The sequence below is a fragment of the Frigoribacterium sp. CFBP 8754 genome (assembly GCF_014841815.1).
Classification (GTDB): Bacteria; Actinomycetota; Actinomycetes; order Actinomycetales; family Microbacteriaceae; genus Frigoribacterium; species Frigoribacterium endophyticum.
The window spans coordinates 55,906-111,302 of the sequence record NZ_JACYUO010000003.1 but is presented as its reverse complement, the minus strand read 5'-3'; the positions used below and the strand labels follow the sequence as shown (position 1 = coordinate 111,302).

At 74.8% G+C, this 55,397-nt stretch carries 56 protein-coding genes and 1 tRNA gene (2 of these 57 only partly in view); 29 read left to right on the top strand and 28 right to left on the bottom strand.

The window, feature by feature from the left end; translation table 11 throughout:
- The 7 genes from pknB to IFT72_RS10920 form a co-directional block, all read right to left on the bottom strand.
- Window positions 1-559 carry the beginning of a Stk1 family PASTA domain-containing Ser/Thr kinase gene (gene pknB / locus IFT72_RS10950; protein WP_219731535.1) on the bottom strand. 1,142 nt of this gene lie to the left of the window's left edge, so 559 of the gene's 1,701 nt are visible here — the first part of the coding sequence; it begins with the start codon at window positions 557-559; the stop codon falls past the left edge of the window.
- A gap of 203 nt (window positions 560-762) precedes the next feature.
- Window positions 763-2,535, bottom strand: a complete 1,773-nt coding sequence (locus tag IFT72_RS10945; protein ID WP_192046447.1) for a protein kinase — start codon at window positions 2,533-2,535, stop codon at window positions 763-765.
- Window positions 2,532-4,007 (bottom strand): penicillin-binding protein 2, encoded by a 1,476-nt coding sequence (locus tag IFT72_RS10940; RefSeq protein ID WP_056058092.1) that lies wholly within the window; start codon window positions 4,005-4,007, stop codon window positions 2,532-2,534. Before IFT72_RS10940 ends, IFT72_RS10945 begins: the two co-directional genes overlap by 4 nt.
- A complete protein-coding gene (locus tag IFT72_RS10935; RefSeq protein ID WP_192046446.1) occupies window positions 4,007-5,473 on the bottom strand; it encodes an FtsW/RodA/SpoVE family cell cycle protein in 1,467 nt (488 codons plus the stop codon). Before IFT72_RS10935 ends, IFT72_RS10940 begins: the two co-directional genes overlap by 1 nt.
- On the bottom strand, window positions 5,460-6,701 hold the full coding sequence (locus tag IFT72_RS10930) for a protein phosphatase 2C domain-containing protein (RefSeq protein WP_192046445.1): 1,242 nt from the start codon (window positions 6,699-6,701) through the stop codon (window positions 5,460-5,462). Before IFT72_RS10930 ends, IFT72_RS10935 begins: the two co-directional genes overlap by 14 nt.
- A gap of 5 nt (window positions 6,702-6,706) precedes the next feature.
- Entirely contained in the window at window positions 6,707-7,249 is a 543-nt protein-coding gene (locus tag IFT72_RS10925; RefSeq protein ID WP_056058086.1) for an FHA domain-containing protein, read from the bottom strand.
- Window positions 7,246-7,959: a DUF3662 and FHA domain-containing protein gene (locus IFT72_RS10920; RefSeq protein WP_056058083.1), complete on the bottom strand. Its 714-nt coding sequence runs from the start codon at window positions 7,957-7,959 to the stop codon at window positions 7,246-7,248. Before IFT72_RS10920 ends, IFT72_RS10925 begins: the two co-directional genes overlap by 4 nt.
- Before the next feature lie 120 nt (window positions 7,960-8,079).
- On the opposite strand from IFT72_RS10920, the gene IFT72_RS10915 reads away from it, so the two are divergent.
- Window positions 8,080-8,163: transfer RNA gene (locus IFT72_RS10915), tRNA-Leu, on the top strand.
- A 195-nt stretch (window positions 8,164-8,358) separates the two neighbouring features.
- On the opposite strand, the gene IFT72_RS15700 is transcribed toward IFT72_RS10915, so the two are convergent.
- On the bottom strand, window positions 8,359-8,562 hold the full coding sequence (locus IFT72_RS15700) for a hypothetical protein (protein WP_197981446.1): 204 nt from the start codon (window positions 8,560-8,562) through the stop codon (window positions 8,359-8,361).
- A gap of 54 nt (window positions 8,563-8,616) precedes the next feature.
- Between IFT72_RS15700 and IFT72_RS15695 the strand changes: the two genes are divergently transcribed.
- Complete coding sequence (locus tag IFT72_RS15695; RefSeq protein WP_197981445.1) at window positions 8,617-8,760, top strand: hypothetical protein; 144 nt, start codon at window positions 8,617-8,619, stop codon at window positions 8,758-8,760.
- A 137-nt stretch (window positions 8,761-8,897) separates the two neighbouring features.
- Here IFT72_RS15695 and IFT72_RS10905 read toward each other — a convergent pair whose 3' ends face one another.
- Complete coding sequence (locus tag IFT72_RS10905; protein WP_056058077.1) at window positions 8,898-9,587, bottom strand: SOS response-associated peptidase; 690 nt, start codon at window positions 9,585-9,587, stop codon at window positions 8,898-8,900.
- 97 nt (window positions 9,588-9,684) lie between these two features.
- Here IFT72_RS10905 and IFT72_RS10900 point away from each other — a divergent pair, with 97 nt between their 5' ends.
- Genes IFT72_RS10900 through IFT72_RS10890 form a run of 3 tightly spaced genes read left to right on the top strand, consistent with a single transcriptional unit; the run spans window position 9,685 to window position 11,116 of the window.
- Window positions 9,685-10,203 carry a universal stress protein gene (locus tag IFT72_RS10900; protein ID WP_056058075.1) on the top strand — a complete coding sequence of 173 codons (519 nt, stop codon included), beginning with the start codon at window positions 9,685-9,687 and terminating at the stop codon, window positions 10,201-10,203.
- Window positions 10,185-10,685 (top strand): CrcB family protein, encoded by a 501-nt coding sequence (locus IFT72_RS10895; RefSeq protein ID WP_371741262.1) that lies wholly within the window; start codon window positions 10,185-10,187, stop codon window positions 10,683-10,685. Before IFT72_RS10900 ends, IFT72_RS10895 begins: the two co-directional genes overlap by 19 nt.
- Window positions 10,682-11,116 (top strand): CrcB family protein, encoded by a 435-nt coding sequence (locus IFT72_RS10890; RefSeq protein ID WP_192046444.1) that lies wholly within the window; start codon window positions 10,682-10,684, stop codon window positions 11,114-11,116. The genes IFT72_RS10895 and IFT72_RS10890 overlap by 4 nt, the downstream gene beginning before the upstream one ends.
- A gap of 60 nt (window positions 11,117-11,176) precedes the next feature.
- On the opposite strand, the gene IFT72_RS10885 is transcribed toward IFT72_RS10890, so the two are convergent.
- Window positions 11,177-12,091, bottom strand: coding sequence for a cation diffusion facilitator family transporter (locus IFT72_RS10885; protein WP_192046443.1), 915 nt, complete (start codon window positions 12,089-12,091; stop codon window positions 11,177-11,179).
- Between the two features lie 182 nt (window positions 12,092-12,273).
- On the opposite strand from IFT72_RS10885, the gene IFT72_RS10880 reads away from it, so the two are divergent.
- The gene (locus IFT72_RS10880; protein ID WP_192046442.1) at window positions 12,274-13,167 is read left to right on the top strand and encodes an SDR family oxidoreductase; all 894 of its coding nucleotides are present in this window, start codon (window positions 12,274-12,276) and stop codon (window positions 13,165-13,167) included.
- 432 nt (window positions 13,168-13,599) lie between these two features.
- Here IFT72_RS10880 and IFT72_RS10875 read toward each other — a convergent pair whose 3' ends face one another.
- From IFT72_RS10875 to nucS, 4 genes are all read right to left on the bottom strand, one after another.
- Entirely contained in the window at window positions 13,600-14,943 is a 1,344-nt protein-coding gene (locus IFT72_RS10875) for a CynX/NimT family MFS transporter (protein ID WP_371741260.1), read from the bottom strand.
- Window positions 14,940-15,614, bottom strand: coding sequence for an HAD hydrolase-like protein (locus tag IFT72_RS10870; protein WP_192046441.1), 675 nt, complete (start codon window positions 15,612-15,614; stop codon window positions 14,940-14,942). The genes IFT72_RS10875 and IFT72_RS10870 overlap by 4 nt, the downstream gene beginning before the upstream one ends.
- 37 nt (window positions 15,615-15,651) lie before the next feature.
- On the bottom strand, window positions 15,652-15,861 hold the full coding sequence (locus tag IFT72_RS10865) for a hypothetical protein (protein WP_056058061.1): 210 nt from the start codon (window positions 15,859-15,861) through the stop codon (window positions 15,652-15,654).
- A gap of 105 nt (window positions 15,862-15,966) precedes the next feature.
- Entirely contained in the window at window positions 15,967-16,662 is a 696-nt protein-coding gene (gene nucS / locus IFT72_RS10860) for an endonuclease NucS (RefSeq protein WP_056058058.1), read from the bottom strand.
- 140 nt (window positions 16,663-16,802) lie between these two features.
- Here nucS and IFT72_RS10855 point away from each other — a divergent pair, with 140 nt between their 5' ends.
- Entirely contained in the window at window positions 16,803-17,522 is a 720-nt protein-coding gene (locus IFT72_RS10855) for a hypothetical protein (RefSeq protein ID WP_192046440.1), read from the top strand.
- A gap of 123 nt (window positions 17,523-17,645) precedes the next feature.
- On the opposite strand, the gene IFT72_RS10850 is transcribed toward IFT72_RS10855, so the two are convergent.
- The gene (locus IFT72_RS10850; RefSeq protein ID WP_192046439.1) at window positions 17,646-18,890 is read right to left on the bottom strand and encodes an MFS transporter; all 1,245 of its coding nucleotides are present in this window, start codon (window positions 18,888-18,890) and stop codon (window positions 17,646-17,648) included.
- Between the two features lie 224 nt (window positions 18,891-19,114).
- On the opposite strand from IFT72_RS10850, the gene IFT72_RS10845 reads away from it, so the two are divergent.
- The 3 genes from IFT72_RS10845 to IFT72_RS10835 all read left to right on the top strand — a co-directional run bounded on the left by IFT72_RS10845 (window position 19,115) and on the right by IFT72_RS10835 (window position 22,275).
- Window positions 19,115-20,173, top strand: a complete 1,059-nt coding sequence (locus IFT72_RS10845; protein ID WP_192046438.1) for a dipeptidase — start codon at window positions 19,115-19,117, stop codon at window positions 20,171-20,173.
- A 138-nt stretch (window positions 20,174-20,311) separates the two neighbouring features.
- Entirely contained in the window at window positions 20,312-21,379 is a 1,068-nt protein-coding gene (locus tag IFT72_RS10840) for a LacI family DNA-binding transcriptional regulator (protein WP_192046437.1), read from the top strand.
- Between the two features lie 278 nt (window positions 21,380-21,657).
- Entirely contained in the window at window positions 21,658-22,275 is a 618-nt protein-coding gene (locus IFT72_RS10835; protein WP_192046436.1) for a hypothetical protein, read from the top strand.
- Window positions 22,276-22,584: 309 nt separating this feature from the next.
- On the opposite strand, the gene IFT72_RS10830 is transcribed toward IFT72_RS10835, so the two are convergent.
- On the bottom strand, window positions 22,585-23,910 hold the full coding sequence (locus IFT72_RS10830) for an MATE family efflux transporter (RefSeq protein ID WP_371741259.1): 1,326 nt from the start codon (window positions 23,908-23,910) through the stop codon (window positions 22,585-22,587).
- Window positions 23,911-23,912: 2 nt separating this feature from the next.
- Window positions 23,913-25,178, bottom strand: coding sequence for a uracil-xanthine permease family protein (locus IFT72_RS10825; protein ID WP_056058038.1), 1,266 nt, complete (start codon window positions 25,176-25,178; stop codon window positions 23,913-23,915).
- A 136-nt stretch (window positions 25,179-25,314) separates the two neighbouring features.
- Between IFT72_RS10825 and IFT72_RS10820 the strand changes: the two genes are divergently transcribed.
- Entirely contained in the window at window positions 25,315-27,279 is a 1,965-nt protein-coding gene (locus tag IFT72_RS10820) for a M13 family metallopeptidase (RefSeq protein ID WP_192046435.1), read from the top strand.
- A gap of 10 nt (window positions 27,280-27,289) precedes the next feature.
- Complete coding sequence (locus IFT72_RS10815) at window positions 27,290-28,213, top strand: serine hydrolase (protein WP_192046434.1); 924 nt, start codon at window positions 27,290-27,292, stop codon at window positions 28,211-28,213.
- A 31-nt stretch (window positions 28,214-28,244) separates the two neighbouring features.
- Here IFT72_RS10815 and IFT72_RS10810 read toward each other — a convergent pair whose 3' ends face one another.
- Together IFT72_RS10810 and IFT72_RS10805 are read right to left on the bottom strand one after the other, a co-directional pair.
- A complete protein-coding gene (locus IFT72_RS10810) occupies window positions 28,245-28,652 on the bottom strand; it encodes an NUDIX domain-containing protein (RefSeq protein ID WP_056059226.1) in 408 nt (135 codons plus the stop codon).
- A 92-nt stretch (window positions 28,653-28,744) separates the two neighbouring features.
- Window positions 28,745-30,028, bottom strand: a complete 1,284-nt coding sequence (locus tag IFT72_RS10805) for a glutamyl-tRNA reductase (protein ID WP_192046433.1) — start codon at window positions 30,026-30,028, stop codon at window positions 28,745-28,747.
- A gap of 120 nt (window positions 30,029-30,148) precedes the next feature.
- Between IFT72_RS10805 and IFT72_RS10800 the strand changes: the two genes are divergently transcribed.
- From IFT72_RS10800 to hemL, 12 genes are all read left to right on the top strand, one after another.
- Window positions 30,149-31,162, top strand: coding sequence for an NADP-dependent oxidoreductase (locus IFT72_RS10800; protein ID WP_192046432.1), 1,014 nt, complete (start codon window positions 30,149-30,151; stop codon window positions 31,160-31,162).
- Window positions 31,163-31,325: 163 nt separating this feature from the next.
- The gene (hemE, locus tag IFT72_RS10795) at window positions 31,326-32,390 is read left to right on the top strand and encodes a uroporphyrinogen decarboxylase (RefSeq protein WP_192046431.1); all 1,065 of its coding nucleotides are present in this window, start codon (window positions 31,326-31,328) and stop codon (window positions 32,388-32,390) included.
- A gap of 14 nt (window positions 32,391-32,404) precedes the next feature.
- Window positions 32,405-33,790: an NAD(P)/FAD-dependent oxidoreductase gene (locus IFT72_RS10790; RefSeq protein WP_371741258.1), complete on the top strand. Its 1,386-nt coding sequence runs from the start codon at window positions 32,405-32,407 to the stop codon at window positions 33,788-33,790.
- 158 nt (window positions 33,791-33,948) lie between these two features.
- Window positions 33,949-34,200 (top strand): hypothetical protein, encoded by a 252-nt coding sequence (locus IFT72_RS10785; RefSeq protein WP_056058020.1) that lies wholly within the window; start codon window positions 33,949-33,951, stop codon window positions 34,198-34,200.
- A complete protein-coding gene (locus IFT72_RS10780) occupies window positions 34,197-34,652 on the top strand; it encodes a phage holin family protein (RefSeq protein WP_255465117.1) in 456 nt (151 codons plus the stop codon). Before IFT72_RS10785 ends, IFT72_RS10780 begins: the two co-directional genes overlap by 4 nt.
- A 119-nt stretch (window positions 34,653-34,771) precedes the next feature.
- The gene (locus IFT72_RS10775; protein ID WP_056058017.1) at window positions 34,772-35,035 is read left to right on the top strand and encodes a DUF3618 domain-containing protein; all 264 of its coding nucleotides are present in this window, start codon (window positions 34,772-34,774) and stop codon (window positions 35,033-35,035) included.
- A gap of 133 nt (window positions 35,036-35,168) precedes the next feature.
- Window positions 35,169-35,975 carry a hydrogen peroxide-dependent heme synthase gene (gene hemQ / locus IFT72_RS10770; protein ID WP_370543586.1) on the top strand — a complete coding sequence of 269 codons (807 nt, stop codon included), beginning with the start codon at window positions 35,169-35,171 and terminating at the stop codon, window positions 35,973-35,975.
- A complete protein-coding gene (locus IFT72_RS10765) occupies window positions 35,972-37,195 on the top strand; it encodes a ferrochelatase (protein WP_255465115.1) in 1,224 nt (407 codons plus the stop codon). The genes hemQ and IFT72_RS10765 overlap by 4 nt, the downstream gene beginning before the upstream one ends.
- Window positions 37,196-37,199: 4 nt before the next feature.
- Window positions 37,200-38,183 (top strand): hydroxymethylbilane synthase, encoded by a 984-nt coding sequence (gene hemC / locus IFT72_RS10760; protein ID WP_185230664.1) that lies wholly within the window; start codon window positions 37,200-37,202, stop codon window positions 38,181-38,183.
- Complete coding sequence (locus tag IFT72_RS10755; protein ID WP_192046430.1) at window positions 38,180-38,983, top strand: uroporphyrinogen-III synthase; 804 nt, start codon at window positions 38,180-38,182, stop codon at window positions 38,981-38,983. Before hemC ends, IFT72_RS10755 begins: the two co-directional genes overlap by 4 nt.
- A 101-nt stretch (window positions 38,984-39,084) precedes the next feature.
- Window positions 39,085-40,074 (top strand): porphobilinogen synthase, encoded by a 990-nt coding sequence (gene hemB / locus IFT72_RS10750; RefSeq protein ID WP_192046429.1) that lies wholly within the window; start codon window positions 39,085-39,087, stop codon window positions 40,072-40,074.
- On the top strand, window positions 40,074-41,411 hold the full coding sequence (gene hemL / locus IFT72_RS10745; protein WP_056058004.1) for a glutamate-1-semialdehyde 2,1-aminomutase: 1,338 nt from the start codon (window positions 40,074-40,076) through the stop codon (window positions 41,409-41,411). Before hemB ends, hemL begins: the two co-directional genes overlap by 1 nt.
- 100 nt (window positions 41,412-41,511) lie before the next feature.
- Here the strand turns inward: hemL and IFT72_RS10740 are convergent, their stop codons facing one another.
- From IFT72_RS10740 to IFT72_RS10720, 5 genes are all read right to left on the bottom strand, one after another.
- Window positions 41,512-42,354 carry an ATP-binding cassette domain-containing protein gene (locus IFT72_RS10740; protein WP_192046428.1) on the bottom strand — a complete coding sequence of 281 codons (843 nt, stop codon included), beginning with the start codon at window positions 42,352-42,354 and terminating at the stop codon, window positions 41,512-41,514.
- A complete protein-coding gene (locus IFT72_RS16065) occupies window positions 42,351-43,043 on the bottom strand; it encodes a GntR family transcriptional regulator (protein ID WP_056057997.1) in 693 nt (230 codons plus the stop codon). The genes IFT72_RS10740 and IFT72_RS16065 overlap by 4 nt, the downstream gene beginning before the upstream one ends.
- Window positions 43,044-43,152: 109 nt before the next feature.
- Window positions 43,153-43,842: a GntR family transcriptional regulator gene (locus IFT72_RS10730; protein ID WP_056057993.1), complete on the bottom strand. Its 690-nt coding sequence runs from the start codon at window positions 43,840-43,842 to the stop codon at window positions 43,153-43,155.
- 192 nt (window positions 43,843-44,034) lie between these two features.
- The gene (locus IFT72_RS10725; RefSeq protein WP_192046427.1) at window positions 44,035-45,006 is read right to left on the bottom strand and encodes an MDR family oxidoreductase; all 972 of its coding nucleotides are present in this window, start codon (window positions 45,004-45,006) and stop codon (window positions 44,035-44,037) included.
- 73 nt (window positions 45,007-45,079) lie between these two features.
- Window positions 45,080-46,105: a 6-phosphofructokinase gene (locus tag IFT72_RS10720; RefSeq protein WP_056057987.1), complete on the bottom strand. Its 1,026-nt coding sequence runs from the start codon at window positions 46,103-46,105 to the stop codon at window positions 45,080-45,082.
- 128 nt (window positions 46,106-46,233) lie between these two features.
- On the opposite strand from IFT72_RS10720, the gene IFT72_RS10715 reads away from it, so the two are divergent.
- Window positions 46,234-46,929 carry a hypothetical protein gene (locus IFT72_RS10715; RefSeq protein ID WP_192046426.1) on the top strand — a complete coding sequence of 232 codons (696 nt, stop codon included), beginning with the start codon at window positions 46,234-46,236 and terminating at the stop codon, window positions 46,927-46,929.
- Window positions 46,930-46,962: 33 nt separating this feature from the next.
- Here the strand turns inward: IFT72_RS10715 and IFT72_RS10710 are convergent, their stop codons facing one another.
- The gene (locus tag IFT72_RS10710; protein WP_056057979.1) at window positions 46,963-47,448 is read right to left on the bottom strand and encodes a pyridoxamine 5'-phosphate oxidase family protein; all 486 of its coding nucleotides are present in this window, start codon (window positions 47,446-47,448) and stop codon (window positions 46,963-46,965) included.
- Between the two features lie 159 nt (window positions 47,449-47,607).
- Here IFT72_RS10710 and IFT72_RS10705 point away from each other — a divergent pair, with 159 nt between their 5' ends.
- Window positions 47,608-48,279, top strand: coding sequence for a GntR family transcriptional regulator (locus tag IFT72_RS10705; RefSeq protein ID WP_185230653.1), 672 nt, complete (start codon window positions 47,608-47,610; stop codon window positions 48,277-48,279).
- A gap of 23 nt (window positions 48,280-48,302) precedes the next feature.
- Here IFT72_RS10705 and IFT72_RS10700 read toward each other — a convergent pair whose 3' ends face one another.
- Window positions 48,303-49,013 (bottom strand): GntR family transcriptional regulator, encoded by a 711-nt coding sequence (locus IFT72_RS10700; RefSeq protein ID WP_185230651.1) that lies wholly within the window; start codon window positions 49,011-49,013, stop codon window positions 48,303-48,305.
- A gap of 72 nt (window positions 49,014-49,085) precedes the next feature.
- On the opposite strand from IFT72_RS10700, the gene IFT72_RS10695 reads away from it, so the two are divergent.
- A complete protein-coding gene (locus IFT72_RS10695; protein ID WP_192046425.1) occupies window positions 49,086-50,054 on the top strand; it encodes a DNA-3-methyladenine glycosylase in 969 nt (322 codons plus the stop codon).
- Between the two features lie 69 nt (window positions 50,055-50,123).
- On the opposite strand, the gene IFT72_RS10690 is transcribed toward IFT72_RS10695, so the two are convergent.
- Window positions 50,124-50,621: a MarR family winged helix-turn-helix transcriptional regulator gene (locus tag IFT72_RS10690; protein ID WP_185230649.1), complete on the bottom strand. Its 498-nt coding sequence runs from the start codon at window positions 50,619-50,621 to the stop codon at window positions 50,124-50,126.
- Between the two features lie 59 nt (window positions 50,622-50,680).
- Between IFT72_RS10690 and IFT72_RS10685 the strand changes: the two genes are divergently transcribed.
- Window positions 50,681-54,241: a proline dehydrogenase family protein gene (locus tag IFT72_RS10685; protein WP_192046424.1), complete on the top strand. Its 3,561-nt coding sequence runs from the start codon at window positions 50,681-50,683 to the stop codon at window positions 54,239-54,241.
- Window positions 54,242-54,315: 74 nt separating this feature from the next.
- Here IFT72_RS10685 and IFT72_RS10680 read toward each other — a convergent pair whose 3' ends face one another.
- Entirely contained in the window at window positions 54,316-54,753 is a 438-nt protein-coding gene (locus tag IFT72_RS10680) for an Lrp/AsnC family transcriptional regulator (protein WP_056057962.1), read from the bottom strand.
- A gap of 104 nt (window positions 54,754-54,857) precedes the next feature.
- On the opposite strand from IFT72_RS10680, the gene ddaH reads away from it, so the two are divergent.
- Window positions 54,858-55,397 carry the 5' portion of a dimethylargininase gene (gene ddaH, locus IFT72_RS10675; protein WP_056057959.1) on the top strand. 339 nt of this gene lie beyond the right edge of the window, so 540 of the gene's 879 nt are visible here — the first part of the coding sequence; its start codon is at window positions 54,858-54,860; its stop codon lies beyond the right edge, outside the window.

The following is a 55,397-nucleotide window of genomic DNA, read 5'->3' as shown; positions in this document are numbered from 1 at the left end:
ACTGGGCGGTGCCGAGGATCGCCGTCGTCTGTGCGACGGTCGCGGCGGAGTCGGAGATGGCCCGGGCGATGCCGAAGTCCATCACCTTCACCTGGCCCGCGTGGGTGACCATGACGTTGCCGGGCTTGATGTCGCGGTGCACGATGCCGGCGCGGTGCGAGTACTCGAGGGCGGTGAGCACGCCCTCCGTGAGGCGGGCCGCCTCGGCGGGCTCGAGCGGGCCCTCGGCGACGATGTCCTTGAGCAGGCGGCCCTCGACGTACTCCATGATGATGAAGGGCACCTGCACCTCCTGCCCGCGCGCGTCGCGGGCGGACTCCTCGCCGGCGTCGAAGACGCGGACGATGGTGGGGTGGGCCATGCGGGCGGCCGCCTGGGCCTCCTGGCGGAAGCGGGTGCGGAAGGCCGGGTCGAGCGCCAGCGACGGCTTCATCAGCTTGATCGCGACCTTGCGCCCCAGCCGGGCGTCGGTGCCGACGTGGACGTCGGCCATCCCGCCCCGACCGATGAGATCGCCGATCTGATACCGGTTGGCGAGGAGGTGGATTCCCTCTCTCACGCCTTCAACCACGCCCTGCACTCCCGTCGCGACCGCAGGTCGGATCAGCGGTCCTCGCAAGTGTACTTGCCGCCCCGCCCCCCATCCGGGTCGCTCGGTACGCCGGGAGGATGATTGTCAGGGCTTCGTGATGCTCCCGTGACGTGACGACGGCCGCGGCCCCGTGGGGGTCGCGGCCGTCGTGGCGGAGCGGGTGGTCGAGCTCAGCCCTCCGTGCCCGGAGGCGTGCTCGGGCTGGGCGTCTGGACCGGAGCCGCGGCCACCTGGACGGTGACGCCGGCCGAGGGCGGGCTCTGCAGCTCGCCGCAGTTCGCGACGTACGAGACGGTCATGTTGCCGGCGGTGGTCGACTTCACCTGCACCTGTGTCACGTTGGTGCCGAGAGCGCCGCTGGTCGCGCCCGCGGAGTCCGTGCCGCCTCCCGTGATGTTGTACGAGTACCCGGTCAGCGAGTACCCCGACGGGCAGTTCTGGTAGGCCTGCCACGAGACGGTCGACGTCGTCTGCCCGTCCGCCGTGATCGTGGTGGGCGTCGCCGTCGGTGCCGTCGGCTGCGTCGGGGTCGGCGCGGCGCGGTAGATCGACAGCGTGATCGTCGAGCCGATGGTGACGTTGCCCGTCGGGTTCAGGCTCGCGACCGTCCCGACCGCTGCGGCGTCAGGGGCCGGCGTCGAGCTGTCCTGCGAGAGCACGACGAGGTCCAGGTCCTCGAGCTGGGCCCGGGCGTCGTCCTCGGCCAGGCCGACGAAGTCGCTCGAGTCGACCTGGACGGTGGTGGGCGTCGCGCTCGGCGTGGGGGTCGGGGTCGTCGGCTCGGGGGTCGGCGTCGACGAGGTGACGCTCGGCGTCGGCGCGGGCTCCGGGTCGTCGCCGTTGAGGGCGAAGGCCGCGAGGGCGATCACGCCGGCGAGCACGAGCACGCCGAGGACGATGAGCGGCCAGAACCAGGGGCTGCGCTTCTTCTTCTCGTCGTCGTCGAGCTCGTCGCCGCGGAGCGCGTCGGGGTCGGCCGAGCCGGGCACGTACGCCCCGGTCGCGGCGGCGCCGGCGGGCGCGAAGGCGCGCGTGCTGTCGTCCTGAGCGGAGAAGAGCTGGGTGGCGGCCTCGGCGCCGGCGGCGACGCCGATGGCCGGGACGGCGACCGTGGCTGCCGCGACGTCGCCGCGGCGGAGCGCGCGAGCGGCCTGCGCGAGGGCCGACGCGGACGCGGGGCGGTCGGCCGGCTTCTTGGCGATGCAGGAGAGCACCAGGCGACGGACGGGCTCCGGGACGGAGGCCGGGAGGTCCGGCGGCTGCTCGTTGATCTGCGCCATGGCGATGGCGACCTGCGATTCGCCCGTGAAGGGGCGACGGCCGGCGAGGGCCTCGTAGGCGACGATGCCGAGCGAGTAGATGTCGGTGCTCGGCGACGCGGGGTGGCCGCTGGCCTGCTCGGGCGACAGGTACTGGACGGTGCCCATCACCTGGCCGGTGGCCGTCAACGGCACCTGGTCGGCGATGCGGGCGATGCCGAAGTCGGTGATCTTGACGCGCCCGTCGGGCGTGACGAGCAGGTTGCCCGGCTTGATGTCGCGGTGCACGAGGCCGGCCGCGTGGGCGGCCTGGAGGGCCGAGGCGGTCTGCGCGACGATGTCGAGCACCTTGTCGGTGGGGAGCACGCGGTCGCGCTCGAGCACCGTCGACATGGCCTCGCCGGGCACGAGCTCCATCACGAGGTAGGCGCTGCCCTCCTCCTCGCCGTAGTCGAAGACGTTCGCGATGCCCTCGTGGTTGACGAGGGCCGCGTGCCGCGCCTCGGCCCGGAAGCGCTCGAGGAACCCGGGGTCGCCCAGGTACTCGTCCTTCAGGATCTTGATCGCGACCGTGCGGCCGATGACGAGGTCGGTGGCTTCCCAGACCTCGCCCATGCCGCCGATGGCGACGCGGGTCGACAACTGGTATCGCCCACCGAAGGTGATTCCGCCGGAAGGTCTCATCTGTTCAGCACCGCCTCTAGTACTTTCTTCGCGATTGGTGACGCGACACTGTTGCCGAAGGCCGACTGGCCCTGTCCTCCGCCGTTCTCGACGACGACGGCCACCGCGACCTGGGGGTCGACCGCGGGGGCGAAGCCGGTGAACCAGAGCGTGTAGGGGTCGCCCGGGCCGTTCTCCGCCGTGCCGGTCTTGCCGGCCACGTCGACGCCACTGATTCTCGCATTGCTGGCGGCGCCGTCGGCGACGTCCTGCACCATCATGTCGGTCATCGTGGACGCGGTGTCGGCGCTGATCGGCTTGCCGTACTCGGTCGGCGAGAAGTCGCGCACCGGGCTCAGGTCGGGGTTCAGGACGCTCTCGACGAGGGTGGGGTCCATCTGCGTGCCCCCGTTGGCGATCGCCGCCGAGACCATGGCCATCTGGAGCGGCGTGACGCGGTCCGAGCCCTGACCGAACGACTGGAGCATGAGCGAGGCGTCGCTGATGGGGTCGCCGTCCTCGTCGGTGATCGGGAACTGGCTCGGGGTCACGGCCTGCGGGATCGCGATCGAGTCGTCGCCGAAGCCGAACGCCTCCGCCTGCTCCTGCAGGGCGTCGGCGCCGAGCTGCTGGCCGAGCTGCGCCATCGGGATGTTGCACGAGAGGCGCAGGGCCGTCGCCAGCGTCGCGGTCTCGCCGCCGCCGCAGCTGCCGCCCTCGGCGTTGTTGATGTTCGTCGAGGTGCCGGGCAGGGTCAGCGTGGCCGGGTTGGGGAACTCGCTGTCGGGCGTGTAGTCGCCGCTCTCCAGCGCCGCCGCGGTCGTGACCAGCTTGAAGGTCGACCCGGGGGCGTAGAGGTCGCCCTGGATGGCCCGGTTCTGCAGCGGGTCGCCCGGGTCGGCCACGAGCTGGTCGTAGGAGGCCTTGACGGCGTCGCGGTCGTGGCTCGCGAGGAGGTTCGGGTCGTAGCTCTCCTTCGACACCATCGCGAGGATCGCGCCGGTCGAGGGGTCGACGGCGACGACCGCGCCCGAGTTGTCGCCCAGCGCGTCGTACGCGGCCTGCTGCACGGCCGGGTCGATCGTGAGGTTGACCGTGGCGCCCTCAGGGTCCTGCCCGGTGAGCACGGAGTTGACCTGGTCGAAGAACTGGGCGTTCGCGTTGCCGGTGAGGTAGTCGTTCATGGAGTCCTCGATGCCCCGCGACCCCTGGCCCAGCGTGTAGTAGCCGGTGACGGGGGCGTACAGCTCGGCCGACGGGTAGGTGCGCTGGAACTCGTACACGTCGTCGACGGGCACGGACTGCGCGACCGGCTGGCCGTCCACGAGGATCGGCCCGCGCTGCGCCGAGTAGCTCGCGAGCAGCGTGCGGTAGTTGCGGCTGTCCGCCCGCAGCGAGTCGGCCTGGAAGGCCGTGATGTACGTGCTCGAGACGAGCAGTGCGACGAACATCGCCAGCACGACGAAGCTCACGCGTCTCAGTTCCTTGTTCATCAGCCGACCACCAGCCTCGGTTGGGAGCGCACCGAATCGGACAGGCGCAGCAGCAGGGCCACGATGATCCAGTTCGCCACGAGCGACGACCCGCCCGCCGCGAGGAAGGGCGCGGTGAGGCCGGTCAGGGGGATGACGCGGGTGACGCCGCCGAGGACGACGAAGACCTGCAGGGCGATGACGAACGAGACGCCGACGCCGAGCATGCGGCCGAAGTCGTCCTGGCCGACGAAGCCGATGCGGAAGCCCCGCGACACCAGCAGCATGTAGAGCGCGAGGATCGCGAAGATGCCGGCGAGCCCGAGCTCCTCGCCGAGGGCCGCGAAGATGTAGTCGCTCTCGGCCAGCGGGGTCGTCTGCGGGCGGCCCTGGCCGAGGCCGGTGCCGAGCAGGCCGCCGTTCGCGAAGCCGAACAGGCCGGTCACCAGCTGGAACGACCCGCCGTCGGCGTTGTACTCGACCGGGTCGAACGGGTTGAGCCAGGCGGCGAAGCGCCCCTGCACGTAGCCGAGGAAGGTGCTGGCGACGAGGGCCCCGCCGAGGAAGAGCGTGAGGCCGAGCACGATCCAGCTGGCGCGCCCCGTGCCGATGTAGATCATCACGAGGAACAGGCCGAAGTAGAGCAGCGAGGTGCCGAGGTCGCGCTGGAAGATCAGCACGCCCATTGCCACGAGCCAGACGATGAGGATCGGGCCGAGGTCGCGGGCACGGGGGAACCGCATGCCGAGGATCTTCGGGCCCATCAACGAGAGGTTGTCGCGCGCGGTCACGAGGTAGCCGGCGAAGAAGACGGCGAGCGTGATCTTCGCGATCTCGCCGGGCTGGAACGAGAAGGGCCCGAGGTCGATCCAGACGCGGGCGTTGAGGCCCTCACGGCCGATGCCCGGCACCAGCGGCAGCAGCAGCAGCACGATCGAGACGAACATCGCGATGTAGCGGTACCGCGACAGCACGCGGTAGTTGCGGATGACGAGCAGCGCCACCAGGGCGATCGCCATCGCCATGGCCGTCCAGGCGATCTGCTTGATGCCGAGGGCGTCCCACCCGGCGACGCCGCGGGCCAGGTCGAGGCGGTAGATCTCGGCGATGCCGATGCCGTTGAGCGTGAGCGCGATCGGCATGATGAACGGGTCGGCCTCGCGGGCGACGACGCGCAGCACGAGATGGAAGACCAGGGCCAGGCCGAGGATGCTCGAGCCCGACACGAGGACGCTCGGGTCGATCGCCCCCGTGGCCCCCAGCTGGACCAGCACGATCGCGCCGGCACAGATGCCCGCCGCGGCCACGAGCATCAGCAGCTCGAGGTTGCGGAGCCGGGCCGGCTGACGCAGGCGGATGGTGATGGCCTGCGTGAAGTTCTCCGGGGGAGCGGAGGCGGCGGACGAGGTGACGGGCCCGCGGGAGCCTCCCGCGCCTCCTCGGGACTGGCCGATCAGCTCGGTCGACGCGTCGTCACTCGGCGGCATCGGTCAGCCTCTCGACGATGGCGCGCGCGTCGCTGAGCGAGTCGGCGTTGATCGTGTCGCGCACGGTCAGCTGCGTGTAGTTGGGCAGGTCGTCGACCTGCACGGGGGTCTCTTCGTAGACCTCGCTGAGGCTGATCGGGCCGAGGGTCTGCTGAACGCCCTTGTAGATGACGACGCTGCCCTCGCGCTCGCCCACGTAGTAGTGGTCCTGGGTCCACTGGTAGGCCAGCACGAGGCCGGCGGCCAGCGCCCCGACCGCGACGACGAGGGCGACCAGCCAGGTGACGCGACGACGGCGGCGACGACGGCGGTCCTCGGCGATGAGCTCGGCGAGGTACTCGTCGCTCTCGGGCTCGAAGTGGCTGTCCTCCGGCGTGGTCGCGACCTTGAGCGGGTGAAGCAGGATGCTGGGCAGGCGCAGCGACTTGCGCCCGGCCTCGCCCTCGAAGGTGAGGGGCTCGGAGGCCGAGCCGACCGTGACGGCGGGCTCGACCGACGAGTCGCCCGACTCGTCGACGTCGACGACGACGACCGTGACGTTGTCGGGCGCGCCGTGGTCGAGCGTCTCCTTCACCAGGCGACGGCAGGTCTGCTCGGGGTCGAGGCCGGCCGCGAGGGCCTTCTTGATGCGGTCCTCCGCCAGGTAGCTGCTGAGGCCGTCGGAGCAGATCAGCCAGCGGTCGCCCGGCAGCGTGCCGAGGGTCGCGGTGTCGATCTCGGGCGCCGCGTCGACGTCGCCGAGCACGCGCATCAGGACGCTCCTGCGGGGGTGGACCGCCGCCTCCTCGGCCGTGATCCGGCCGCTGTCGACGAGGCGCTGCACGAACGTGTGATCGGCGGTGATCTGGCTGAGCTCGCCCTCGCGCCACAGGTAGATGCGCGAGTCGCCGATGTGCGCGACGGTCATGCTGTCGCCGACGCGCAGCAGCGCGCTGACGGTCGTGCCCATGCCGGTGAGCTCCTGGTGCTCGAAGACCGTCTCGGCGAGCAGCTGGTTCGCGGCGATCAGCGACGACTGCAGCGCGAACTCGGCGTCGCCGGGCGAGGTGTACTGCTTGTCGGTCTCGCGGATGCGGCGGATCGCGATCGCCGAGGCGACGTCGCCCCCCGCGTGCCCGCCCATGCCGTCGGCGACGACGAACAACTGTGTGCCGGCGTAGCCGCTGTCCTGGTTGTTGGACCGGATCTTGCCCACGTGGGACAGAGCGGCGCTCTTGGGGTGCGTCACGGGCGCTACCGTCGCAGCTCGAAGCTCGTCTGCCCGATCGTCACGGTGGCGCCGACCGGCACCGGTGTGGGAACGGTCACTCGCTCGCCCGCGAGGAAGGTGCCGTTCGTGCTGTCGAGGTCCTGCACGACCCAGCGGCCGTTCCAGAGCATCAGACGGGCGTGGTGCGTGGAGGTGTAGTCGTCGCGGATCACGAGGTTGCTCTCCTGCGAGCGACCGATCGTGAGCGGGCCGTCGCCGAGCGGCATCTCGAGGCCGGCCTTGGCGCCCTTCGTGATCACCAGGCGGGACGCGGGGCCGTCACCGGCGGGGGCGGGCCGACCCGCGCCTCCTGCAGGGGCCGGCGTCACCGGTGCTCGCGGAGCCGCGGGTGCCGGAGGCGCGGTGGCGGTCGACTGCGCCTGCCCCGACCCGCCGTCGGTGGGCAGCTTGCGCGCCCGCTGGCCGAAGAGGTCGGAGCGGAGCGCGAACACGATGGCGAAGACGAAGAGCCACAGCACGGCCAGGAAGCCGAACCGGAGGGCGAGGAGGGTGAGCTCGCTGGTCATCGACGGGCCTCCCGGGAGTCGGGCCCGGCGAAGGGGTCGGGCGTCGAGGACAGGGGGAGCACGCGGAACACGATACGCGTACGACCGATCTCGATCGTGGAGTCGGGCAGCAGGGGCGACTTCTTGAGCGGTGCACCGTTGAGCTTCGAGCCGTTCGTCGACCCCAGGTCGCGGACCTGCGCGTGCTGGCCGTCCCACAGGACCTCGACGTGCTGACGGCTCGTGCCGGTGTCGCTCACCGTGATGTCGGCGTCGCTGCCCCGGCCGATGACGGTGCGCTGGCCGACCAGCGGGTGGCGCACCCCGTCGATCTCGACGAACGGACGCCACTTGACCTCGCCGCGGACGGTGCCCGACTCGATCGACATGATGCCGACGCTGAGCGAGTCGTCCTCCTGCAGCCGCACGCTGAGCGGGCCGGCGAAGGCGTAGCCCTGAGCGGTCGCGTGGCGCTGGGTCAGCTGCGTGAGCTCGTCGATCAGGGTCGGGCCGATGGCCGACATCTTCGCGTGGTCGGTCGCCGACAGCCGGACGACGAGGTCGTTGGGCACCAGGATCCGGTCGCGGGAGACGACGGCGGCCTTCGTGTCGAGCTCACGACGCAGGGCGTTCGTGATCTCCAGCGGCTGGACGCCCGAACGGAACGTCTTGGCGAAGGCACCGTTGACGGCGCGCTCCAGCCCACGTTCGAAGTTGTCGAGCAGTCCCATGCGTCTCCAGGTCGGGGGTCACTGGTCGCCCGATCTTAGCCGGGTCGCGTGCGAGGTCGGTGTCGGCCAGCCTGGGGACGCTCATCCGGGCCCCTCCAGCGTGCTAGAGTTGCTGAGTTCGCGCGAGTGGCGGAATTGGCAGACGCGCTGGCTTCAGGTGCCAGTGCTCGAAAGGGCGTGGGGGTTCAAGTCCCCCCTCGCGCACGAACGAGAAAGACCCTCCTCTGGAGGGTCTTTTTCTCGTTCTCAGTGCTTGTCGGCTGCGCCGCCGCCCCTGCGGCGCAGGGGCAGAATGGCTCACCCTCTGGGTGAGCCGTTCTGCGGTGACGCGGGCGGGCGGGTTCGACGGGGTCGGGCGTCCGTGACGGCCCGGACGCGTCGAACTCGCCCGTTGTGGGGCTAGATGCCGTCGACCGCGGCCTTGGCGCGCTGCATCGCGGTCTGGGCGGACTCGTCGTTCGACTGCAGGGAGGTGCGCAGCGTGTTGATGATGGTGCGCACCTCGGTGGCGACGCGGTTCCAGCGTTGCTCCTTGCCCGCGTACTCCTCGCTGGAGCCGTCGGCCTGGTAGTCCGCCATGGCGGTCTTCACGTCGGCGAGCACCGCACGGCCCGCGCCGAGGAGTCGCTGCAGAACGAGTTCGGCCGTCGGTCGCTCGTGGTCATCCCGCGCGACCCGGCGCTCGCCGCGGGCGGCCGTGTACCGCTGAACCGCGTGACGGGCGAGTCGCGGCACGCCCAGGACACGCTGGCGTCGTACCTCCGCGAGCGTCTGACGAGCCACGGGGGAGGCGCGGGCTGAGCGGCCGGGACCGCCGGCCCCGGGCGCGGCGCGCCCCCGGAGGCACGCTCCAGATCCGCTGATCCACTCCGGAGTGGATCAGCGGTGCGGGCGGGTCCTTCCTCCCGCCTGCCGTTGTCCGGCCCTCGCTCCGCTCCTCAGCCCAGGGTGACCGGTTCGATCAGCTGCGGGCCGGTGTTGCGCACCGAGTTGGCGTCGCGGCTGACCGGGTGGTGGGTCAGGTCGTGGGCGAGCTCGTGCGAGTCGCGGTCGAGCAGCTCGAGCAGCTCGGCCGTGCCGAGGTGGTCGCCGAGCCAGTCGTCGTACGAGTCGGGCGCGAGGCAGGCCGGCATGCGGTCGTGCACCTCGCCGGGCGCCACGTGCGCGTCGCGCGTGATGATCGACATCGACAGCACCCACTTGTCGGGGTCGTCGTCGGCTTTCGAGGGGTCGGGCCAGGCGCTCATCACCCCCGCCATCGCGAGGGCCGCCTCCGGCTGGTGGACGAAGTGCGGCTGCTTGCCCGTCTCCGTCACGACCCACTCGTAGTAGCCCAGCGCCGGCACGATGCAGCGCGCCTGCGCGAACGGCCGCCGGAACATGCCGTTCGTCGCGACCGTCTCGATCCGCGCGTTGATCGGCTGCGGCCTCTTCTTGAGGTCGGGGTACCACGACGGCGTCAGGCCCCACCGCGCCCGGGGCAGCTCGCGCTCCCCGTGCCGCTGCCGCACCACCGGCACCGCGGTCGTCGGCGCGACGTTGAAGTCGTCGGGCAGGTCGGGCAGCCCGGCCAGCAGGTCGGGCAACAGCTCGGAGGTCGCCCGGGAGACGACGTAGCGACCGCACATCGCCCCAGTCTCCGCCTCCGTGCCCCACCGCGCCAGGGGTCGGCCCGACCCGGGCCCGGTGCTCGCGCCCGGACCCCCGCGGTGGAACACTGGCGGCATGGAGAGCACCGAGCGCAGCATCCGCGGCTACGTCGTCGTCGGGGTCGTGCCGTCGACCGCCGAACGGGTCGTCGCGACCGCCGTCGACCTCGCGGCGCGGTTCGGCACCGGCCTCGCCTGCGTCAGCGTCGAGCCCGACCGGATGGCGTTCGCCGAGGGCATCGACGGCACCGTCCTCTCCTACCCGCTCGACCCCCAGAGCTGGGCCGCCGAGCTCGAGTTCGACCCGGCGCTGGAGGCGCGGCTGCGGCCGATCGCGGAGGCCCGCGGAGTCGACCTGGTCGCCACCTGCCTCACCGGCGAGCCGGCCCACGTGCTCGGCGCGCTCGCCGACCGCGTCGACGCCCCGCTCGTGGTCGTCGGCAGCCGCGAGGCGGGGCTCCGCGGCAGCGTCCGCGAGTTCTTCGCCGGGTCGGTCGCGCTCCACCTCAGCCACCGCCAGCACCGGCCCGTCGTGGTCGTCCCGCTCGCCCCGGTCGCGCGCTCCGAGGCGCTGCCGTGGGACGACGACCTGTGACGCCGCCGACCCCGCCCGTCAGCCCGTCGACCCCGCCGCGCGACCCGTCGGCCCCGCAGCTCAGCCCGTCGACCCCGCTCCGTCGGCGCCTCCCGCTCGTGCTGCTCGTCGTCGCGGGCGGGGCCGTGGGCACGGCGCTGCGGGTCCTCGTGACGCTGGCCGTGCCTCCCACGGGCTCGTTCGACACCGCGATCTTCGCGATCAACGTCGTCGGGGCGTTCGTGCTCGGCCTGCTGCTGGAGCGCCTGCTCCGCGGCGGGCCCGACGAGGGGCGTCGTCGCGTGCTGCGCCTCGGCCTCGGCACCGGCGTGCTCGGCGGCTTCACGACCTACAGCTCGCTCGCGACCGAGACGGCGACCCTCGGCGCCGCGGGCGACGTGCTGACGGCGTCCGTCTACGGGCTGGCGTCGGTGCTGCTCGGGGTGCTCGCGGCGGCCGCGGGGATCGCCGTCGGGGCCCGGTGGGCCCGGGGCTCCCGGTGACGCCGCTGCTGGTCGCCGCGACGGCCCTCGCCGGCGGGGTCGGGGCGGGCGCGCGCTTCTGGGTCGACGGGGCGGTGGGCGATGCGCTCGCGGCTCGTCGCTCACGCCGCGCGGTCGGCGGTGCGGACGCCGCCGCCCTCGCGCCCTACCCGTGGGGCACGGCCGTGATCAACGTCAGCGGGTCGCTGCTGCTCGGGCTGCTCACGGCGCTCGCGCTCGGAGCCGTCGTCTCGCCGACCTGGCGGGCGGTGCTCGGCACCGGGCTGCTGGGCGGCTACACGACCTTCAGCACGGCGAGCGTCGACACCGTCCGCCTTCTCGCTGCGGGGAGGCGCGGTGCCGGTGCCGCCTCCGCCCTCGGCCTCCTGGTCGCCGGCGTGGCGGCCGCGGGGCTCGGGCTCTGGCTCGGGTCGCTGCTCGCCCCAGCCTGACGGGCGGACGGCGCGGGCGCTGGCGGCGGGCGTCGCCGCCGACTCGCCGCGCAGCCCGGCTCAGACGTGCGTGGAGCGCTCGTGCTCGGCGTGGTCGGCCGGCTCGAGCTGGAAGGTCGCGTGCTCGACCTCGAAGTGGGCGGTGAGGCAGCGGTCGAGCGCGTCGAGCGTCTCGTCGACCTTCATGTCGCAGAACACGTCGCGCTCGACGACCACGTGCGCCGAGAAGACCGTCGCCCCGCTCGTGATCTGCCACGCGTGCACGTCGTGGGCCGAGACGACCCCGGGCGTGCCCGCGATGTGGCTCCGCACGTCGTCGAGGTCGATGTCGCCCGGCGCCGAGCCGAAGAGCACCCGCACGGCCTCGCGCAGCAGCGCCCAGGCGCGCGGCACGATCATCGCCGTGATCACGAGCGAGCCGATCGAGTCGGCCTGGGCGAAGCCGGTCGTCAGCACGACGACCGAGGCGACGACGACCGCGACCGAGCCCAGCAGGTCGCCGAGCACCTCGAGGTAGGCGCCGCGCATGTTGATCGAGTGGCTCGCCCCGCCGCGGAGCACCAGCAACGCCACGACGTTGGTCGCCCCGCCGACCACGCCGACGACGAGCATCGGCACGCCGAGCACCTCGTGCGTGGCGGGGTCGAGCAGCCGACCGACCGCCGAGACGGCGACGGAGCCGGCGACCGCGAGCAGCAGCAGGCCGTTCACGAGGGCGGCGAAGACCTCGACCCGCCGGTAGCCGTAGGTCTGGCGCCCGCTCGCCGGGCGGGCGGCGACCACCGTGGCGACGAGCGCGACGACGAGGCCGATCAGGTCGGAGGCCATGTGCCCGCTGTCGGCGAGCAGGGCGAGCGAGCCGGAGAGCACGGCGCCGACCGCCTGGGCGACGAGGCCGAGGGCGACGACGGCGATCGCGAGGCGCAGGCGTCGGCCGTCGGCGGCCATGTGCCCGTGCGTGTGGTCGTGCGCCATCTCGTGCTCTCTCGTGGGGCCCGAGCCGCCGGCCCGGGCGGGGTCGTCAGCGGTCGCCGCGGACGAACCTACCCGCGCGCACCGCGCAGCACCATGCCCGCGGCCCAGTCGATGACGATTCTCGGTGTCAGGAACTGCGGGAGGCGCCACCACCGCACCCGACGGAGGGCCAGGCTGGGCGCATGACCGACACCACCGCCTCCTCGTCCTCTCCGTCCGCCGAGCCCGCGCTGCGCCGCCGCGTGGCCGTCACGGGCGCGACCGGCGCCGTCGGCGGGCGCGTCGCGCGCACGCTCGCGGCGGCTGGCGTGCCGCTGCGGCTGGTCGTGCGCGACGCCTCGCGCGCTCCCGACCTCGGCGCGGCCGACGTCGAGGTCGCCGTCGCCACGTACGGCGACCACGAGGCGTCGGTGGCGGCCCTGCGCGGGGCCGACGTGCTGTTCATGGTCTCGGCGGCGGAGGCGGTCGACCGTCTCGCCCAGCACCGGGGCTTCGTCGACGCCGCGGTCGAGGCCGGCGTGCGCCACGTGGTCTACACGTCGTTCCAGGGCGCGGGGCCCGACGCGGTCTTCACGCTCGCCCGCGACCACGCCGCGACCGAGGAGCACCTGGCGGCGTCCGGGCTCGCGACGACGGTGCTGCGCGACAGCTTCTACCTCGACGTGCTGCCCGAGTTCGCCGACGAGGCGGGGGTGCTGCGCGGACCGGCCGGCGAGGGGCGCGTCGCGGCCGTGGCGCGGGCCGACGTCGCCGACGCGGCCGCCGCGGTGCTGCAGGCCCCGGAGGCGCACGCCGGGCGGGTCTACGAGCTGACGGGCCCCGAGGCGCTCACCCTCTCGGAGGTCGTGGCCCGGCTCAGCGCCGTGCTCGGCCGGCCGTTCACGTACCACCCCGAGACGGTCGAGGAGGCCTACGAGTCGCGGCAGCGCTGGCAGCCGGAGCCGTGGCAGGCCGACGCGTGGGTGAGCACGTACACGTCGATCGCCTCGGGGGAGGTGTCGCGCGTGACGGACGATGTCCGGACGCTCACGGGGCACGCGCCGCTGTCGATCGAGGGGCTGTTCGGGGGGCGCTGAGTCGTCGGGGCGGGGCGGGGCGGGTCGGGTGCCGGTGCCGGTGCCGGTGCCGGTGCGGTGCGGGTGCCGATGCTGGTGCTGGTGCGGGTGCGGGTGCCGCTGCCGGTGCGGTGAGGGCGCGGCGGCACCGGGCGGAGCGGCTCGTCCCGGAGATGCCCGCCGAGAAGGCTGATCCACTCCGGAGTGGAGGAGCGGGAAGGTGCTCCACTCCGGAGTGGAGGAGCGTGCGGGTCCTCCACTCTGGAGTGGAGGACCGGGACGGGGTGCGTCGTCCTGACACGGGCCGTTCCACTCCGGAGTGGAACGGCCTTCCCGGCGGACACTTCCTGGCGGGCACTTCCCGCCAGGGGCCGAGCCAGGACAGGGCCTGGGGACCCATGGGCCCGGGCGCCCGGGGCCCCGGGGCCCCGGGCCGTCGGACCCGACCGGGGCTCAGCGCACGCGACGCGACGACAGCACCCCGCTGACGCCGAGCACCACCGTCGACAGGAACACCCCGACCATCGGCAGCTGCCACCCGCCCGACACGTCGTGCAGCGCCCCGATCGCGAGCGGCCCGAGCGACGCGATCGCGTACCCGCCGCCCTGCACCAGGGCCGAGAGCCGTCGGGCGTCGTCGTCGGTCGAGGCCATCCGCACGATCACGATGAACACGATGGTGATCCCGCCGCCCTGGGCGGCGCCGCCGAAGAGCGACCAGACGAACCACATCTCCGGGGCGAAGAGCAGGCCGAGCGGCATCGCCGTCCAGCAGACCGCGATGATCGCGATGACGACCGCCGGGCGCACCCGCAGCGCGAGCAACGGCACCCCGAGCGCCCCCACGACCGCCAGGATCTGGAAGATCGACGAGCTGGCCCCCGCCGCCTCCCGCGTCAGCCCGACCTCGTCGCGCAGCAGCGTCGGCATCCAGGCCGTCAGCCCGTAGTACGCGAACGCCTGCCCCGAGAAGGCCAGCATCAGGCCCCACGTCGTCGCCCGGCGCAGCAGGGGGCGCCGGCGCTCGGCCGCGTCGCGCGCCGCCGACGCCTCGTCGACGACCGAGATCCCGCCGGTGAGCACGTCCGACGCCGACGTCGAGCCCGCACCCGGCGCGGAGGCGCGGGTCGCGTCGTCGGGGCCGGCCGCCCCGGGTGCCCCGCCGGCCTCGCCGACCCCGCCCGCGACTCCTGCCGGTCGACCGCGGCCGAAGGCGACCCGCGGCCCGACCGCGATCGACCAGACGACCGCCGCCAGCACGGCGAGCACGCCCCACGTGATGAGCGCGAGCGGCCAGCCCACGCCCGCCGCGATCGGCGCCGTCGCCAGCGACGTGATCATCGACCCGACGTTGAGCGCCGACGTGTAGATGCCCGTGACGAAGCCCACGCGCTCGGGGCTGAAGTCGCGGCGGATGATCACCGGCAGCACCACGTTGCCCACCGTGATGGCGACGCCGATCACGATCGTGCCGACGTACAGCCACGACGACGTGCCGAGGGCGCGCAGCACCGTGCCGACGAGCACGCCGGCGAGGCCGATCGACACCGCGCGCTCCGGGCCGAGCTTCACGATCAGGCCCGAGGCCAGCGGGCTCGCCAGCGCGAAGCAGAGCACCGGGATGCTCGTCAGCAGCCCCGCGACGACCGCCGAGAGCTGCAGGTCGCCGATCATCTGGTCGAGCACCGGCGCCGTGGCCACGATCGGCCCGCGGAGGTTCAGCGCGATCAGCACGATCGCGAGCGTGGTCAGCCAGATCGGCGCGGAGCGGACGGCCGCCCCGCCGACCTTCGTCACGCCGCGCCGCGCAGCGGGACGCCGAGCAGCACCGCGACGTCGGCCGGCGTCGCCGCGACCGCCACGGCCCCGACGTGCTCGGCCTCGTCGCCGTAGCCCCAGCCCGCCATGATCGTCGGCACGCCGTGCACCGCGGCGCCCTCGACGTCGTGGTGGCGGTCGCCGATCAGCACCGGCCGCGACAGGTCGACGCCACGCTCGCCGAGACGGCGGAGGGCCTCGGCGACGACGTCGGCCTTCGTGTTGCGGACCTCGTCGTCGGAGGCGCCCGTCACGAGGTCGAGGTACTGCAGCAGGTCGTGGGTCTCGAGGATGCGCGTGGCCGGGGTCTCCGGCTTCGAGGTCGCCGTCGAGGTCGGCAGCCCGGCCGCGTGCACGGCGGCCATGAGCTCTCGCACGCCCGGGAAGATCGGGCTGTCGAGCGCGCCGTGCGCGAGGTAGTGGGCCCGGTAGACCCTCATCGCCTCGACGAGGCGGTCGCCGGAGAGGCCCAGGCGCACCTCGAAGCTCTGCGGCAGCGGCGGGCCCACCCAGGCGAGCATCTCGGCCTGCGGGGGGACGGGCAGCCCGAGCTGCTCGATGGTGAACGCGAGGCTCGCCGTGATGGCGGGCGCGGAGTCGGCGATCGTGCCGTCGAGGTCGTAGAGGACGGCGGTGTAGGGGAGAGTCATCGCCCTCAGCTTAGGAGCGGACGGCGCCGCCGGGTCGTCAGCCGACGCGGCGCAGCGGCCAGGTCGTCGTCGCGGGCTCGAGCACGACGGCGGGCGTCGCCGACACGAGCGACGGCTCGGCCCTCGGCGTCATGCGCCCGACGGGCACGTCGACGGGCAGGTCGAGGGGCCGCGTCACCACGATCGACTCGAAGATCGGGGTCGCGTCGCGACGGGCGACGATGGCGTCGAAGATGGGCGAGGTCATGGCGGGTCCTCCTGCGGGTCGGCGCCGGCCTGCCCGGACGCCTCCCGGAATACTACGCTGATATTCACATTTCGCAACCGGGCGCGAGGGGCGAGGCGCGGCCGTTCAGAACAGCCGCGAGTGCGAGTCGTCCAGCCCGCGCATGGCGTCGTAGTCGAGCAGCAGCGTCCGGATGCCCCGATCGTGGGCGAGCGTTCGCGCCTGGGGCTTGATCTCCTGCGCCGCGAAGACGCCGGTCACCGGGGCGAGGTGCGGATCCCGGTTCATCAGCTCGAGGTACCGCGTCAGCTGCTCCACGCCGTCGATGTCCCCGCGACGCTTCAGCTCGACCGCCACCGCGCCTCCCGCGGCGTCCCGGGCGAGGATGTCGACCGGCCCGATCGCCGTCATGTACTCGCGCCGCACGAGGGTGTGGCCCTCGCCGAGCAGCTCGATCTGCTCGGCCAGGAGCTTCTGCAGGTCGGCCTCGACGCCGTCCTTCGTGAGGCCCGGGTCGACGCCCATCTCGTGGCTCGAGTCGTGCAGCACCTCGTGGATCGAGACGACGAGCACGTCCGCGGTCTTCGGCTGCGTGACCTTCCAGAGCTCGGTGACCCCCGCCTCCCGCTGGTCGTCGTCGGGCTCGACCACGCGGACGGTGCAGGGCGGGCTCATCCAGTTCAGCGGCTTGTAGCTGCCGCCGTCGGAGTGCACCAGGAGGCTGCCGTCGCGCTTGACCATCAGCAGGCGGGTGGCGAGGGGCAGGTGGGCGCTGAGTCGGCCGGCGTAGTCGACCGAGCAGCGGGCAATGACGAGGCGCACCCGACGATCCTAGGTGCCCGGTGAGCCGTCGGGCTCGTGACGATCCGTCGATATCTTCTTGACAGAATGCGAGATGCGAAATACCGTCGGGGTGACCGAGGGGCCGTGCCCCGACCGACACCCGATCGAGAGGCCCCGCCGTGAGCGCGACCCTGCCCCGCCCGACCCGCCCCGCCCAGCCGCACCGCACCCGCGACTCCCACGCTCCCCGCCCGGCCGTCGACCCGGCGGGCCTGATGCTCGTCGACATCGCGACCGGCCGGTACCTCCCCGGCGACGAGATCGACGCCCAGGTCGTCGCCCGCGAGCACGGGCTGCGCCCCGTCGACGTGCGCATCGCCCTCTACGACCTGCGGCGGGCCGGCCTCGTCACCGGCGTGCCGTTCAGCGGCACCCGCGTCGTCGTCTGGCACCGCCGCACGAACGAGGCGCTGATGCGTCGCCTCGGCCGCGTGCTGGCGGGCGTCGCCGCCGCGTCGCCCGTGCTCGAGACCCTGCCCGAGCCCGCCGAGACCCGCCTGCCCGCCGCCGACCTGCTCGTGCGCCACGGCCTCGCGCTGCCCGCCGACGTCGAGCACTTCCTCGACCTGGCCCGCACGATGGTCGACACGCTGCCGGCCGACGAGCGCGTCCGGGTGCACTCGGAGCTGCTGCTGCCGCTCACCGTGCTCTCGACGACCACGGCCCTGCACGTGCACGGCGTCGTGCCGGCGCTGCCCGAGGGCGTCCGCGGGGCGATCGTCGACCTCGTCGAGGCGGCCGCGCACTACGGCGACTGGGCCGACGTGCCGGGCCTCGTCGCCGACTACACGGTCGCGCTCGGTGTCGACGAGCCCCGCTCGCCCGGCGACCCCGCCTGACCGGCGCGGGTGCACCCTCTTCTCGCACCGACACCCTGTTCTCGCACCGACACCCCGCCGCGGCAGGGTTCCCGTGCGAGGACGGGGTTCGGGACGGGACGGACGGGGCGGACGGCGCGCGGGTCAGCGGCGGGAGGGCTCCCGCGCGGCACCCGAGGCGAGCCCGGCCACGGCGATCAGCACCAGCACGACCCAGAGCCCGTTGAGCAGCCCGACGTGCTCGCCGAGGAACCCGATCACCGGCGGCATCGCGAGGAAGGCGACGTAGCCGATCGTCGCCACCGCGCTCACGCGCGCCGCGGCGTTCCGCGAGTCGTCGGCGGCGGCCGACAGCCCGACCGGGAACCCGAGCGCCGACCCGGCGCCCCAGAACACGACCCCGACGATCGCGAGCCACGGCTCGGGCGCCACGATCACGAGCAGCAGGCCGAGCGCGGCCGAGACCGCCGAGAAGCGCAGCATGGGCACCCGGCCGAACCGGTCGAGCAGCGGCGAGCCCGCGACCCGGGTGATCGTCATGGCCGTGACGAAGACGAAGAAGACGACGGTGCCGGCGGCGTTCTCGAGCCCGTGGCCGTCGACCATGGCGAGGGCGAGCCAGTCGTTGGCCGAGCCCTCCGCGGTCGCCATGCCGAGCACGATGAGGCCGATGAGCACCGTGCCGGGGGTGCGCCACACCGCGAGGCGCGAGCGCCAGCCGCCGGAGCTGCCGGAGGCGCCGGCCGCGTCGCCCTCGACGGGCGCGTGCCCGAGGTCCTCCGACTGCATCCACCGCGTGACGACGAGCGCCGTGGCCGCGATCGCGACCGCCAGCACGGTCACGTGCACGGACACCGGCACGTCGAGCGCCTCGGCCCCGGCGCTGAGGAGGGCGCCGACCATGGTGCCCAGGCTGAAGGCGGCGTGGAACAGGGGCATGACGGTCTTGCCGAGCACGCGCTCGGCGGCGGCGCCCGAGACGTTCATGCCGACGTCGCAGAGCCCGTTGCCGAGGCCGAAGACGGCGAGGCCGAGCACGATGCCGACGAAGCCGACGCCGAGGTCGGTGCTGAGGCCCGCGATGGTGAGGCCGACGGCCACCGTGCCGAGCGAGGCGAGCACCGTGCGGCGGGCGCCGAGCGCGGCGATGAGGTGGCTCGAGAAGGTGATGCCGACGATCGAGCCGACGCTGAGGCCCGCGACGAGCAGGCCCATCTCGAGCGTCGTCGCGCCGAGCACGTCGCGGACGGCCGGCACGCGGCCCAGCCAGGTCGCGACGGCGAGCCCGCTGAGGCCGAAGACGACGAAGAGCGCGTTCCGCCACCGGACGACCTGTTGGCGGGTGAGGTCGCCGTCGTAGCTGCGCTTCTCGGCGGTGGGGCTGGTCATGGCGGTGTCACCTCGAGCGTCGGTGTTCGGCGGGCGGGAGCTCTCCGACCGGCCGGCACCGCGCCTCCTCGGGCCTGGTGACGTGCGGGTCGAATCGATTCGACCGTCAGCCTAGGGGGTCGTCGGGCCCGCTGTCGAGGGCGGGCCGGGCGAGCGACGATCGAGCGACGACCGGGTGGCGACCGGGCGGCTGCCGGGCGGCGCCTCGTGGGTAGGGTCGGCCCATGACGACGCTCACGCTGCCCGCCGACCTGGCCTTCCCGGTGATCGACGGCCACAACGACCTGCCCTGGGAGTGCCGCGTCGCCCGCGGCTCGAGCGTCGAGGGCGTCGACGACACGGCCCTGACGCTGCACACCGACCTGCCGAAGCTCCGGGCGGGCGGCGTCGTCGGCCAGTTCTGGTCGGTGTTCGTCGAGACGACCGAGCCCGACCCGGTGCGCGCGACCCTGCAGCAGATCGACCTCGTCCACCGGATGGTCGCCCGCTACCCGGAGTCGCTCGCCCTCGCGCGCACCGCCTCCGACGTGGTCCGGGCCGTGGAGCAGGGGCGCGTCGCGTCGCTGCTCGGGGCCGAGGGCGGGCACTCGATCGGCGACGACCTGGCCGTGCTGCTCACCTTCGCGCGCCTCGGCGTCCGCTACATGACGCTGACGCACAACGACGACACCCCGTGGGCAGACTCGGCCACCGGCAGCCGGCCGCACGGCGGGCTCACCGACCGCGGCCGCGAGGTCGTCGCCGAGATGGAGCGGCTCGGCGTGCTCGTCGACCTCTCGCACGTCAGCCCCGACACGATGCGCGACGCGCTCGACGTCGCGACGGCGCCGGTCGTCTTCAGCCACTCGTCGACCGTCGGCGTGGCCGACCACCCGCGCAACGTGCCCGACGACGTGCTGCGGCGGCTGCCCGACGTCGGCGGCGTCGTGATGGTCACCTTCGTGCCCCAGTTCGTCTCGCGGCGGTACGCCGACTGGCTCGCCGCCGACGTCGCCCGGGCCGAGGGCGAGCCAGGCGAGGCCGCGCCGCCGGTCACCGTGGCCGACGTCGCCGACCACGTCGAGCACGCCCGCCACCTCGCCGGGGCGGCCCACGTCGGCCTCGGCGGCGACTACGACGGCACGCCGACGCTGCCCGACGACCTCCGCGACGTGTCGCGCTACCCGGTGCTCGCCGACGAGCTGAGGAGTCGCGGGTGGGGCCCCGCAGACCTGCGCGCCCTGGCCGGCGGCAACGTCCTGCGCGTGCTCGCCGCGACCGACGAGCGGTTCGCCGCGAACTGAGCGGCGCGCCCGCGGCGGCGTGCGGCCCTGCGGGGCCGGCCCTGAGTGGGCGCCTCGCGGGGACCGGCCCTGCGGCGCCGGGCGCTGGGCGCCCGGCCCTGCGGGGGCGTCCGGGCCGGTCAGCTAGGCTGCGGCACCATGAGCCGGGCAGAGGGCGACGTCGCCGCGAGGCCGACCCTCGCCGCGGTCGCGCGGGCGGCCGGGGTCAGCGCGAGCACCGCCTCCCTGGCGTTCAGCGGAGCCGGCCCCGTCTCCGACGAGACCCGCACGCGCGTGCTCGCGGCTGCCGCCGAGCTCGGCTACGGCGGCCCCGACCCCCGGGCGCGCTCGCTGCGCCGCGGCCGGTCGGGCATCGTCGGCGCCGTGCTCGAGGACACCCTGAGCAACGCCTTCCGCGACCCGATCAACGTCGCGATGCTCGACGGCATCGCCGACGTGACCGGCCCCGCCGACAACTCGCTGCTGCTGCTCACCGAGAACGAGGGCGAGCACTCGCGCCTGCTCGACGCGCCCCTCGACGCGGCCGTTCTCTTCGGCTGCAGCACGCGGCTCGACGAGTCGGTGGAGGCCGTGCGGCGCCGCGGCATCCCGCTCGTGTCGATCGAGGCGAAGCCGATGGAGGGCGTGCTCGACATCGGCGAGGACAACGTCGGGGCCTCCGAGCTGCTCGCCCGCCACCTGCACGACCTCGGCCACCGTCGCGTCGCCGTCGTGGCCCTCGAGCTGGGCCCCACGCGCTGGGTCGGGCCCCTCACCGACGAGCGCGTCGCCCTCGGCACCTCGTGGCCCACGCTCGAGCGGCTGCGCGGCACCCGCCGCGTCTACCCGGGCGTCGGCGGCCTGGTCACCTACGGCAGCTGGACGAGCGAGGGGCACCGGGCCGGGCTGCAGCTGCTCGACGTGCCCGAGCACGAGCGGCCGACCGCGATCATCGCGCAGAGCGACCTGCTGGCCTCGGGCGTCATCGCCGCCGCGGCCGAGCTGGGGCTCTCGGTGCCGCGCGACCTCAGCGTCGTGGGCTACGACGGGGTGCGGCTCGACGACCCGCGCGCCGCCGACCTCACCACGGTCGTGCAGCCCGCGGTCGAGAAGGGCCGCGCCGCGGGGCGTGCCGTGCTCGCGCTGCTCGCCGGGGAGGACGCGGTGGGAACGACCTTCACGAGCGTGTTCCGCGCGGGCTCGACGACGGCGCCGCCGGCGCGCTGAGCGGGCGTCGCACGCGGCTGCGCCGTCTCGGAGCACCTGGCTCGCCCCGCCGGCTCGCCCCTCCGAGCCGCCGAGAGGCCGCCGAGGTGCCCCCTCCTGGGCCCTCGGTGCGCACGAGGTCCCACGACGGGGCACGTCGCCGTCGCGGTCTCGCGCGCGGCGCGGGCCAGCGCACGGTGGCGGTCGCGCGTGCGGCGCGGGCCTCTGCGGTGAGCAGTTCTCGCGACTCGCGGGGCCTGCACCGGCCGACCCGCGCCTCCCGCCCCTAGCGTCGCCGTGTGCACATCACAGTCCTGTCTGTCTCCCTCGCCCTCGTGATCGGCATCGTCGTGCCGATCGTCGTCGCCGCCCTGGTCCGTCGCGGCGACGCGGCGCGGGGCAAGACGTTCCCGGTGCCCGACGCCGTCACCGGCGTGCTGTTCGAGGTGCGCACCCGTCGCTGGCAGCGCGTGCTGCTGCGGGTGATCGGCTACGTCATGGCGATCGTGGGCGCGTTCATGACCTTCATCGGGGCCGTCGTCGGCTTCACCGACCCCGACGAGGCCCTGCCGTTCGGGTTCTGGATCGCCGCGGTGCTCATCCTCGCCTTCGGCGTCTGGCTCGTCATGATGGCCAGCGCCCTCGGGCGCACCCGGCTCCAGGTCTGGGAGGACCGCCTCCTCGCCCGCCGCGGCTTCCGGGCCGAGCGCCTGGTGCTGCTCTCCGACATCGCGCGGCTGACCCCGTACGCGAGCCAGTACGGCGGCATCGTGGCGAAGGGGGCCGACGGGGGCAAGCTCTTCATCTCGGACGGTCTCGAGCTGAACCACGACCTGCTCGCCGACCACCTGCGCACGCGGCTGCCGCAGGTCTGGGCCGCGTCGTTCCCCGGCGACGCGCGCGGGGCGCAGCGCTGACGCCGCCACCGCGCTGACGCCCCCCCCACTGCGCTGACGCCCCAACCGCCTCACGCCCCCACCGCCTGACGCCGCGCCGACGCCCCCGCACCACGCGCCTCCCGCCACTCCTCTGCTCCCGTCATCCGCGCCTCCCCTCGCGCCGCCGGGCTGCAATTGCCGACCACGGAGCCCAGAACGACTGGATATCCGGTCGCCAGAGTGCGCTCGGGGCCGATCTGGTCGGCATTTGCCGCCCAACCCGCAGTCGAGGGCCGGCGAGACCCAGCGCCCCGCACCCCGAGCGACGCAGCCGACGGCCCGCGACCCTCAGCGCGCCCCGACGACCATCCACCGGTCCGTCCGCGCGCGCAGCCCGAGCGTGACCGCCCGGGCCCCGATGTACCCGAGGCCGAACGCGAGCCAGAGCGCGACCGCGCCCGACGTCGTCGACCCGACCCGCGACTCCACCGGCAGCAGCACCGCGAGGTAGGCGGCGAGGCTCACGACCGACGCGATCGCGAGGTAGCGGGCGTCGCCCGCTCCGAGCAGCACCCCGTCGAGCACGAAGACGAAGCCCGCGAGCGGGATGCCGACCGCCATCGCCACCACCACCGACGGCAGCACCGCCTGCACGCCCGGGTCGGGGCTGAAGACCGGCGCCAGCACCGGCGCGAGCAGGGCCAGCACGCCGCCGAGCAGCACCCCTCCACCGACGCCGAACAGCATCAGCCGCCGCGTGACCGCCCGCACGCGCTCGCGGTCGCCGCGGCCGAGGGCGTGCCCGATCATCGCCTGCCCGGCGATCGCGAGGGCGTCGAGGGCGAACGCGAGGGTGCTGAAGAGCGTCAGCGCGACCTGGATCGTGGCCAGCCCGGTCACCCCCGAGGAGGCGGCGGCCGCGACGGTCGCGATGAGCGCGGCCCGGAGCCCCGCGTTCCGCACGAGCAGCCAGCCCCCCGCCTGGGCGGTGCGGCCGACCCCGGCGAGCCCCGGTCTCAGGTCGGCGCCGACGGCTCGGGCGGCCCGCACGGCGATGACGACGTAGACCGCCGCCATGCCCCACTGCGCGACGACGGTGCCGGCCGCCGAGCCCGCGATGCCCCAGCCGAGGCCGTAGAGGAAGAGCGCGTTGAGCCCGGCGTTCGCCGCGAAGCCCACGGTGGCGACGACGAGCGGGGTGCGGGTGTCCTGCAGCCCGCGCAGCAGGCCGGTCGCGGCGATCACGAGCAGCATGCCGGGCAGCCCGAGCAGCGAGACCGAGAGGTAGGTCGTGGCGGCCGCCGCGACGTCGTCGGCCACGCCGAAGAGGCCCACGAGCGGCTCGGCCGTCACCGCGCCGACGCCCGCGACGACCACGCCGACCAGCAGCGCGAACCACATGCCGTCGACGCCGGCACGGATCGCCCCGCGCTGGTCACCGGCGCCGAGCCGCCGCGCGACCGTCGGCGTCGTGGCGTAGGCGAGGAAGATCAGCAGCCCGAGGGCCGTCTGCAGGACGACGCTGGCCACGCCGAGGCCGGCCAGGGGCACGGAGCCGAGGTGGCCGACCAGGGCGGTGTCGGTGAGCAGGAAGAGCGGCTCGGCGACGAGGGCCCCCAGCGCCGGCACGGCCAGGCGGACGATCTCACGGTCGAGGGGCGAGCGGAGGCGCACGCTCAGTCGGTGCCCCGGAGCCGACCCAGCACGCTCATCACGTGGAACACGACGATCGCCGCGACCGTGCCGAGGATGATGCCGCCGAAGCTGGCGCCGCCGAGCACGAGGGTGAAGTCGGCGATGCCCATGATCAGCGCGACGCCGGCGGTGAGCTGGTTCTTCGGGCGGCTGAAGTCCACCTTGTTCTCGACCCAGATGCGGATGCCGATGACGCCGATGAGGCCGTAGAGCGCGGTGGTCACGCCGCCGAGCACCCCCGGCGGGATGGTGAAGATGACGGCGCCGATCTTGGGCGAGAGGCCGAGCAGGATCGCCACGACGCCGGCGACCCAGTAGGCCGCGGTGGAGAAGACGCGGGTGGCGCTCATCACGCCGATGTTCTCGCCGTAGGTCGTCGTCGCCGAGCCGCCGCCGAGGCCCGCGATCACGGTGCTGAGGCCGTCGGCGAAGAGCGCACGACCGGTCAGCGGGTCGAGGTCGCGCTTCGTCAGCTGCCCCACGCCCTTCACGTGCCCCACGTTCTCGGCGATCAGCGCGAGCACGACGGGCAGGAAGCCGAGGTAGATCGGCAGCTGACCGAGGTCGAAGGCGGGGGCGGTGAACGTCGGCAGGCCCACCCACGGCGCGGCCGCGACGGCGCTGTAGTCGACGGCGCCCGCGATGACGGCGGCGACGTAGCCGACGACGACGCCGACGAAGATCGAGAGGCGCCCGAGGAGGCCCTTGAAGAGGACGGCGCTGAGCACGACCGCGGCGAGCGTGATGAGGGCGATGCCCGGCGAGAGCGCGAAGTTGTCGCGGGCGGCGGGGGCGAGGTTGAAGCCGATCAGGGCGACGATCGAGCCGCTGACGACCGGCGGCAGGAGGGCGTCGATCCACCGCGTGCCGGCGAGGTGCACGAGCACGCCGACGAGGGCGAGCAGCGCCCCGACGACGATGATGCCGCTCAGCGCGAGGGGGATGCCGCCCACGTCGGTGGCGGCTGCGATCGGCGCGAGGAAGGCGAACGACGAGCCGAGGTAGCTGGGCAGCCGGTTCTTCGTGATGAGGAGGAAGAGCAGCGTGCCGATGCCGGAGAAGAGCAGGGTCGTGCTCGGCGGGAACCCCGTGATGATCGGCACGAGGAAGGTCGCGCCGAACATCGCGACGACGTGCTGGCCGCCGAGGCCGACGGTGCGGGGCCAGGTGAGGCGTTCCTCCGGGGCGACGATCTCGGTCGAGTCGACGGTCTTGCCGTCGCCGTGCAGTGCCCAGGGGAGTGCCATGCCGAGAACTGTAGCGAGGAAGCGATTTCCTTCGTGTTTCCTGGGGACGGCGGCCGAAGAGCCGGTCGTGCGGGCCGGACGGCGTCTCCCGGCCCCTCCCGGACGGCCGTCGGGGGCCTCACCTAGGCTGACGGGCATGACGAGCGACGCGCTGACCTCCGGCATCACCACCGACGACCTCGACCCCGCGGTGCGCCCGCAGGACGACCTGTTCCGCCACGTGAACGGCCGCTGGATCGCCCGCACCGAGATCCCCGACGACAAGGCGCGCTACGGCTCCTTCCTCGTCCTGGCCGAGGAGGCCGAGGCGGCCGTCCGCGACATCATCCACGAGTCGCAGGAGGCCGAGCCGGGCACCGAGGCCCGCAAGGTCGGCGACCTGTTCACGAGCTTCCTCGACGAGGGCCGGGTGGAGGCGCTGGGCGCGGCCCCGCTCCGCCCGCTGCTCGAGCAGGTCGAGCAGGTCGGCGACGTGCCCGACCTGCTGCGCCTGGTCGGCAGCTTCGAGAAGCAGGGCGTCGCGAGCTTCGTGCAGCTCTTCGTCGACAACGACCCGGGCGACCCCGAGCGCTACGTCGTCTTCCTCGAGCAGGGCGGCCTCGGCCTGCCCGACGAGTCGTACTACCGGGAGGAGAAGTTCGAGTCCGTCCGCACGGCGTACGTCGCCTTCGTCGAGACCATGCTCGGCCTGGCCGGGCTCGACGGCGCCGCCGGCCGTGCCGCCCGCGTCGTGGCGCTCGAGACCGAGCTGGCCACGCACCACTGGAGCAACGTCGCGACCCGCGACAGCGACGCCACCTACAACCTGCAGCCGTGGTCGGAGCTCGCGGCCTCGGCGGCGGGGGTCGACCTTGCGGTCTGGCGCGACGCGGTGCAGGCGCCGGCCGGCACCTTCGACGAGGTCGTCGTGCGCGAGCCCTCGTTCGTCTCCGGCCTCGCCGGCCTGCTCGTCGACGAGCGGCTGCCCGAGTGGCGCGACTGGCTGAGCTGGCAGGTCGTCCGCTCGTTCGCCGCGTACCTCTCGTCCGACTTCGTCGAGGCGAACTTCGACTTCTACGGCCGCACGCTGACCGGCACCCCCGTCCAGCGGGCGCGCTGGAAGCGCGGCGTCTCGTTCGTCGAGGGCGCGATGGGCGAGGCCGTCGGCCGCATCTACGTCGAGCGGCACTTCGCGCCGGCGGCGAAGACCGCGATGGACGACCTGGTCGCGAACCTCGTCGAGGCCTACCGCCAGAGCATCACGCAGCTCTCGTGGATGACCGACGAGACCCGGCAGCGCGCGCTCGAGAAGCTCGACAAGTTCACCCCGAAGATCGGCTACCCGGTGAAGTGGCGCGACTACTCGGCCCTCGAGGTCGACGCGAGCGACCTCATCGGCAACGTGCGCTCGCAGGCCGTCGTCGGGTTCGACCGCGAGCTGGCCAAGATCGGCTCGCCGATCGACCGCGACGAGTGGTTCATGACGCCCCAGACGATCAACGCGTACTACAACCCCGGCTTCAACGAGATCGTCTTCCCCGCCGCCATCCTGCAGTTCCCGTTCTTCGACGAGACCCGCGACGCCGCCGCGAACTACGGGGCCATCGGTGCGGTGATCGGCCACGAGATCGGCCACGGCTTCGACGACCAGGGCTCGAAGTACGACGGCGACGGCCGCCTGACCGACTGGTGGACGGCCGCCGACCGGGAGGCCTTCGAGGCCCTCACCTCGTCGCTGATCGCGCAGTACGACGCGCTCGAGCCCGCGCAGGTGCCCGGCCACCACGTCAACGGCGCCCTCACGATCGGCGAGAACATCGGCGACCTCGGCGGCCTGTCGATCGCCTACGACGCGTACCTCCTCTCGCTGGGCGGCGAGGAGGCGCCGGTCGTCGACGGCCTGACCGGCGCGCAGCGCTTCTTCCTCAGCTGGGCCCAGGCCTGGCAGATCGCCATCCGCGACGAGGAGGCGATCCGCCTCCTGTCGATCGACCCGCACTCGCCGAACGAGTTCCGCTGCAACCAGATCGTCCGCAACATCGACGAGTTCTACGCGGCGTTCGGCGTGACCGAGGGCGACCGCCTCTGGCTGCCCGAGGCCGAGCGCGTCACGATCTGGTAGCCCCGCGCGGGTGACGGAGGGTGCAGGAGGCGGTCGTCGCGACCGCCGGGGAGGCGACCGTGGCGCCGGTGCGCGCCACGGTGGCTCCCGTGCGCCCGAGTCGTTCGGCCGGTCGTTCACGACGCTCGGCGAGCTCGCCGTGGAGGGCGCGTCGGTCTCCGTGGCCGTGCGCGACCTCGACGGCGGCGACGACCTGCTGAGCGTCGACGAGACGGTCGCCCTGCCGGTCGCCCAGGTCGGCGCCCTGCTGCTGCTCGTCGAGGTCAGCGCGCAGATCGAGTCGGGCCGTCTCGGCGCCCTCGACGAGCTCGAGCGCCTGGCCGGCCCCGGCGACCGGGCCGCGCTCGGCGGCGGCGGGGTCTGGTCGTACCTGCAGCGCCGGGCCCTCGCGGTCACCGACGCGGCGGCGCTGGTCGGCGCGCTGCGCGACCCCGCGGCCGTGAACGCGCTCGTGGGGAGGGTCGGCCTCGACGCCGTCCGCGCCCGCGCCGACGGCCTCGGCCTGGTGCGCACGGCCCTGCTCGACGAGGTGCGCGCCGAGCGCGGCCCGGACGACGCCCCGGCCCTCGCCGTCGGCACGGCGGTCGAGCTCGTCGGGCTGATGACCCGCCTGACGCACGGCGAGGTCGTCGACGAGGCGGTCTCGAGCCGCGTGCTCGGCTGGCTGTCGCTCGGGGTCGACCTCTCGCTCGTGGCCGGGTCGTTCGGCCTCGACCCGGTGTCGCACCGGCGGCTCGACCACGGGCTGCAGCTCGTCAACACGGTGGGGGTCTCACCGGGCACGCGCTCCGAGCTCGGCGTGCTGCGCGGCCCGGCCCGCGGGGTGGCGTACGCCGTGACCGTGGCGTTCGACGACCTCACGCTGGCCCGCCGCCTCCGCGTGGTGGACGCGCTGCGCGCACTCGGCACCGACCTGCTGGAGCACGTGCACTGAGCCGGGGCGCCTGCGCCCGACCGGCCAGGGGTCAGTCGATGAGCCCGAGCCCGGCGACGACGCGCAGCGTCTCGACGCCGGCGGGCGGGCAGCGGTCGGCGTCGGCCGTCGTGACCCAGTGCAGCGAGCCCACCTCCGCCGAGGGAGTCGCGGGCGGGCTGCTCGACAGCGGCTCGGCCGCGTAGAGGGTCATGTGCACGAGGCGCCCGTCGGGCTCGCCGTGCGCCTGGGTGCTGACCGTCGTCAGCTCGCGGACGCTCGCGGGGTCGAGCTCGAGGCCGACCTCCTCGCGGGTCTCGCGGGCGAGGGCGTCCTCGCCGGTCTCGCCCGCCTCCCGCTTGCCGCCGGGCAGGTACAGCACGTCGCGCCCCCGGGCGGTGACCATGAGGAGGCGGCGATCACGGACCAGCACCAGCGCGCTGACGACGAGGGGCTCCATGGTGCCCATCCTCCCGCGTCGAGCGGTCACGGTCGGCTGCTGGTCGGCGGGGGAGCGGCACGGCGTGGCCACTCGACCCTCGGGCGGCCGGTTCAGCCGGCGGAGGCGCGGGGCACGTCGTCGACGGACCGCAGCGGGCGCGGCGCGGCAGCCGCCCGCGTGTCGGTGAGGCCGAAGAGGGCCTCGAGGCCGTCGCGGAAGTCCTCGCCGCGGCCCTCGCGGGCGAGCTCGCGGGCCCTGACCGACGGGGTGTGCAGCAGCACGCCGGCCAGGTGGCGCAGGGCCGCCTCGGTGCGGTCGGAGGAGTCGCCGCGCGACCGGGCACGCTCGATCTCGGAGTCGAGCAGGTCGAAGACGTGCTTGCGCAGTGCCACGACGGCCGGCGTGAGCGACTGCTCGGCGGCGACGGCCTGGAACTCGGCGGCGGCGTCGGAGACCATGGCCCTGGCGTCGTCGGCGGCGGTGAGCTGCGTCAGCGGGGCGTGCAGGCTGATCGTCTCGAGGTCGAGCAGCTCGACCCCCGGCACCGTGGCGACCAGCGGGTCGACGTTGCGCGGCAGGCCGAGGTCGATGACCAGGCGACGCGAGGCGTCGACGACCTCGGGCACGACGACCGGGGTCGTCGTGGTCGTGCAGGTGACGAGCACGTCGCTCCAGGCGATGGCCTCGGCCAGGTCGTCGAAGGGGCGGAGGTCGTGCTTGAGCCCGAACCAGGAGGCGCGGCCCGACGACGAGAACACGGCGAGGTCGTCGGCGCCGCGGTCGCGGAGCGCGGTGACGGTGGTGGCGGCGTACTGGCCGGTGCCCACGATGAGCACGCGGGCATGGGCCCAGTCCGTGACGCGGGAGGAGGCCAGCTCGAGGGCGAGGCGCACGAGCGACCGACCCGCGCCTCCGACGTTCGTGCGGTTCTTGACGCCGCGCGACGTGTGCGAGGCCTTCTGGAAGAGGCGCTCGAGGTCGGACGACGTCGTGCCGACCTCGCGGGCGCGCTCGAGGGCGCGGCGCACCTGGCCGGAGATCTCGTCCTCGCCGATCACGACGGACTCGAGGCCGCTCGAGACGGCGAAGAGGTGCTCGACGACCTCGTCGCCGGTGATGACGCGCACGGTGTCGCGCATCTCGTCGGGGTCGACGCCGCTGGCCTCGCTCATCGTGCTGATGGTGGCCTCGACGGCCACGGCGCTGGCGGCGGTGAGGGGCTCGTCGACGTCGAGGTAGGCCTCGAAGCGGTTGCAGGTCGCGAGCACGACGGCCCCGCTGACGAAGTCGCTGCCGTCGACCAGGGTGCTCGCCGCCGAGGGTGCGCCGATGCTCAACTTCTCGAGGAAGTCGAAACTGGCGTTCTGGTGGGACGCCGTGAGGCAGATGAGCACTGAGCGATCCTAACTCTGATCGGCTGTTTCGGCTGTGCGTTGACTCGACGTCGAGAAGATGCTCGGGTTCGGGGGCCATGATCGTTGCCGAATGCAACACAGTGCACCACGAGGAGGACCATGACCACCACCACCAGCATCCAGTGGCAGCTCGCCGCCCGCCCGGTCGGGGAGCCCACGGCCGACGACGTCCGCCGCGTCGAGGTCGAGCTGCCCGCGCTCGCCGACGGCGAGGTCCGCGTGCAGAACGCCTTCCTCTCGGTCGACCCGTACATGCGCGGCCGCATGAACGACGTGAAGTCGTACGTGCCGCCCTTCGCGCTCGACGAGACCATGACCGGCGGCGCCGTCGGCGAGGTCGTCGAGTCGCGCAGCGACGACCTGCCGGTCGGCACCGTGGTGCTGCACGACCTGGGCTGGCGCGACGTCGCCCAGGGCCCGGCCGCGGGCTTCCGCCCCGTGCAGCCGACCGAGGGCGTCTCGCTCTCGGCGTACCTCGGCGTGCTCGGCCTCACCGGCCTGACCGCCTACGTCGGCCTCACCGAGATCGCCCACATCCGCGAGGGCGACGTCGTCTTCGTCTCCGGCGCGGCCGGCGCCGTCGGCACGATGGTCGGCCAGATCGCCCGCCTGAAGGGCGCCTCGCGCGTCGTCGGCAGCGCGGGCAGCGACGAGAAGGTGGCGCTCCTCACCTCGAAGTACGGCTTCGACGCGGCCTTCAACTACAAGACGGGCGACGTCGCCGAGCTGCTGGCCGAGGCCGCGCCCGAGGGCATCGACGTCTACTTCGACAACGTGGGAGGCGACCACCTGTCGGCCGCGCTGGGCGCCTTCAAGGACGGCGGCCGGGCAGCCCTCTGCGGCTCGATCGCGAACTACAACGCGACCGGCGCCCCCGTCGGCATCACGAACATGACCAACATGGTCACGCGCGGCCTCACGATGCAGGGCTTCACGCTCGGGAACTACCGCCACGTCGCCCCCGCCTTCCAGGCCGAGATGGGCCCGTGGCTGGCCGACGGGGAGGTCGTCCACGACGAGACCGTCGTCGACGGCATCGACTCGGCCTTCGACGCGTTCACCGGCCTGATGCGCGGCGAGAACGTCGGCAAGATGGTGGTCCGCGTCGGCTGACCCGCGCCTCCGGCCCTCGAGGTGACGCGATCCGGGGCCTCGGCGCTCGCCGGGGCCCTGTTCGGGTCGCCTCGTCGGCGCCGCGGGCGCCGCGCGTCGCGGCCGCACCGGGCGCCTCGACGTCGAGCGGCCCCCGCCGGCCGCCCAGCGCCCGGGTGCGAGGATGGAGCACGTGACCCTGCCCGACCAGCACCCCCTCAGCTCCGGCCTCACGAGCGGCTCGCCGCTGGTGCGCGCCCTCCGCGGCGACCGCCCCGAGCGCCTCCCCGTCTGGTTCATGCGCCAGGCCGGCCGGTCGCTGCCCGAGTACCGCGAGCTGCGCGTCGGCACCAAGATGCTCGACGCCTGCCTCGACCCGGCGCTGTCGAGCGAGATCACGCTCCAGCCCGTCCGCCGCCACGGCGTCGACGCCGGCATCTTCTTCAGCGACATCGTCGTGCCGATCAAGCTCGCGGGCGTCGCGGTCGACATCGTGCCCGGCCGCGGCCCGGTGCTCGAGTCGCCGATCCGCACCCCGGCCGACGTCGCGGCCCTCCGCCCCCTCGAGCCCGACGCCCTGTCGTCGATCGCCGAGGGCGTCGCCCGCACCGTCGCCGAGCTGGGCGACACCCCTCTGATCGGTTTCGCCGGCGCCCCGTTCACGCTCGCGGCCTACCTCGTCGAGGGCGGCCCGTCGAAGGACCACATCCGGGCCCGCACCCTCATGCACAGCGACCCGGAGACGTGGGAGGCGCTGCTCACCTGGGCGGCGGACGTCACGGGGGCCTTCCTGCGCGCCCAGGTGCTCGCCGGCGCCAGCGCCGCCCAGCTCTTCGACTCGTGGGTCGGCAGCCTCTCGCTCGCCGACTACGAGCAGCGTGTGGCCCCCTTCTCGGCCCGGGCGCTCTCGCACGTCGCCGACCTCGACGTGCCGACGATCCACTTCGGCGTCGGCAGCGGCGAGGTGCTCAGCGCGATGCACGGCATCGGCGTGGGCGCCGTCGGCGTCGACTGGCGGATCCCGCTCGACGAGGCGTCGCGGCGCCTCGGCGGCGACGTGCCCGTGCAGGGCAACATCGACCCCGCGATGCTCCAGGCGCCCTGGCCGGTGCTCGAGGCGCACGTCCGCGACGTCGTCCGCCGCGGCCGCGCCGCCCCCGCCCACGTGCTCAACCTCGGCCACGGGGTGAACCCCGACACCGACCCCGACGTGCTGACGCGCATCGTCGAGCTGGCCCACACCCTCTGAGGAGGCGCGAGACCGTGACCGACGCGACCAGCGCACCCGGGGCCGAGGGCTCCGGGGCCGCGACCCGCGCCTCCTCGGAGGCGCCGGCCGCGGGCGACGTCGTCGTGGTCGGCGGGGGAGTGGCCGGCCTGGTCGCCGCCCGCGACCTCGCGCGCGCGGGCCGGCGGGTCGTGCTGGTCGAGGGCGGCCCCCGCCTCGGCGGCGAGGTCGCGCGCCACACGGTCGCGGGCATCGACCTCGACGCCGGCGCGGAGAGCTTCGCGACCAAGGGCGGCACGGTCGCGGCGTTCCTCGACGAGCTCGGCCTCGGCGACGACGTCGTGCTGCCCGACCCCCGCGGCGCCTGGGTGCAGCACGGCGCGGGCGAGGCGTTCCCGCTGCCGCGCACCGGCCTGCTCGGCGTGCCGGGCGACCTCGGTGCAGCCGACGTCGTGGCCGTCATCGGCGAGGAGGCCGCGGCCGAGGCCGCCCGGCTCGACTCCGCCCCCGGCGAGGTCGGGGCCGACGAGGTGATGGTCGGGCCCTTCGTGCGCGCCCGGATGGGCAGCGCGGTGCTCGACCGGCTCGTCGCGCCGATCGTCGGCGGCGTCCACTCCGTCCACCCCGACGCGCTGCCGGTCGACCGGGTCGCGCCGACCCTGCGGCGCGCGCTGCGCGACGAGGGCTCGCTGGCCGCCGCCGTCCGCAGCGTCCGTGCCCTCGCGCCGGCGGGCTCGGCCGTGGCCGGCCTCCGCGGCGGCATGGCCCGCCTCGTCGACGCCCTCGTCGCCGACCTCGACCGCCTCGGCGTCGACGTCCGCCTCGACGCCCCCGTCGCCGCGGTCGACTCCCGCTCGGTGACCCTGGCCACGGGCGAGCGCCTCGACGCTCCCCACGTGCTGCTCGCCGTCGGCGACGGCGCCGCCCGGGCGCTCGCCGGCCGCCGCGCCCCCGAGCCCGGCCTGATCACCCTCGCCACGATCGTGCTGCGCGACGACCGGCTCGACGTCGGGCCGCGGGGCACCGGCGTGCTCGTCGCGCCGGGCGCCGTCGGGGTCCGCGCGAAGGCGCTCACCCACGGCACCGTCAAGTGGCCCTGGCTCGCCGAGGCCGCGGCGGGTCGTCACGTCCTCCGGCTCAGCTACGACTCGCCCGTGGTCGACGCGGGCACCCCCGACGACGAGCTGCGCCGCACCGCGCTGGCCGACGCGTCGGCCCTGCTCGGCGTCGACCTCGACGAGCGCTCGGTCGAGGGCACCGCCCGGGTCGTCTGGGACGCTCCCCTCCCCCAGGAGGCGCCCCCCGCCTCCCCCTCGCCTCTCGACGGCGTCGTGCGCGTCGGCGGTGCCGTGGCCGGCCGGGGGCTCGCCGCCGTGATCGCCCGGTCGCGTCGCGCCGCCGCGGAGCTGCTGGAGGGCTGACGGCCCGGAGCGCGGCCCGCCGCTCCCTCCACCGCGGGCGCGCTGTCCCCGCCCGGCGGGTCGGCATGCCCGTCCGGGCATCTCCGTGCGGCCCCGGGCTACATTGGACCCACGCGCCGGGCACTCGTCCGCGCGCGGACGACATCGAATGGAGCGACATGCGAGGCAAACTGATCTTCGTCGCCGGAGCAGCACTCGGGTTCGTGCTGGGCGCGCGCGCCGGGCACGACCGCTACGACCAGATCGCCGACAAGACGTCGAAGGTGTGGCACAGCCGCGCCGTGCAGCGCCAGGTCGTCAAGGCGGAGGACTTCGCGGGCGCGAAGGCCGCCGACGCCGTCGACGCGGTCGTCGAGGGGGTCAAGTTCCTCGTCACGCGCGCCTTCGGCGGCGGGAAGAAGAAGAAGTGACCGACTCCACCCGGAGCGCCGGGGTGCGGCACGGGGGGAAGGCGTCCAAGCGGTCGTTCTTCGCCCTCGTGCAGGACGTCCCGACGCTGGTCACCGACCTCGTCAAGGGCGAGCTCGCCCTGCTCAAGTACGAGGTCATCGGCACCCTCAAGGCCTTCGGCATCGGCGCCGGCTTCCTCGTCGGCGCCCTCGTGTTCGTGTTCGCCATGCTCGGCGTGCTCCTGACCGGCATCGTGCTGCTCATCGCCATCTGGCTGCCGGGCTGGCTCTCGGCGCTCATCGTCGCGTTCGTGCTGCTGCTCGTCGCCGCGCTGCTGGCCTTCCTCGGCTACAAGAGCATCAAGAAGGGCCTGCCCGCGGTGCCCGAGAAGACGATCGCGAGCCTCAAGCGCGACCTCAAGGCGATCAAGGGCGTGGGCTCGATCCCGCGCGCCGACCTCACCGACCGCTGACCCGGCCGGGCCCCCGCCCGGACCGACAGCGCCGCACCGGCACCAGCACCGGCGCGGCACCCCGCACCGAGCAGCACCAGCACCGCACCCCCGCACCGCCCGCACCGAACGGAGTCCTCGTGAGCGACAGCAAGAACGACAGCAGCAAGGCCGACCGCACCGACGCGGACGACATCCAGGCCCGCGTCGACCGCACCCGCGCCGAGCTCGCCGCCACGCTCAACGAGCTGGAGGACAAGCTCAACGTGCCGAAGCAGCTCGGGGCCGCCGGCCACCGCGCCAAGGCGTCGTTCGAGCGCGACCGCACCCCGTGGCTCGCCGGGGCCGGCGCCGCCGCCCTGGCCCTCGCGGGCGTCGTCGTCGCCGCGGTGAAGCGCCGCTGAGCCCCTCCGCCCTCCCCGCCGGCAGCGCCGGTCGCGACGCCCTCCGCCCCCGGGCCGAGGGCGTCGCCGCAGATGCCTCGACGTGCTGCTACCTGGTTGGGTTCCCAGCCGTGGCGGGAGGAGAATGATGAGCATGAGTCCTAGCGCCGACGCGCCAGTCCCCGAGCTGCCGACGTCTGATTCCCCCGCCGCCCTCACGGGTGAGCCGACCCACCCCCGCACCGCCGACTCCGGCCCGGCCCCGTCGCCCGAGGGCACCCCCGGCGACCAGCCCGCCGAGACCCTCGGCTACACGCTCTGGGCCGTGCTGCGTCGCGACCCGCAGAACCCCTACGCCCCCGACCTCGACGACGTCCCGCAGCTCGACGAGCTCGTGGCCGAGCTCGCCGGCGAGGGCGTCGTCGTCCGCGGCTTCTACGACGTGAGCGCGCTGCGCGCCGACGCCGACCTGATGATCTGGCTGCACGGCGAGGTCCCCGAGGCGATCCAGTCGGCGTACCGCCGCCTCCTCCGCACCGACGTGCTCGGCGGCCTGCTGCCGACCTGGAACGCCATGGGCATGCACCGCCAGGCGGAGTTCTCGCGGAGCCACAGCCCCGCCTTCATGCGGGGCGCGGAGCCCGAGGCCTGGCTCACCGTCTACCCGTTCGTGCGCAGCTACGAGTGGTACCTGCTGCCGGAGGAGGAGCGTCGCCAGATGCTCGCCGACCACGGCAAGCAGGGCGCCGCCCACCGCGCCGTCCTCACCAACACCGTGGCGAGCTTCTCGCTCGGCGACTATGAGTGGATCCTCGCGCTCGAGGCTCCCGAGCTCGTGCAGCTCGTCGACCTCATGCGCGACCTCCGCTACACGGAGGCCCGCCGCCACGTCCGCGAAGAGGTGCCGTTCTACACGGGCCGCCGCCTCACCACCACCGAGATCATCGAGGTCCTGTCGTGACTGACACCACCGGCATCACCAACGGCCAGCTCGTGCGCGCCGCCACCCCCGCGGCCGCCCAGGGCCCCGAGCACGTGAGCGAGCCCACCGAGTACGACGCCATCCTGCTGGCCGGCTTCGGCGGGCCCGAGGGCCAGGACGACGTCATCCCCTTCCTCCGCAACGTCACGCGCGGCCGGGGCATCCCCGAGGAGCGCCTCGAGGAGGTCGCGACCCACTACCGCCACTTCGGCGGCGTGAGCCCGATCAACCAGCACAACCGCGAGCTGAAGGTCGCCCTCGAGGGCGAGCTGGCCCGCCGTGGCGTCGACCTGCCCGTGATCTGGGGCAACCGCAACTGGGATCCCTACATGGCCGACGCCGTGCGCGAGGCCGACGAGCGAGGCTTCACGAAGCTGATCGCCGTCGCCACCAGCGCTTACTCGTCGTACAGCTCGTGCCGCCAGTACCGCGAGGACTTCGCGATGGCGCTCGAGGCGACCGGCCTCGAGGGCAAGGTCATGATCGACAAGGTGCGCCAGTTCTTCGACCACCCCGGCTTCGTCCAGCCCTTCATCGACGGCGTCCGCGAGGGCCTCGAGAAGGCCCGGGCCGAGAACGAGGGCCTCGACCTCGCGACCGAGGTGCAGGTGCTGTTCGCCACCCACTCCATCCCGTCGACCGACGCGGCGAAGAGCGGCCCGCAGGCGCGCGGCTTCGACGAGGAGGGCGCCTACGCCGCCCAGCACAAGGCCGTCGCGGAGGTCGTCATGGCCGCCGCCGAGGCGGGCCTGGGCCTCGAGGCCCCCGCCGAGGGAGGCACGACCGTGCCCTGGCAGCTCGTCTACCAGTCGCGCAGCGGCCCGCCCTCGATGCCGTGGCTGGAGCCCGACATCAACGACGCCATCGACGACCTCGCCGGCGGCCCGACGCGGGCCGTCGTCATCGTGCCCCTCGGCTTCGTGAGCGACCACATGGAGGTCATGTGGGACCTCGACGAGGAGGCGCTGGAGACGAGCGAGAAGAACGGCTTCTGGGCCACGCGCACGCCCACCCCCGGCATCGACCCGAACTACGTCACCGGCCTCGTCGACCTCGTGCTCGAGCGCGTCGAGGGCGTCCCGGCGGAGGACCGCCCGCACCTCACCGACATCGGCCCCTGGTACGACGTCTGCCGGCCGGGCTGCTGCGAGAACGTGCGCCTCGGCTTCAAGCCCGCCGTCTCGGGATTGGTGCCGTAGCGACGTGACCACCCTCCGAGTAGGAACGCGGGCCAGCGCCCTCGCCGTCGCGCAGTCGACGACGATCGCCGAGCGGCTCGCGGAGGCCACCGGCCACGACGTCGAGCTCGTGCGCGTCCACACCGAGGGCGACCGCACCCAGGCGACCGGTGAGTCGCTGTCGCTCGGCGGCACGGGCGTCTTCGCCAGCGCCCTGCGCGCGGCGCTGCTCGCCGACGAGTGCGACGTGCTGGTGCACTCCCTCAAGGACCTGCCCACCGCCTCCCACCCGGGCCTCGTGATCGGGGCGATCCCGGGCCGCGCCGACGCCCGCGACGCGCTCTGCGCCCGCGACGGCCTGACCCTCGAGACCCTGCCGCAGGGCGCCCGGGTCGGCACTGGCTCGCCCCGCCGGGTCGCACAGCTGCTGTCGGCACGGCCCGACCTCGAGGTCGTGCCCATCCGCGGCAACGTCGACACGCGCCTCCGCCGGGTGACCGACGACCTCGACGCCGTCGTGCTCTCCGCGGCCGGCCTCGGCCGTCTCGGCCGCCTCGACCAGGTCACCGACTTCCTCGGCCTCGGCCCGTGGCCGAGCGCCCCCGGCCAGGGCGCGCTCGCCGTCGAGGTGCGCGAGGGCGACCCCGACCCGGACCTCGCCCGCGCGCTCCGGGCCGTCGACCACCGCGAGACGCGTCTCGTCGTCACCGCCGAGCGCCAGGTGCTCGCCGCCCTCGAGGCCGGCTGCTCGGCGCCCATCGGCGCCACCGCGGTCGTCGACGCCGGCCTGCTGCTGCTCAGCGCCACGGTCTACCGGCCCGACGGCGGCGCCCACGTCAGCGCCTCGCACGCCGTCTCGCTGGAGGGCGGCTCGCTCGCCGACCAGCTCGTCGACGTGCACGAGGTCGCTGGCCGAGTCGTCACCGAGCTGCTCGAGCTCGGCGCCGCCGACCTCGCCCCGCTCGGCGAGGGCCCCGGCGGCGGCGACCCGGTCGGGAGCGCCTCGTGACCGCCGGCAAGCCGCTGAAGGGCGCCCGCGTGCTCGTGCCCCGCGGGGGCAAGTGGGGCGACGGCGTCTCGGCGTCGCTGCGCTCGTTCGGCGCCTCGCCCGTCATCGCGCCGCTGATCAACTTCGCCCCGGCCGAGACGCCCGAGCTGCTCGCGGCGGCCCTCGCCCGGCTGCAGGCCGGCGTCTACGAGTGGCTCGTCGTCACGAGCGCCACCACCGTCGACGTGCTGGTCGGCCACGGCATCCGCCCGCCGGCCGAGACGCGCATCGCCGCCGTCGGCGAGACGACGTCCGCTGCCCTGACCCTGTCGGGGTACCGCGTCGACTTCGTGCCCGAGGGCGACAACAGCGCCCGCGGCCTCGTCAAGGAGTGGCCGGGCTCCGACGTCACGGGCCGCGTGCTCGTGCCGCAGTCCGACATCGCCGAGCCGACCCTCGTCGCCGGCCTCTCCGCCCGCGGCTTCGACGCCGAGTTCGTCGCGGCCTACCGCACCGTGGGCGTGCCGGTCAGCGACGAGGTCGCCGCCGACGTCGCCTCCGGCTCGATCTCGGTGGTGCTCGTCACCTCCGGCAGCGTCGCCCGGCAGATCGCGGCCCAGCTCGCGCCCCTGCCCGAGTCGACGCTCGTCGCGTGCATCGGCCCCCGCACCGCCTTCGACGCCCGTGCCGCGGGGCTGCCCGTGCACCTGATCGCCGAGACCCGCTCCGCCGCCTCGCTCGTCGAGGCCGTCGTCGACCACGCGAGCGCGCTCGCGGCCGACGCCCCGCCCGAGGCCCCTCGCCTCGACGAGGCGCTCTGAGGCGCGGGGCGCGCACGACGTGCCCCGCGCCTCCCGCCCCTCCGTCCGTCCGCGCCACGAGCGCGGCACCGGCCCCCGCACCTGATCACCCGAGAAGGACCATGTCGCAGTTCCCCCGAGTCCGCCCCCGTCGCCTCCGCGCGACCCCCGCCATGCGCCGCCTGGTCGCCGAGACCCGGCTGCACCCCGCCGACCTCGTGCTGCCGATGTTCGTGCGCGAGGGCATCGACGAGCCCCAGCCGATCAGCTCGATGCCGGGCGTCGTGCACCACAGCCTCGCGAGCCTCCCGCGTGCCGTCGAGGAGGCCGCCGAGGCCGGCGTCGGCGGCGTCATGCTCTTCGGCGTGCCGCTCGAGAAGGACGCCGTCGGCTCGGGCGCCACCGACCCGCAGGGCATCCTCAACGTCGCGACCCGCGTCGCCGCCGACGCGGCCGGCGGCGCCCTCGTCGTGCAGACCGACCTCTGCCTCGACGAGTTCACCGACCACGGCCACTGCGGCGTCCTCGCCGCCGACGGCTCGGTCGACAACGACGCCACGCTCGCGCGCTACGACGAGATGGCGGTCGTGCAGGCCGACGCCGGCAGCGAGCTGATCGGCATGAGCGGCATGATGGACGGCCAGATCGGCTCGGCCCGCGAGGCCCTCGACGACGCCGGCCACGGCGGCACCGCGCTGCTCGCCTACGCCGCCAAGTACGCCTCGGCGTTCTACGGCCCGTTCCGCGAGGCCGTGCAGTCGACCCTCGTCGGCGACCGCCGCACCTACCAGCAGGACGCGGCGAACGGCCGCGAGGGCATCCGCGAGGTCGAGCTCGACCTCGCCGAGGGGGCCGACATCGTGATGGTCAAGCCCGCGATGAGCTACCTCGACGTGCTCGCCGAGACCGCGGCGATGAGCCCCGTGCCGGTCTGGGCGTACCAGATCAGCGGCGAGTACGCGATGATCCAGGCCGCCGCCGCGAACGGCTGGATGGACGCGGACGCCGCCTCGTACGAGAGCGTCCTGTCGATCAAGCGCGCGGGAGCCGACACGATCCTGACGTACTGGGCGACCGACCTGGCCACGCGCCTCCGGAAGGGGCACCTCTGATGAGCGACCACAGCAACGACCACTACTTCACCCGCGCCAAGCAGTCCATCCCGGGCGGGGTCAACTCGCCGGTGCGCGCCTACGGCAGCGTGGGAGGCACGCCCCGCTTCCTCGTCGGAGCCCGCGGCCCCCACGTGATCGACGCCGAGGGGCGCGAGTACGTCGACCTCGTCGCCTCGTGGGGCCCGGCCATCCTCGGGCACGCCCACCCCGAGGTCGTCCGGGCCGTGCAGGAGGCGGCGGCGCGCGGCCTGTCGTTCGGGGCGTCGACCCCGGGCGAGACCGAGCTGGCCGAGCTCGTGCGCGAGCGCGTGGCCGTCGGTGACGCGCACCCGATCGGCAAGATCCGCATGGTGTCGACCGGCACCGAGGCGACCATGACGGCGATCCGCCTGGCCCGCGGCTACACCGGGCGCGACCTGCTCGTGAAGTTCGCCGGGCACTACCACGGGCACTCCGACTCGCTGCTGGCCGAGGCCGGCTCGGGCGTCGCGACCCTGTCGCTGCCGGGCTCGGCGGGCATCACCGCCGAGACGGCCGCCCAGACCCTCGTCGTGCCGTACAACGACCTCGACGCCGTGCGCGCCGTGTTCGACGAGCACGGGCCGCGCATCGCGGCCGTCATCGTCGAGGCGGCCTCGGCGAACATGGGCGTGCTGCCCCCGGTGCGCGGCTTCAACCGCGGCCTGTCGGAGATCACGAAGCGCCACGGCGCGCTGCTGATCGTCGACGAGGTGCTCACGGGGTTCCGGGTCGGGCCCGCCGGCTGGTGGGGCCTCGAGGCCGCCCAGGTCGTGCCCGACGGCGCGGGCTGGGAGCCCGACCTCGTCACCTTCGGCAAGGTCATCGGCGGCGGCCTGCCGCTCGCCGCGCTCGGCGGCCGCGCCGAGGTGATGGACTTCCTCGCCCCGCTGGGGCCGGTCTACCAGGCGGGCACGCTGAGCGGGAACCCCGTCGCCGTGGCCGCCGGCATCGCGACGCTGCGGCTCGCGACCCCCGAGGTCTACGCGAAGCTCGACTCGCTCGCCGACCAGCTGTCGGCCGAGGTCTCGTCGGCCCTGTCGGCGGAGGGCGTGGCGCACACGGTGCAGCGCGCCGGGTCGCTCTTCTCGTTCGCCTTCACCGACACGACGCCGGTCGACTACGACGACATGCGCGCGCAGGACACCTGGCGCTACCCGCCGTTCTTCCACGCGATGCTCGACGCCGGGGTCTCGCTGCCGCCGTCGGTCTACGAGGCGTGGTTCGTGACGGCCGCGCACGACGAGGCGGCCGTGTCGCGCATCGTCGACGCGCTGCCCGCCGCCGCGCGGGCGGCCGCCGCCGCCACCGCGTAGCGCGCGGCGACGCGCGCGGCGCTAGCGGCGCGCGCGGCGCCCGCCGCACGTCGAGGTGACTCGATCGAGGCCCCGACTACGGTCGAGGGCCCCGATCGGGTCACCTCGGCGTCGTCCGCGGCCGGGAGCGCGCCCGCCAGCGCCCGTCGACGCGGTCGATCGCCAGCGGGTGGTCGAAGGCCGCCGAGACGAGCTCCGAGGTGAGCACCTCGTCGGCCGGGCCCGACGCCGCCACCCGGCCGTCGCGCAGCAGCAGCGCGTGGGTGGTGCTCGCCGGCAGGTCCTCGAGGTGGTGGGTCACGGTGACCGACGCGACCTCCGGGTGCGCGAGCCGCAGGGCGTCGACGGTGTCGAGCAGGTGCTCGCGCGCGGCGACGTCGAGGCCCGTGGCCGGTTCGTCGAGGAGGAGCAGGGCCGGCTCGACGAGCAGCGCGCGGGCGATCAGGGCCCGGCCGCGTTCACCCTGCGAGAGGACGCTCCAGATCCCCTCGCGCCGCGACTCCAGCCCGACGGAGGCGGTGAGCAGGTCGGCGCGCGCCTCCTGCTCCGGGGTGGGCCGCCACCGCGCCACGGGGTCGGTGCTGCCCGTCAGCCCGGTGAGCACGACCTCGCGCACGGTCGCGTCGCCGAGCACGCGGTGCCGGGGGTCGACGTGGCCCACGTGCTGCCGGAGCTCGCGGAGGTCGACGCGGCCGAGCCGGTGGCCGAGCACGTCGACGGTGCCGCTCGTGGGGTGCCCGAGGGCCCCGGCGAGCGTGAGCAGTGTCGTCTTGCCGGCGCCGTTCGGGCCGATCAGCGCCCAGTGCTCGCCCGCGCGCACGTGCAGCGAGACGTCGTCGAGCAGGTCGCGGCCCTGTCGGGTGACGCGCACGTGCTCGACGGCGAGGACGAGCGGGGCCCCGCCGACCGGCTCGGGGGGTGCGTCGGCGAGGCCTTCGGTCACGCCTGCGCGGCGTAGAAGCCGGTCTCCCGGACGGCCGCGAAGAACGGGGCCAGGGCGGCCGACTGCCGCTGCAGCAGGTCGGCGACCCCCTCGGCGTCGCGCCGGGCGACGCCCTCGGCCACGGAGGTCGTCGTCGAGGCACCGAGCTGCCAGGGGTATGCCGAGTTCTCGGCGAGGCGGCGGAACATCACCGTGGTGAGGCGTGAGACGGGCTCGGCGCAGGCGAGCAGCGTCGGGCTCCCGGCCGCGCGCATGAGCACGTCGAAGAGCGCGAACATGGCGTCGATCGACTCGGGCGTCTCGACGACGCCGTCGCTCAGGCGCAGCTCGGCGAGGCGCGTGATCTCGGCGACGTCGGCGTCGCTCATCGTCGCCACGCCCCGGGTCGCCGCGAGCGACCAGAGGCCGAGGATGGTGGTCGAGCAGTCCTCGAAGAGCTCTGCCGTCGGCGTCACCACGCGGGTGTACCGGTTGGCCTCGATCTCGACCAGGCCGAGCTCCTCGAGCTTCGCGATCGCCTCGCGCACGGGGGTGCGGCTGACGCCGAGCCACGTGACGAGCTGGTCGTCGTTGAGCCGCTCGCCGAACTCGAGCGTGCCGTCGCCGATCGCGGTGACGAGGCGGTCGAAGACGACGTCGCGCAGCAGGCGTCGGGGCGTGGGGACGGCGTCGGGCACGGGGATGGGCACGGTGTCTCGCTCCTGCAGGGTGCTGGTGGTGCGGGGTGCTGGTGGTGCGGGGGAGGCGCGGGTCGGCGCCGGTCGGGCGGCCCTGCTCGTCGCAGGGCCGCCCGGGAGGTCACGCAGCGTAGATGCCGCTGCCGGAGACCTCGTCGAAGTACGCGCCGAACGAGGCCGGCTGCTCGCGGACGAGGCGGGCCGCGGCCTCGCCGTCGCCGTCCGCGACCGCGTCGCGCAGGCCGCGGGTCAGCTCGACGGCCTGCTCCCACGGGTACATCCCGTCGGTCGCAGGGCGTCGGAGGACGAGCAGGAGGCGCGGCCCGGTGGCCGCCCAGAGGCGACGGAGCGACGAGCTGCCGGAGGCGTCGAGCAGGAGCTCGTTCATGCGGACGAGATCGGCGACGTCTTCGGGCTTGCGCTTCGAGAACGCGGTGAGGCGGCGGTCGAGGATCGCCGTCACCTCCTTGCGCTGCTCCTTGGTGAGGGCGGGCACGCCGCGCTCGACGACGAGGGCCCAGACCTGGTAGCCGGTCTCGACGGTGTCGGTGAACTCGGCGAAGGTCGGCGCGACGATGCGCGTGTACCGGTTCGCCTCGATGTCGACGAGGGCCTGGTCGGCGAGCTTGGCGATGGCCTCGCGGACGGGGGTGCGCGAGACGCCGAGCCAGGCGACCAGCTGGTCGTCGTTGAGGCGCTCGCCGAACTCGAGGGTGCCGTCGATGATCGCGTCGAACATCTTGTCGTAGACGACGTCGCGCAGCAGGCGGCGGGGGGCGGGCGGCTGGTCGGTCAGGGTGGGGATCGGCATCCGGGTGCTCCTGTTCGGGGGCGGGAGTGGGGGTGCGACGGGCTCACGGCCCAGGGCGGGGCCCTGGTCACCGGTCGAGGCGCATGTCGCACCACCATGTACGAGGACGTATCGGGTATCCGGTACTTCACACGACCTTAGTACGGTCGGGGCCGCCGTGGCGAGCCCACGCCGTGACTTCGTGACGAGCGCTCAGCGGCGCACGTCGACGACGGTCCGGCCGCGCACCGACCCGGCCACGATCCGGGGCCCGAGCTCCACGACCTCCGAGAGGCCCACCTCCGTCGTCATCGAGTCGAGCAGGTCGAGGTCGAGGTCGGTCGCGAGCCTCGCCCACGCCTCGCGGCGCAGCTCGACCGGGGCGTCGACCGAGTTGACGCCGGCGAGCGACACGGCGCGGAGGATGAACGGCAGCACCGAGGTCGGCAGGTCGGCGCCCTGCGCGAGCCCGCAGGCGGTCACGGTGCCGCCCCACCGCGTCTGCGCGAGCACGGAGGCGAGCGTCGTGCTGCCCACCGAGTCGATCCCGCCGGCCCAGCGGGCACGCTGCACGGGCCGGCCGGCCTCGGCGAGCTCGGAGCGGTCGACGACCGTCGTGGCGCCGAGGCCGCGCAGGTACCCGCCCAGCTCGTCGACGCGACCCGAGGAGGCGGTGACCGAGTACCCGAGACGGCTCAGCAGCGCGATCGCCACCGAGCCCACGCCTCCCGCGGCCCCGGTCACGACGACCTCGCCGTCGCCGGGGCGGACGTCGCGTTCGAGCCGCAGCACGCTGAGCATCGCGGTGAAGCCCGCGGTGCCGATCGCGGCGGCCTGGCGGGCGGAGACGCCCTCGGGCACGAGGACGAGCGAGCCGGCGTCGACCACGGCCCGCTCGGCGAAGCCGCCGTGCCGGCTCTCGCCGACGCCCGCGCCGTTCAGCACGACCAGGTCGCCCGGCGACACGGCGGGGGAGGCGCTGGTCGCGACGGTGCCCACGAGGTCGATGCCCGGAACGAGCGGCAGGGTGCGGGCCACGCCGGGGTCGCCCGCCAGGGCCATGCCGTCCTTGTAGTTCAGGCTCGACCAGGCCACGTCGACGACGACGTCGCCCGTGCCCAGGAACTCCTGCTCGATCTCCCGCACGGAGGCGGGGCGGTCACTCTCGACGACGACGGCGCGCATGGCGACACGCTACGCGCGCGGGCTGGGGCGCGGCCCTCCCCGCCCGGCGACGGGGCGCCTCCTCGGCGGTCGCTCAGCCGAAGAGGATGGCGGCCTCGTCGTAGCGGTGCTGCGGGACCGTCTTGAGGCTGTCGAGGGCCTCCTCGAACGAGACGTGCACGATGTCGGTGCCGCGCAGCGCCACCATGCGGCCCCAGCGGCCCTCGACCACGCTGTCGCTCGCGGCCATGCCGAGGCGGGTCGCCAGCACGCGGTCGTAGGAGGTGGGGGTGCCGCCGCGCTGGATGTGGCCGAGCGTCGTCGCCCGCGTCTCGATCCCGGTGCGCTCCTCGATCACCGGTGCGAGGCGCTCGCCGATGCCGCCGAGGCGCGGGCGCCCGAAGGCGTCGAGTCCCCGCTCGGAGTGCGCGTCGCTCTCGTGGTCGGGCACGAAGCCCTCGGCGACCACGACGAGCGGCGCCCGGCCGCGGTCGTAGGCGGCCTTCACCCACGCGACGATCTGGTCCATGCTCGTCGCCTGCTCGGGGATGAGGATGGCGTGCGCGCCGGCGGCCATGCCCGAGTGCAGCGCGATCCAGCCGACGTGGCGGCCCATCACCTCGGCCACCATGCAGCGGCTGTGCGAGTCGCCCGTGGTGCGCAGGCGGTCCATGGCGTCGGTGGCGACCTGCACGGCCGTGTCGAAGCCGAACGTGTAGTCGGTGGCGCCGAGGTCGTTGTCGACGGTCTTCGGCACGCCGACGATCTTCAGGCCCTCGTCGGTGAGGCGCTTGGCCGCCGCCAGGGTGCCCTCGCCGCCGATCGCCATGATGGCGTCGATGCCGAAGCGGTCCATCACCTCGCTGATGCGCGCGACGCCGCCGTCGCCCTCGAACGGGTTGGTGCGGCTCGTGCCCAGGATGGTGCCGCCCTGCTTGGCGATGCCCTGGATCTCCTTCCGCGTGAGCGGCATGACGTCGCCGTCGACGACGCCGCGCCAGCCGTCGCGGAAGCCGACGAACTCCTGCCCGTGGATCGTCGTGCCCTTGAGCACGGCCCCGCGGATGACCGCGTTCAGGCCGGGGCAGTCGCCGCCGCTGGTGAGGATACCGATTCGCATCGCGCTGCTCCGTCGCATGTCGGGCCCGTCGGGCCGGCCGAGATCGGTCCCATCATGGCGCACCCGCGGCTGGACGGCAGCCCCGACGGCCGGGGTCGCCGTCGGCCGCGGTTGCTAGCCTCGTGCGCATGACCGACCAGCCCGCCCCGCGGCCCCCGTCGCCCTGGGCCCGCTTCGCCCGCCCGGCTCCCGGCGAGCAGCGGCCGCGCGCCGAGGTGCAGCCCCCGCCCGCGCGGCAGGGGGCGCCCGGGCAGGGCGGGGCCGACCAGGCCTGGGCCGGTCAGCCGTTCCCGCAGGTCGGGGGTCAGTCGCCGCAGCCGTTCCCGCCGCACCCGCAGCCGTTCCCCGCGCCCGCGCCCGCGGCCGCGACGGCGGCGGCGCCGTGGGCCCCGCAGGCCGCGCCCCCGCAGGCCGCCGCGCCGCAGGCCTCGTCGGCGCAGGACGCCCTGACCTGGCCGGCCCCCGCCGCCCCCGGGGTCGGCTCGTACTTCGCCGTCGGCGACGACGAGTGGCCCCCGCCGCCGCGGCCGCGCGACGGCGCCGACGAGGGTCGCGGGCTCGCCGTCGCCTCGGTCGTCTTCGGGGTCTTCGCGGCCCCGCTCGGCCTCGTCTTCGGCCTCGTGGCCGCCCGGCGGGCCGCGGCGGCGGGGGCGTCGGCCGCCCTGGCCCGCGTCGGCCTCGTCGTCTCGAGCGTCATGATCGTCGTCGGCCTCGTCGCGGGCGTCTCCGCCCTCGACTACGCGGCCCGGCTGTCGTCGACGTGCGCCCAGCTCGGCCCGGGCGAGTACGTCGACGACGAGGGCCGCGGCGTCACCTGCGACTGACCGGGCCGGCGCTGTCGGCCCTCACCGCGCCTCCTACAGGGCGACGGTGCCCGTGTCGGCGATGTTCTGCGGGTGCCCCCCGGTCACGGCGGCCTTGGCGTACTTGAGGAAGGTCACGGCCTTCGGCTCGTTGCTGACCCAGTACTCGGCCGTCTCGACGTCGACCTCGATGAGGGCGACGGTCGGGTCGTCCTTGCCCTGGTCGAACCAGGCCTCGGTGCCCGCGCTCCAGAACTCGTCGATCAGGGCGCGGTCCTTGACGATCGAGGCCTCGCCGGCGAGCGAGAGCCAGCCCTTGCCCGTCTCGACGGCGACGTTGACGTGGGGGTGCGCCTTGATGTCGTCGACCTTGGGCGAGGGGTCGGGGGTGAAGAAGTACACCTTGCCGTCGAACTCGCGGTCGACGACGGCGAGCGGGCGGCTGACGAGGCGCTGGCGCGCGCTCTGGGTGGTGAGGATCCCGATGCGGGCGGCGTCGAGCACCTCGGCGACGCGGCGGATGTCGTTGGTCTCGGTCATGGCGCCGAAGCTACCCGGGGAGGCGCACCGCCCCTCCCAGGGACCGCCGCGTCGTACCCCGGAGCGGCGCCGATCCGGTCGGCTCGGTCCTCCCCCTCGCGCTGAAGGGCATACATGCCCTACCGTGGAACTCCAGTTCTGTACATCGAGGAGGTCCCCGTGCCGGTCCCCACCACGACGACCATGCGCATCCCCCGCCGCCTGCACCGAGACGAGGTGTACGACCGGCTGCTCGAGGCCATCCTCGACGGCACGTTCGAGCCGGCGGAGCGCATCCGCGACCACGACCTCTCGGCCTGGCTCTGCGTCTCGCGCACCCCGATCCGCATGGCGCTCGCGCGGCTGGGCGACCTGGGGCTGGTCGAGACGACCTCGACCCGGGTCACGCGCGTCGCGCCGGCCCGCCCCGAGCTGCTGACCGACCTCGTGCGCACCACCTGGGGCCTCTGGGCCCTCGCCGACGCCGACGTCGCCGCGGCCGAGCCCGCGGGCCGGGCCGGCCTCGTGCGAGCCCTCGAGGCGGGGGAGGCGCGGTGCGGGGAGGTGCGCGCCGGCGCCCCCGAGGCGGCGGCCGCGGTCACGACCACCCTGTGCGAGGTGGGCGCCGCGCTCGCCGCGTTCTCGGCGAACCGGTCGCTCGGCGCGGTGCTCGAGCACCTCGGCCTCCTGCTGCACCACCACGCCTCGGGGGTCGGGGGCGAGGCCGACGCGGGCCTGCTCGTGCAGGGCCTCGCGGCCGCCCGTCACGCCGCCGCGGCGGGGGAGCCCGGCGCCTGGGGCGCGGCCCTGGTGCGGCTCGACGACCGCGTGGTCGCGGGCGTCGCGGCCTGACGGGCCGCCCGCCCGCGCCCGGGTCACCGGGAGGTGCGGTGGCGACCCGTCGCGACGAGCTCGGGGGCGGGCACGCTGCCGAGCAGCGGCTCGAGCGTGCGCCGGCCGAGCAGCGTCACGACCGCGTCGCCCGCGGCGCACCACTCCCGGTGGTCGAGGGCCCGGCGCAGCTCGGCCACGGGGGCGGCGAGCGAGGGGGAGTCGAGGGGCAGCGCGAGGTGCCGCGAGAGGAAGGCCGTGCGGTTCTGCAGTGGCTCGGAGGCCTGCCGCGCGAGGGGGTTGCCCGAGACCGGCAGGAAGGCGCCCGTCGCGGCCAGCAGGTCGGAGCAGGTGGCCCCGGGCCGGTCGAGCACCCGGACGACCGTGGCCGCGAGGCGCGACACCTCGACCGGGTCGGCGTCGCCCGCGGACCTCACGGCGACGCCGTGCAGGAGCCCGAGCAGCTCGAGCGAGTCGAGGAGGTCGGCGGCCGTAGCCGGCGCGACGCGCGTGAAGCGGTTCGCCTCGATCTCGACCAGGCCCTGATTCGCCAACCGGGCCAGCGCCTCCTTCACCGGGGTCTTCGAGACGCCCAGCCAGGTCGCGATGTCGTCCTCGAAGAGGCGCTCGCCCGGCCGCAGCGTGCCGTCGACGATCGCGCCGAGGACCGACTCGAAGGTCAGGTCGCGGAGGAGTCGGCGCGGGCCGCGCGTGGGTCGCTCAGGTACAGGCATGGCTCCTCCGTCGTCGGACACGTGGAACATCATACGTCTCATGGTCGGCCGTGTCGCGGGTGAGATGTCGGCGCCGTCGCCTACCATCGCCGCATGACGCTCTCACCGGCCCTCGACGCCTCCGCGGGCGCCGGGCCGGGCGACGACGCCGCGCCGCTCGAGAGCACCTGGTCGCCCGGGGCCCCCGTCGACGTCCGGGCCACCCTCCGGCCGCTCGCCCGCGGCGCGGGCGACCCCGCGTGGCGCCTGGTCGGCGGCCAGCTGTGGCGGGCCGTCCGCACCCCGGCGGGCGCGGCCACCCTGTGCCTGACCTCCGGGCGTGACGGCGTCCACGCGGCGACCTGGGGCCCCGGCGCCGAGTGGCTGCTGGCCTCCGTGCCCGAGATGCTCGGCGAGGGCGACGACTGGTCGGGGCTCGACGTCTCGGGGGTCGACTTCCTCGCCGCCGCGCGGCACCGGGCCCCGGGCCTGCGGCTCTCGCGCACGGGCCTGGTCGTCGAGTCGCTCGTGCCCGCGGTGCTCGAGCAGAAGGTGACGAGCCGCGAGGCCTGGCGGGCCTGGCGCGAGCTGGTGCGCCGCCACGGCGACCCCGCGCCCGGGCCGGCGCCCGAGGGCCTCACCGTCCCGCCCGACGCGGCCACCTGGCGCCGGGTGCCCAGCTGGGAGTGGCACCGGGCCGGCGTCGGCCCGCAGCGCTCCGACACCGTGATGCGGGTCTGCGCCGTGGCCGCGTCGCTCGAGCGCACCGTCGCCCTGGGGCGCGGCGGCGCCGAGGTCGAACGCCGGCTCCGCTCCGTGCCGGGCGTCGGCGTCTGGACGGCCGCCGAGACGATGCAGCGCGCGCACGGCGACCCCGACGCGCCCAGCGTCGGCGACTACCACCTGGCCGCCCTCGTGGGCTGGGCCCTCGTCGGCCGGCCCGTCGACGACGACGGCATGCTCGAGCTGCTCGAGCCGTGGCGGGGGCACCGGGGCCGGGTGGTCCGCCTGATCACCGGCAGCGGCTTCTCGAAGCCGAAGTTCGGGCCGCGGATGACGATCCAGGACCACCGGTCGCACTGAGGCGAGAGGCCCGGTGGGCGAGAGGCCCGGTGGGCGTGAGGCCCGGTGGGCGAGAGGCCGGGCAGGCCCTCAGCAGGGCTGCGCGTCGGCCGCCCGCGGTGCGGGGGCGTCGGGGGAGGCGTCGTCGCCGATCGCGGCGAGGACGCGCTGGGAGAACCCGCGGACGACTCCGGCGTCGGCGTCGAGCGCCTCGACGAAGTAGCGGCGGATGGCCTCGGTGTGCCCGCGGGTCGCCGCGAGCATGGCCCGGCGGCCGTCCGCGGTCAGCTCGACCCACGTGCCGCGGGCGTCCGACGAGCAGTCGGAGCGCCGCACGAGGCCGCGCCTCTCCATGCGGGTGACCTGGTGGCTGACGCGGCTCTTCTCCCAGCCGATCTGCTCGGCGATGTCGCGCACGCGGAGCCGCCGGTCGGAGCTGCGCCCGAGCCCGACGAGGATCTCGTACTCGGGGGCGGAGACGCCGGAGTCGTGGTGCAGCCGGAGCTCGAGGGCCCGGTCGAGGCGGCGCCGCATCGCGTAGAACTCGTCCCAGACGGCCCAGTCGTCGTCGGTGAGCGGGTCGGGCATGGGCCCAGCATAGGGACGCGTGCCAGGGCAGGGTCGGCGGCGCGGCATATCCTCTGCTCATGTCCGATCTGCGCGCCGCCGACCTCCCGCAGCAGACCGTCGAGACGGCACGTCGCTGGGCCGCGGCCGCCGCCGCGTCCCCCGCCGACCGCGACGCCGCGCGCCTCACCGCGGTCGTCCGAGACCCCGACGGGCTCGCCTTCAGCCTCGCGGTCGTCGACGGCGTGCTGGGGGCCGCCGACCCCGCCGTCGCGGCCCGCACGCTCGACGCGCTCAGCCGCTCGATGCCGTCGACGCTGCCCTGGCACCTCCGCGCCGCCGTCTCTGCCGCGGGCGGGTTCGGCCCGCTCGCTCCGCGGTCGGTCATCGGCGTGGCGCGGAAGGCGCTCCGTCGCACGCTGCAGCACCTCGTGGTCGACGCCGCGCCCGACAAGCGGGGCGCCGCCCTGGCCGCGCTGCGGGCCCGAGAGGGCGTCCGCCTCGACGTCAGTGTGCTGGGTCCGGCGGTGCTCGGCCGGGCCGGCGCCGACCGGCGGCTCGCCGAGCTGACCGCCGTGCTCGGCCACGACGACGTCGCGGGCGTCCGCACGACCGTCGACGCCGTCGTCGGGCCGTCCTCCCCGTGGGCCGTCGACGAGACCAGCGCGCTCGCGGTCGAGCGGCTCACGCCGCTCTACGAGCGGGCCCTGGCCGCCGAGCCCGCCCGGCTGGTGACCCTCGAGGTGACCAGCTCGGCCGACCTCGACCTCACCATCGACGTCTTCACGCGCCTCCTCGACCAGCCTCACCTGCGCGACCTCGTCGCCGGCGTCGCGCTCCCCACCGGCCTGCCCGACTCGCTGCCCTCGCTCCAGCTGCTCACCGACTGGGCGCGCGGCCGCGTCGCCCGCGGCGGCGCCCCGATCCGCGTCCGGCTCTCCGCCGGCGGCGACCCGTCGTCCGCGGTCGCCGAGGCTGACCGCCACGGCTGGGCCGCCGCCACGCCGCCGGCCCCGGTCGAGGCCGACGCCGCCCACCACCGGGTGCTCGACTGGGCGCTGCGCCCCGCCCACGCCGAGGTCGCCCACGTCGCGGTCGCCGCCCGCGGCCGCCTCGACCTCGCCCACGCCTGGACCCTCGCGCGGGCGCGGGAGGTCACGCACCTGCTCGACCTGGAGGCGGAGCTCGGAGCGGCCGAGGCCGACGCCGTGCTGGCCGAGGCCGGCGGGCTCGTGCTGCACGTGCCGGTCGCGCCGCACGCCGAGCCCGACGCGGCCGTCCCGTGGCTGCTCCACCGGCTCAGCGAGTCGGCGGAGGCCACCGCCGACGACCTCGACGCGGCGGTCGAGCGCTGGCTCGCCGCGGCGGAGCTCGCGGCCCGGGGCGACGACCTCGTCACCCGGCCCGCTGCGCCCGGTCACGGCGGGGTCGGCGACACCGACCCGGCCCTCGAGCGCAGTCGGCGGGCCGCCCGTCGCGTCCTGGCCCGCGCCGCGACGTCGCACGCGGGCGTGGAGACCGTCGGCCGCTCCCGCGTGCTCGACCGCGACGCCCTCGAGGAGGTCGTCTCCCGCACGGCCCAGGCCGGCGTCCTGTGGGGCCACGCCGAGGCCGCCACACGGGCCCAGCTCCTCGACAGGGCGGCCGCGGCGCTCGCCGCGGCCCGCACGACCCTGGTCGAGGTGCTGGTCGGCGAGACGGGCACCACGGTCGGGGAGGCCGACCACCAGGTCAGCGAGGTGGTCGACGCGGCGCGGCGGCACGCGGCCCTGGCGCGCGGCCTCGAGGGCGTCACGGGAGCGCGCTGGGCGCCTCCCCGGCTGACGGTCGTGGTCTCGGACGCCGCCGCCGCCCTCGCCGCGCCCGCCGAGGGCGCGACCGCGGCCCTCGCCGCCGGCAGCGGCGTCGTGCTGAAGCCCGACCCCCGCGCGCGGCGCACCTCCGCCGTCCTCTGCGAGGTGCTCTGGGCGGCCGGCGTCCCGCCTGAGCTGCTGGCGCTCGCCGAGCTCGACGAGGACGACCTCGGCCGCGACCTCGTCGTGCACCCCGCCGTCGACCGCGTCGTGTTCTCGGGCTCGGTCGAGACGGCCCGCCTGTTCCGGTCGTGGCGGCCCGACCTGCCGCTCACGGCCCGGCTCGACGCCCCCGGGGTCGTCGTCGTGACGCCGAGCGCCGACGTCGACCTCGCCGTCGACTCGATCGTGCGCGGCGCCGTCGCCGGCGCGGGCCGCTCGCGCGTCGCGACCAGCCACGTGCTGCTCGTCGGCTCAGCCGGTGACGACCCCCGCCTGCGCCGGCAGCTCGTCGACGCCGCCTCGAGCCTCAGCGTCGGGCGGGCCGACGACCTCTCCACCCGCCTCGGCCCGCTCGTCGAGCCCGCCGGGCCGGCCCTCCGGGCCGCGCTCACGACGCTGCGCGAGGGCGACCGCTGGCTGGTCGAGCCCCGTCAGCTCGACGACGAGGGCGCACTCTGGTCGCTCGGGGTCGTCGAGGGCGTCGGCGAGCCGGGCGTCGTCGACGAGGCCGTCCGCGGCCCTCTGCTGCGCGTCGTGCGGGTCGCCACGCTCGACGAGGCCCTCGCCCACCAGGCCGCCCTCGGCGGCGGCCACGTGGCCGCCGTCGCCTCGCGCGACGTCGACGAGGTGGCCCGCTGGGTGCGCCGCACCGACGCCGGTGCCCTCGTCGTGAACGGCAGCACCGCCGACGTCGCCGCCCGACGTCAGCCGGCGGCGGGCTGGGGCCGCTCGTCGGTGGGCATGGTCTCGCCGACCGGCGCCGACGCCGTGGTGGCCCAGGGGCGGTGGTGGAGCGTGCCCCGCGAGCCGCAGGCGTCGCTCCGCCTCACCGGCCTGTCGGAGGCGGTGGTGGCGGTCATCGAGGCCGCCCGCTCCGGGCTGTCGTTCGAGCAGTTCGACCGCGTCCGGTCGGGCGCGGTCTCCGACGAGCAGGCCTGGCAGGCGGTCTTCGCCCCCCGGGAGGCCGTCGGCGCCGGCGTCGAGAGGGTCCTGCTGCGGCACCGGGCACGCCCGGTCGTCGTCCGCCTCTCGTCCGACGGCGACCTCGCCGACCTGGTGCGTCTCCTCGTGGCGGCGGCGCGGGCCGGCGCCCCGGTCGACGTGAGCTCGCCCGTGCCCCTGCCGGCGGCGCTCGTCCAGCTCGTGCGGGCGCCCGGGGCGCCGCTCCGCGTGGGCGAGATCGTGGTCGAGGGCGATGAGGCGTTCCGTGCCCGGGCGGCCGCCGGCCTGCTGCAGCGCGGCGGCGGGCGGCCCGACCCCCTCGACGACCTCGAGCTGCTGGCCCGGGCGGCCGAGCCCGACGCGGCGGAGGGCGCCTCCGACGACGAGGCCGCCGCCGGGGCCGCGGGAGCCGTCGCGCGGGACGCCCGGGGAGACGGGCACCTGCCCGCCGCCGACCCGGAGGCCGTGGCTCGGTACCGCGACCTGGTCGTCCGGATGGTGGGCGGCGACCCGCGGGCGCTCGCCGTGGCCGTCGGCGGCAGCCTCGACGTCGTCGTGCACGCGGGCGACGTCACGGAGGAGGGGCGGGTCGAGCTGCTGCCCTTCGTGCGCGAGCAGGCGGTGGCGGTGGTCACCCACCGGGCCGGCCACGTCGACCCGGCGTTCCGCGACCTGCGCCTGTAGGGCGCGGGAGTCCGCGCGCGCGCCGCGGGGGCGGCGCGCGTTCGCGGCACGGAGCGCGCCAGGCGCGCGGCGCGCTACGCGGGCTGGCGGCTGATCAGCTTCGACAGCACGATGGCGCTGCGGGTGTGGTCGACGTTCGGGGCGTTCCGGACGCGCTCGAGCGCCTCCTCGAGCGACGGGATGTCGCGGCTGCGCATGTGCACGATCGCGTCGGCGCTGCCCGTGACCGTGCCGGCGTCGACCACCTCCGGCACCGTGCTGAGGATGCGCTGCAGCTCGGCCGGCGACACGGTGCCCCGGCAGAAGAGCTCGACGAACGCCTCCGTGCCGAGTCCGTCGACGGCGGGGTCGACCTGCACCGTGAACCCCTTGATGACGCCGTCGGCCACCAGACGGTCGACGCGTCGCTTCACGGCGGAGGCGCTGAGGCCCACCGACGAGCCGATGTCGCCGTAGCCCGCCCGGGCGTTCTGGCGCAGCAGGTCGATGATGCCGTAGTCGAGGTTGTCCACATCGGGCATCATACGCTAGAAAGTTGCGCGGTGCGCCTCGCCTGCGCAACTTAAGTGCGTCCTGAGCGTCCATGATGCGCAGGCTGCGTGTGACACTGGCTGGCGTGAGCATCGCAGCCCCCACCGCCCAGCCCTCCGCAGCCGCCTCGCCGGCGCCGACGCGACGGGCCTCCCGACGTACGGTGCTGATGTGCCGGCCCGACCACTTCACGGTCAGCTACCGCATCAACCCGTGGATGGACCCGTCGAAGCCGACCTCCACGTCGCTCGCCGTGCGGCAGTGGGAGTCACTGTACGAGACCTACCTCCGGCTCGGCATCCAGGTCGAGCTGATCGACCCGCTGCCCGGTCTGCCCGACATGGTCTACGCGGCCAACGGGGGCTTCGTGCTCGACGGCGTCGCCTACGGCGCCAAGTTCACCTACCCCGAGCGCCAGCCCGAGGGCCCCGCCTACATGGAGTGGTTCCGACAGGCGGGCCTCCGCGTCGCCGAGCCCGTCGAGGTCAACGAGGGCGAGGGCGACTTCCTCCTCGTGGGCGACGTGATCCTCGCCGGCACGGGCTTCCGCAGCGCCTCCGACTCCCACGCCGAGCTCGCCCGGGTCACCGGTCGCGAGGTCGTCGGCCTGACCCTGGTCGACCCG

Excerpts from the sequence above, each read along its gene's own strand:
- IFT72_RS10945 (WP_192046447.1), bottom strand. The coding sequence starts at position 2,535 with ATGAGACCTTCCGGCGGAATCACCTTCGGTGGGCGATACCAGTTGTCG.
- IFT72_RS10940 (WP_056058092.1), bottom strand. The coding sequence starts at position 4,007 with ATGAACAAGGAACTGAGACGCGTGAGCTTCGTCGTGCTGGCGATGTTC.
- IFT72_RS10935 (WP_192046446.1), bottom strand. The coding sequence starts at position 5,473 with ATGCCGCCGAGTGACGACGCGTCGACCGAGCTGATCGGCCAGTCCCGA.
- IFT72_RS10925 (WP_056058086.1), bottom strand. The coding sequence starts at position 7,249 with ATGACCAGCGAGCTCACCCTCCTCGCCCTCCGGTTCGGCTTCCTGGCC.
- IFT72_RS10920 (WP_056058083.1), bottom strand. The coding sequence starts at position 7,959 with ATGGGACTGCTCGACAACTTCGAACGTGGGCTGGAGCGCGCCGTCAAC.
- IFT72_RS10905 (WP_056058077.1), bottom strand. The coding sequence starts at position 9,587 with ATGTGCGGTCGCTACGTCGTCTCCCGGGCGACCTCCGAGCTGTTGCCC.
- IFT72_RS10900 (WP_056058075.1), top strand. The coding sequence starts at position 9,685 with ATGGAGAGCACCGAGCGCAGCATCCGCGGCTACGTCGTCGTCGGGGTC.
- IFT72_RS10885 (WP_192046443.1), bottom strand. The coding sequence starts at position 12,091 with ATGGCGCACGACCACACGCACGGGCACATGGCCGCCGACGGCCGACGC.
- IFT72_RS10880 (WP_192046442.1), top strand. The coding sequence starts at position 12,274 with ATGACCGACACCACCGCCTCCTCGTCCTCTCCGTCCGCCGAGCCCGCG.
- IFT72_RS10870 (WP_192046441.1), bottom strand. The coding sequence starts at position 15,614 with ATGACTCTCCCCTACACCGCCGTCCTCTACGACCTCGACGGCACGATC.
- IFT72_RS10865 (WP_056058061.1), bottom strand. The coding sequence starts at position 15,861 with ATGACCTCGCCCATCTTCGACGCCATCGTCGCCCGTCGCGACGCGACC.
- IFT72_RS10850 (WP_192046439.1), bottom strand. The coding sequence starts at position 18,890 with ATGACCAGCCCCACCGCCGAGAAGCGCAGCTACGACGGCGACCTCACC.
- IFT72_RS10845 (WP_192046438.1), top strand. The coding sequence starts at position 19,115 with ATGACGACGCTCACGCTGCCCGCCGACCTGGCCTTCCCGGTGATCGAC.
- IFT72_RS10840 (WP_192046437.1), top strand. The coding sequence starts at position 20,312 with ATGAGCCGGGCAGAGGGCGACGTCGCCGCGAGGCCGACCCTCGCCGCG.
- IFT72_RS10825 (WP_056058038.1), bottom strand. The coding sequence starts at position 25,178 with ATGGCACTCCCCTGGGCACTGCACGGCGACGGCAAGACCGTCGACTCG.
- IFT72_RS10820 (WP_192046435.1), top strand. The coding sequence starts at position 25,315 with ATGACGAGCGACGCGCTGACCTCCGGCATCACCACCGACGACCTCGAC.
- IFT72_RS10810 (WP_056059226.1), bottom strand. The coding sequence starts at position 28,652 with ATGGAGCCCCTCGTCGTCAGCGCGCTGGTGCTGGTCCGTGATCGCCGC.
- IFT72_RS10800 (WP_192046432.1), top strand. The coding sequence starts at position 30,149 with ATGACCACCACCACCAGCATCCAGTGGCAGCTCGCCGCCCGCCCGGTC.
- hemE (WP_192046431.1), top strand. The coding sequence starts at position 31,326 with ATGGAGCACGTGACCCTGCCCGACCAGCACCCCCTCAGCTCCGGCCTC.
- IFT72_RS10785 (WP_056058020.1), top strand. The coding sequence starts at position 33,949 with ATGCGAGGCAAACTGATCTTCGTCGCCGGAGCAGCACTCGGGTTCGTG.
- hemQ (WP_370543586.1), top strand. The coding sequence starts at position 35,169 with ATGAGTCCTAGCGCCGACGCGCCAGTCCCCGAGCTGCCGACGTCTGAT.
- hemB (WP_192046429.1), top strand. The coding sequence starts at position 39,085 with ATGTCGCAGTTCCCCCGAGTCCGCCCCCGTCGCCTCCGCGCGACCCCC.
- hemL (WP_056058004.1), top strand. The coding sequence starts at position 40,074 with ATGAGCGACCACAGCAACGACCACTACTTCACCCGCGCCAAGCAGTCC.
- IFT72_RS10730 (WP_056057993.1), bottom strand. The coding sequence starts at position 43,842 with ATGCCGATCCCCACCCTGACCGACCAGCCGCCCGCCCCCCGCCGCCTG.
- IFT72_RS10725 (WP_192046427.1), bottom strand. The coding sequence starts at position 45,006 with ATGCGCGCCGTCGTCGTCGAGAGTGACCGCCCCGCCTCCGTGCGGGAG.
- IFT72_RS10720 (WP_056057987.1), bottom strand. The coding sequence starts at position 46,105 with ATGCGAATCGGTATCCTCACCAGCGGCGGCGACTGCCCCGGCCTGAAC.
- IFT72_RS10715 (WP_192046426.1), top strand. The coding sequence starts at position 46,234 with ATGACCGACCAGCCCGCCCCGCGGCCCCCGTCGCCCTGGGCCCGCTTC.
- IFT72_RS10710 (WP_056057979.1), bottom strand. The coding sequence starts at position 47,448 with ATGACCGAGACCAACGACATCCGCCGCGTCGCCGAGGTGCTCGACGCC.
- IFT72_RS10695 (WP_192046425.1), top strand. The coding sequence starts at position 49,086 with ATGACGCTCTCACCGGCCCTCGACGCCTCCGCGGGCGCCGGGCCGGGC.
- IFT72_RS10690 (WP_185230649.1), bottom strand. The coding sequence starts at position 50,621 with ATGCCCGACCCGCTCACCGACGACGACTGGGCCGTCTGGGACGAGTTC.
- IFT72_RS10685 (WP_192046424.1), top strand. The coding sequence starts at position 50,681 with ATGTCCGATCTGCGCGCCGCCGACCTCCCGCAGCAGACCGTCGAGACG.